General features: G+C 48.0%; 58 protein-coding genes, 2 tRNA genes and 1 other annotated feature (1 of these 61 running past the window's edge). Of the genes, 54 read left to right on the top strand and 6 right to left on the bottom strand.

The genetic code is table 11. The annotated features are described in order from the left end of the window. The 6 genes from ACQ5DJ_RS19940 to ACQ5DJ_RS19915 form a co-directional block, all read left to right on the top strand. Positions 1–43, top strand: the 3' end of a protein-coding gene (locus ACQ5DJ_RS19940) for a PSP1 domain-containing protein (RefSeq protein WP_429843974.1). It extends 773 nt beyond the left edge of the window; 43 of the gene's 816 nt are visible here — the last part of the coding sequence; the start codon falls outside the window, past its left edge; its stop codon occupies positions 41–43. Between the two features lie 28 nt (positions 44–71). Continuing rightward, entirely contained in the window at positions 72–443 is a 372-nt protein-coding gene (gene yabA / locus ACQ5DJ_RS19935; protein WP_012683858.1) for a DNA replication initiation control protein YabA, read from the top strand. A gap of 108 nt (positions 444–551) precedes the next feature. Then, positions 552–1,319 carry a tRNA1(Val) (adenine(37)-N6)-methyltransferase gene (locus ACQ5DJ_RS19930; RefSeq protein WP_429843973.1) on the top strand — a complete coding sequence of 256 codons (768 nt, stop codon included), beginning with the start codon at positions 552–554 and terminating at the stop codon, positions 1,317–1,319. Then, complete coding sequence (locus ACQ5DJ_RS19925) at positions 1,294–1,569, top strand: GIY-YIG nuclease family protein (RefSeq protein WP_007719905.1); 276 nt, start codon at positions 1,294–1,296, stop codon at positions 1,567–1,569. Before ACQ5DJ_RS19930 ends, ACQ5DJ_RS19925 begins: the two co-directional genes overlap by 26 nt. Continuing rightward, entirely contained in the window at positions 1,566–2,438 is an 873-nt protein-coding gene (gene rsmI, locus ACQ5DJ_RS19920) for a 16S rRNA (cytidine(1402)-2'-O)-methyltransferase (RefSeq protein ID WP_429843972.1), read from the top strand. Before ACQ5DJ_RS19925 ends, rsmI begins: the two co-directional genes overlap by 4 nt. Positions 2,439–2,568: 130 nt before the next feature. Beyond that, a complete protein-coding gene (locus tag ACQ5DJ_RS19915; protein WP_429843971.1) occupies positions 2,569–3,219 on the top strand; it encodes a class I SAM-dependent methyltransferase in 651 nt (216 codons plus the stop codon). A 60-nt stretch (positions 3,220–3,279) separates the two neighbouring features. Here the strand turns inward: ACQ5DJ_RS19915 and ACQ5DJ_RS19910 are convergent, their stop codons facing one another. After that, positions 3,280–3,528, bottom strand: coding sequence for an AbrB/MazE/SpoVT family DNA-binding domain-containing protein (locus tag ACQ5DJ_RS19910; protein WP_007719913.1), 249 nt, complete (start codon positions 3,526–3,528; stop codon positions 3,280–3,282). A 444-nt stretch (positions 3,529–3,972) separates the two neighbouring features. Beyond that, positions 3,973–4,227: a binding site (T-box leader), on the top strand. 58 nt (positions 4,228–4,285) lie between these two features. On the opposite strand from ACQ5DJ_RS19910, the gene metG reads away from it, so the two are divergent. The 11 genes from metG to spoVG all read left to right on the top strand — a co-directional run bounded on the left by metG (position 4,286) and on the right by spoVG (position 13,822). Beyond that, on the top strand, positions 4,286–6,313 hold the full coding sequence (gene metG, locus ACQ5DJ_RS19905; RefSeq protein ID WP_017246932.1) for a methionine--tRNA ligase: 2,028 nt from the start codon (positions 4,286–4,288) through the stop codon (positions 6,311–6,313). Between the two features lie 27 nt (positions 6,314–6,340). After that, on the top strand, positions 6,341–7,111 hold the full coding sequence (locus ACQ5DJ_RS19900) for a TatD family hydrolase (RefSeq protein ID WP_429843970.1): 771 nt from the start codon (positions 6,341–6,343) through the stop codon (positions 7,109–7,111). A 359-nt stretch (positions 7,112–7,470) separates the two neighbouring features. Next, positions 7,471–8,568 carry a ubiquitin-like domain-containing protein gene (locus ACQ5DJ_RS19895; RefSeq protein WP_429843969.1) on the top strand — a complete coding sequence of 366 codons (1,098 nt, stop codon included), beginning with the start codon at positions 7,471–7,473 and terminating at the stop codon, positions 8,566–8,568. 170 nt (positions 8,569–8,738) lie between these two features. Further along, positions 8,739–9,287: a ribonuclease M5 gene (gene rnmV / locus ACQ5DJ_RS19890; protein WP_047074537.1), complete on the top strand. Its 549-nt coding sequence runs from the start codon at positions 8,739–8,741 to the stop codon at positions 9,285–9,287. A gap of 3 nt (positions 9,288–9,290) precedes the next feature. Continuing rightward, positions 9,291–10,184 carry a 16S rRNA (adenine(1518)-N(6)/adenine(1519)-N(6))-dimethyltransferase RsmA gene (gene rsmA, locus ACQ5DJ_RS19885; RefSeq protein ID WP_429843968.1) on the top strand — a complete coding sequence of 298 codons (894 nt, stop codon included), beginning with the start codon at positions 9,291–9,293 and terminating at the stop codon, positions 10,182–10,184. 216 nt (positions 10,185–10,400) lie between these two features. Next, positions 10,401–10,673, top strand: coding sequence for a biofilm formation stimulator Veg (gene veg / locus ACQ5DJ_RS19880; protein ID WP_005830485.1), 273 nt, complete (start codon positions 10,401–10,403; stop codon positions 10,671–10,673). Between the two features lie 117 nt (positions 10,674–10,790). Next, positions 10,791–10,970, top strand: a complete 180-nt coding sequence (locus ACQ5DJ_RS19875) for a small, acid-soluble spore protein, alpha/beta type (RefSeq protein ID WP_017246937.1) — start codon at positions 10,791–10,793, stop codon at positions 10,968–10,970. Positions 10,971–11,186: 216 nt separating this feature from the next. Then, positions 11,187–12,065, top strand: coding sequence for a 4-(cytidine 5'-diphospho)-2-C-methyl-D-erythritol kinase (ispE, locus tag ACQ5DJ_RS19870; protein ID WP_429843967.1), 879 nt, complete (start codon positions 11,187–11,189; stop codon positions 12,063–12,065). A gap of 55 nt (positions 12,066–12,120) precedes the next feature. Beyond that, positions 12,121–12,954 (top strand): pur operon repressor, encoded by an 834-nt coding sequence (gene purR, locus ACQ5DJ_RS19865; RefSeq protein WP_007719934.1) that lies wholly within the window; start codon positions 12,121–12,123, stop codon positions 12,952–12,954. Between the two features lie 6 nt (positions 12,955–12,960). Then, entirely contained in the window at positions 12,961–13,341 is a 381-nt protein-coding gene (locus tag ACQ5DJ_RS19860; protein ID WP_017246939.1) for a RidA family protein, read from the top strand. Positions 13,342–13,534: 193 nt separating this feature from the next. Beyond that, positions 13,535–13,822 carry a septation regulator SpoVG gene (spoVG, locus tag ACQ5DJ_RS19855; RefSeq protein WP_007719936.1) on the top strand — a complete coding sequence of 96 codons (288 nt, stop codon included), beginning with the start codon at positions 13,535–13,537 and terminating at the stop codon, positions 13,820–13,822. Positions 13,823–13,876: 54 nt separating this feature from the next. Here spoVG and ACQ5DJ_RS19850 read toward each other — a convergent pair whose 3' ends face one another. Continuing rightward, positions 13,877–14,893: a CobW family GTP-binding protein gene (locus ACQ5DJ_RS19850; RefSeq protein ID WP_429843966.1), complete on the bottom strand. Its 1,017-nt coding sequence runs from the start codon at positions 14,891–14,893 to the stop codon at positions 13,877–13,879. A gap of 195 nt (positions 14,894–15,088) precedes the next feature. Between ACQ5DJ_RS19850 and glmU the strand changes: the two genes are divergently transcribed. From glmU to nadA, 28 genes are all read left to right on the top strand, one after another. Beyond that, positions 15,089–16,474: a bifunctional UDP-N-acetylglucosamine diphosphorylase/glucosamine-1-phosphate N-acetyltransferase GlmU gene (gene glmU, locus ACQ5DJ_RS19845; RefSeq protein WP_429843965.1), complete on the top strand. Its 1,386-nt coding sequence runs from the start codon at positions 15,089–15,091 to the stop codon at positions 16,472–16,474. A gap of 22 nt (positions 16,475–16,496) precedes the next feature. Next, the gene (locus tag ACQ5DJ_RS19840; RefSeq protein WP_144618307.1) at positions 16,497–17,447 is read left to right on the top strand and encodes a ribose-phosphate diphosphokinase; all 951 of its coding nucleotides are present in this window, start codon (positions 16,497–16,499) and stop codon (positions 17,445–17,447) included. Positions 17,448–17,538: 91 nt separating this feature from the next. Beyond that, positions 17,539–18,147, top strand: coding sequence for a 50S ribosomal protein L25 (locus tag ACQ5DJ_RS19835; protein ID WP_429843964.1), 609 nt, complete (start codon positions 17,539–17,541; stop codon positions 18,145–18,147). A 105-nt stretch (positions 18,148–18,252) separates the two neighbouring features. Then, complete coding sequence (pth, locus tag ACQ5DJ_RS19830) at positions 18,253–18,822, top strand: aminoacyl-tRNA hydrolase (RefSeq protein WP_429843963.1); 570 nt, start codon at positions 18,253–18,255, stop codon at positions 18,820–18,822. 61 nt (positions 18,823–18,883) lie between these two features. After that, positions 18,884–19,114, top strand: a complete 231-nt coding sequence (locus tag ACQ5DJ_RS19825) for an anti-sigma-F factor Fin (RefSeq protein ID WP_429843962.1) — start codon at positions 18,884–18,886, stop codon at positions 19,112–19,114. Positions 19,115–19,260: 146 nt separating this feature from the next. Beyond that, positions 19,261–22,809: a transcription-repair coupling factor gene (gene mfd / locus ACQ5DJ_RS19820; protein ID WP_429843961.1), complete on the top strand. Its 3,549-nt coding sequence runs from the start codon at positions 19,261–19,263 to the stop codon at positions 22,807–22,809. Positions 22,810–22,849: 40 nt separating this feature from the next. After that, entirely contained in the window at positions 22,850–23,917 is a 1,068-nt protein-coding gene (locus ACQ5DJ_RS19815; protein ID WP_429843960.1) for a peptidylprolyl isomerase, read from the top strand. 235 nt (positions 23,918–24,152) lie between these two features. Beyond that, on the top strand, positions 24,153–24,695 hold the full coding sequence (spoVT, locus tag ACQ5DJ_RS19810; protein ID WP_012683876.1) for a stage V sporulation protein T: 543 nt from the start codon (positions 24,153–24,155) through the stop codon (positions 24,693–24,695). Between the two features lie 109 nt (positions 24,696–24,804). Continuing rightward, the gene (locus ACQ5DJ_RS19805) at positions 24,805–26,451 is read left to right on the top strand and encodes a putative polysaccharide biosynthesis protein (protein ID WP_429843959.1); all 1,647 of its coding nucleotides are present in this window, start codon (positions 24,805–24,807) and stop codon (positions 26,449–26,451) included. Between the two features lie 26 nt (positions 26,452–26,477). Further along, positions 26,478–27,950 (top strand): nucleoside triphosphate pyrophosphohydrolase, encoded by a 1,473-nt coding sequence (gene mazG, locus ACQ5DJ_RS19800; RefSeq protein ID WP_429844006.1) that lies wholly within the window; start codon positions 26,478–26,480, stop codon positions 27,948–27,950. After that, positions 27,937–28,230, top strand: coding sequence for an RNA-binding S4 domain-containing protein (locus ACQ5DJ_RS19795; RefSeq protein ID WP_007726420.1), 294 nt, complete (start codon positions 27,937–27,939; stop codon positions 28,228–28,230). Before mazG ends, ACQ5DJ_RS19795 begins: the two co-directional genes overlap by 14 nt. Before the next feature lie 109 nt (positions 28,231–28,339). Continuing rightward, the gene (locus tag ACQ5DJ_RS19790; RefSeq protein WP_429843958.1) at positions 28,340–29,689 is read left to right on the top strand and encodes a DUF2157 domain-containing protein; all 1,350 of its coding nucleotides are present in this window, start codon (positions 28,340–28,342) and stop codon (positions 29,687–29,689) included. 32 nt (positions 29,690–29,721) lie between these two features. Further along, positions 29,722–30,474: a GDYXXLXY domain-containing protein gene (locus ACQ5DJ_RS19785; RefSeq protein ID WP_429843957.1), complete on the top strand. Its 753-nt coding sequence runs from the start codon at positions 29,722–29,724 to the stop codon at positions 30,472–30,474. A 141-nt stretch (positions 30,475–30,615) separates the two neighbouring features. After that, positions 30,616–32,649, top strand: a complete 2,034-nt coding sequence (locus ACQ5DJ_RS19780) for a copper amine oxidase N-terminal domain-containing protein (RefSeq protein WP_429843956.1) — start codon at positions 30,616–30,618, stop codon at positions 32,647–32,649. 163 nt (positions 32,650–32,812) lie between these two features. Then, complete coding sequence (gene yabP / locus ACQ5DJ_RS19775) at positions 32,813–33,097, top strand: sporulation protein YabP (protein WP_007726414.1); 285 nt, start codon at positions 32,813–32,815, stop codon at positions 33,095–33,097. Beyond that, the gene (yabQ, locus tag ACQ5DJ_RS19770) at positions 33,094–33,666 is read left to right on the top strand and encodes a spore cortex biosynthesis protein YabQ (RefSeq protein WP_429843955.1); all 573 of its coding nucleotides are present in this window, start codon (positions 33,094–33,096) and stop codon (positions 33,664–33,666) included. Before yabP ends, yabQ begins: the two co-directional genes overlap by 4 nt. A gap of 18 nt (positions 33,667–33,684) precedes the next feature. After that, complete coding sequence (locus ACQ5DJ_RS19765; protein WP_429843954.1) at positions 33,685–33,993, top strand: FtsB family cell division protein; 309 nt, start codon at positions 33,685–33,687, stop codon at positions 33,991–33,993. 41 nt (positions 33,994–34,034) lie between these two features. Then, entirely contained in the window at positions 34,035–34,406 is a 372-nt protein-coding gene (locus ACQ5DJ_RS19760) for a S1 RNA-binding domain-containing protein (protein WP_429843953.1), read from the top strand. A 285-nt stretch (positions 34,407–34,691) separates the two neighbouring features. Next, positions 34,692–37,166, top strand: a complete 2,475-nt coding sequence (gene spoIIE / locus ACQ5DJ_RS19755; RefSeq protein WP_429843952.1) for a stage II sporulation protein E — start codon at positions 34,692–34,694, stop codon at positions 37,164–37,166. A gap of 120 nt (positions 37,167–37,286) precedes the next feature. Then, entirely contained in the window at positions 37,287–38,048 is a 762-nt protein-coding gene (locus tag ACQ5DJ_RS19750) for a vWA domain-containing protein (RefSeq protein ID WP_048035579.1), read from the top strand. Beyond that, complete coding sequence (locus ACQ5DJ_RS19745; protein WP_429843951.1) at positions 38,011–38,973, top strand: serine/threonine protein kinase; 963 nt, start codon at positions 38,011–38,013, stop codon at positions 38,971–38,973. Before ACQ5DJ_RS19750 ends, ACQ5DJ_RS19745 begins: the two co-directional genes overlap by 38 nt. A 15-nt stretch (positions 38,974–38,988) precedes the next feature. After that, the gene (locus ACQ5DJ_RS19740; RefSeq protein ID WP_429843950.1) at positions 38,989–39,738 is read left to right on the top strand and encodes a threonine/serine exporter family protein; all 750 of its coding nucleotides are present in this window, start codon (positions 38,989–38,991) and stop codon (positions 39,736–39,738) included. Positions 39,739–39,743: 5 nt separating this feature from the next. Then, positions 39,744–40,196: a threonine/serine exporter family protein gene (locus tag ACQ5DJ_RS19735; protein ID WP_429843949.1), complete on the top strand. Its 453-nt coding sequence runs from the start codon at positions 39,744–39,746 to the stop codon at positions 40,194–40,196. Then, a complete protein-coding gene (gene tilS, locus ACQ5DJ_RS19730; RefSeq protein ID WP_429843948.1) occupies positions 40,168–41,598 on the top strand; it encodes a tRNA lysidine(34) synthetase TilS in 1,431 nt (476 codons plus the stop codon). Before ACQ5DJ_RS19735 ends, tilS begins: the two co-directional genes overlap by 29 nt. Beyond that, positions 41,595–42,134 carry a hypoxanthine phosphoribosyltransferase gene (gene hpt / locus ACQ5DJ_RS19725; protein ID WP_017246961.1) on the top strand — a complete coding sequence of 180 codons (540 nt, stop codon included), beginning with the start codon at positions 41,595–41,597 and terminating at the stop codon, positions 42,132–42,134. Before tilS ends, hpt begins: the two co-directional genes overlap by 4 nt. A 69-nt stretch (positions 42,135–42,203) precedes the next feature. Then, positions 42,204–44,150 (top strand): ATP-dependent zinc metalloprotease FtsH, encoded by a 1,947-nt coding sequence (ftsH, locus tag ACQ5DJ_RS19720; protein WP_429843947.1) that lies wholly within the window; start codon positions 42,204–42,206, stop codon positions 44,148–44,150. Between the two features lie 348 nt (positions 44,151–44,498). Then, complete coding sequence (locus tag ACQ5DJ_RS19715; RefSeq protein WP_429843946.1) at positions 44,499–45,368, top strand: HAD family hydrolase; 870 nt, start codon at positions 44,499–44,501, stop codon at positions 45,366–45,368. Between the two features lie 137 nt (positions 45,369–45,505). Continuing rightward, the gene (nadA, locus tag ACQ5DJ_RS19710; protein WP_012683896.1) at positions 45,506–46,450 is read left to right on the top strand and encodes a quinolinate synthase NadA; all 945 of its coding nucleotides are present in this window, start codon (positions 45,506–45,508) and stop codon (positions 46,448–46,450) included. A 61-nt stretch (positions 46,451–46,511) separates the two neighbouring features. Here nadA and ACQ5DJ_RS19705 read toward each other — a convergent pair whose 3' ends face one another. From ACQ5DJ_RS19705 to ACQ5DJ_RS19695, 3 genes are all read right to left on the bottom strand, one after another. Next, complete coding sequence (locus tag ACQ5DJ_RS19705) at positions 46,512–47,804, bottom strand: FtsW/RodA/SpoVE family cell cycle protein (RefSeq protein ID WP_429843945.1); 1,293 nt, start codon at positions 47,802–47,804, stop codon at positions 46,512–46,514. Then, on the bottom strand, positions 47,801–48,136 hold the full coding sequence (locus ACQ5DJ_RS19700; protein ID WP_429843944.1) for a PadR family transcriptional regulator: 336 nt from the start codon (positions 48,134–48,136) through the stop codon (positions 47,801–47,803). The genes ACQ5DJ_RS19705 and ACQ5DJ_RS19700 overlap by 4 nt, the downstream gene beginning before the upstream one ends. Before the next feature lie 110 nt (positions 48,137–48,246). Beyond that, positions 48,247–48,741 carry a PCYCGC domain-containing protein gene (locus ACQ5DJ_RS19695; RefSeq protein WP_376899298.1) on the bottom strand — a complete coding sequence of 165 codons (495 nt, stop codon included), beginning with the start codon at positions 48,739–48,741 and terminating at the stop codon, positions 48,247–48,249. 192 nt (positions 48,742–48,933) lie between these two features. Here ACQ5DJ_RS19695 and ACQ5DJ_RS19690 point away from each other — a divergent pair, with 192 nt between their 5' ends. From ACQ5DJ_RS19690 to ACQ5DJ_RS19660, 7 genes are all read left to right on the top strand, one after another. After that, the gene (locus tag ACQ5DJ_RS19690) at positions 48,934–49,914 is read left to right on the top strand and encodes a metal ABC transporter substrate-binding protein (protein WP_429843943.1); all 981 of its coding nucleotides are present in this window, start codon (positions 48,934–48,936) and stop codon (positions 49,912–49,914) included. A gap of 132 nt (positions 49,915–50,046) precedes the next feature. Beyond that, a complete protein-coding gene (locus ACQ5DJ_RS19685; protein ID WP_069852625.1) occupies positions 50,047–50,817 on the top strand; it encodes a metal ABC transporter ATP-binding protein in 771 nt (256 codons plus the stop codon). Between the two features lie 35 nt (positions 50,818–50,852). Beyond that, positions 50,853–51,692, top strand: coding sequence for a metal ABC transporter permease (locus tag ACQ5DJ_RS19680; protein ID WP_429843942.1), 840 nt, complete (start codon positions 50,853–50,855; stop codon positions 51,690–51,692). A 39-nt stretch (positions 51,693–51,731) separates the two neighbouring features. Next, positions 51,732–52,157 (top strand): Fur family transcriptional regulator, encoded by a 426-nt coding sequence (locus tag ACQ5DJ_RS19675; protein WP_409176569.1) that lies wholly within the window; start codon positions 51,732–51,734, stop codon positions 52,155–52,157. A gap of 115 nt (positions 52,158–52,272) precedes the next feature. Further along, positions 52,273–53,895 (top strand): L-aspartate oxidase, encoded by a 1,623-nt coding sequence (gene nadB / locus ACQ5DJ_RS19670; RefSeq protein WP_429843941.1) that lies wholly within the window; start codon positions 52,273–52,275, stop codon positions 53,893–53,895. Continuing rightward, a complete protein-coding gene (gene nadC, locus ACQ5DJ_RS19665; RefSeq protein WP_429843940.1) occupies positions 53,882–54,730 on the top strand; it encodes a carboxylating nicotinate-nucleotide diphosphorylase in 849 nt (282 codons plus the stop codon). The genes nadB and nadC overlap by 14 nt, the downstream gene beginning before the upstream one ends. 12 nt (positions 54,731–54,742) lie before the next feature. After that, on the top strand, positions 54,743–55,510 hold the full coding sequence (locus tag ACQ5DJ_RS19660) for a type III pantothenate kinase (RefSeq protein ID WP_429843939.1): 768 nt from the start codon (positions 54,743–54,745) through the stop codon (positions 55,508–55,510). On the opposite strand, the gene ACQ5DJ_RS19655 is transcribed toward ACQ5DJ_RS19660, so the two are convergent. Further along, positions 55,505–55,936 (bottom strand): GNAT family N-acetyltransferase, encoded by a 432-nt coding sequence (locus ACQ5DJ_RS19655; protein WP_429843938.1) that lies wholly within the window; start codon positions 55,934–55,936, stop codon positions 55,505–55,507. The genes ACQ5DJ_RS19660 and ACQ5DJ_RS19655 overlap by 6 nt on opposite strands. A gap of 767 nt (positions 55,937–56,703) precedes the next feature. Between ACQ5DJ_RS19655 and ACQ5DJ_RS19650 the strand changes: the two genes are divergently transcribed. Further along, positions 56,704–56,796, top strand: a tRNA-Ser gene (locus tag ACQ5DJ_RS19650). Positions 56,797–56,812: 16 nt separating this feature from the next. After that, positions 56,813–56,886: transfer RNA gene (locus ACQ5DJ_RS19645), tRNA-Glu, on the top strand. Positions 56,887–56,972: the final 86 nt, after the last annotated feature.

The raw sequence follows: 56,972 nt of genomic DNA, 5'->3' as shown, positions 1-56,972 counted from the left end.
TGGATTGGATGAGATTGCGATAGGTCTCCCCACCTTTGAATAAAGCGTGGGGGTAGGGGAGAGGTGAGCTAGTGGACAAACGGGAAATCTTCGTCAAGATGGCGAGCATTGAAGAACGTATTGGTGACCTTTATAAAGAAATTGGTGAACTGAAAGACGTCATCGTTGTTTTGATGGAGGAAAACGCCCAATTACTCGTTGAAAACCAGCACCTTCGCAACCGACTAGACAGGAAAAAGACCGGCTCCCAAGCAAAACAAAAGGGAACAAGCCCTGTCGCGAAGGAAAAAGCCAAAAAGGCAGTGGTCGGAGAAGGATATGACAACCTCGCCCGTTTGTACGCGGAAGGATTTCATATCTGCAACGTGCATTTCGGCAGCCTGCGAAAAGAAGGGGATTGCCTGTTCTGTCTCTCATTCCTGAGCGGCGGCCCTCAAAAATAAGCGGTGAGTAACCAGCACCACATGAAAAAGCGACCTGGGCCACGTGTCAGGTCGCTTTTTTCCGGATAGGAATAATAAGACAAGAACAAAAGGGAGTACGAGCCGTAGATGGAACCTGTCACCAACGTGCCGCTTTACGAAACAGAGCGCATCGATGATTTATTGACACATGAAATGAAAATCATTCAGAGCCACGAAGTGTTTTGCTTCTCGATGGACGCGGTTCTTTTAGCGCGATTCGCATCGGTGCCAAAGCGCGGAAAAGTATTGGATATGTGCACGGGCAATGGGGCGATACCACTCATAATGACCACGCGTACGCCAGAAGCCAGTTTTGATGGAATCGAAATTCAAGAGCGTTTGTTCAGCATGGCAAGCCGCAATGTGACATTGAATGGCTTGAACGAACGAATTACGATGCATCATGGCGATGTGAAGGATGCGGTGTCGTTGTTTGGGCACGGGAAGTACGATTTGATCACGTGCAATCCGCCGTATATGCCTTCGACCAGTGGGGAGAAAAACATCAGCGAGCACTTTGCGATCGCGCGGCATGAGATTATGCTGTCCTTGGAGGATGTCATTCGCGTGGGGAGTCAGTTGCTAAAAAACGGTGGGAAGCTGGCGCTCGTGCATCGATCCACGCGTTTGATCGACATCATTTCGCTTATGCGCCAATACGGCATCGAGCCGAAACGGATGCGTCTGGTTTACCCGCGCAAGGAAGCAGAGCCGAATATGGTTCTGATCGAGGGAATAAGGGGTGGAAAGCCGGAGCTGAGAATTCAGCCGCCGCTGATTGTGTATGAAAATGGAGAGCAATACTGTGAAGAACTACAGGAAATCTATTATGGCAGACGAGATTCCCTCGAGTAAGAGTCACTATGTCTACATCCTGTCTTGTGCGGATGGGACACTCTACACCGGATATACGACAGAGCTGATTCGCCGCTTGGCTGCTCATAATGAAGGAAAAGGTGCCAAGTATACGAGAGGCCGCGGGCCAGTGGAGCTGCTCTATTGGGAAGAAGGGGCAGACCGTTCCTGGGGTCTTAAGCGTGAAGAGAGCATCAAACGATTAACGCGCAAGAAAAAAGAAGAATTGATTGGAGGGGCCTCCGAATGAATGTGCAACGCAGTTTTGCGTCAGAAGAAGCAGGAGTCCTTTATTTGGTGGCAACACCTATCGGCAATCTCGATGATATCACGGTGCGGTGTCTAAATACGTTGCGTGAAGTCGATGTCATCGCGTGTGAAGATACGCGCCAGACAAGAAAGCTGCTGAATCATTTTCAAATCGAAAAACGTACGGTCAGCTATCACGAGCATAATAAGGAAGCCAGCGGAAATGGGCTGTTGCAGTGGCTTGCTGAGGGCAAGAAGATTGCCTTGGTAAGCGATGCTGGCTTGCCGGCTATTTCCGACCCGGGTGCAGAGCTGGTACGAGATGCGACCGCAGCGGGATTCTCTGTCATCCCCGTTCCAGGTGCCAATGCGGCTTTGACAGCTTTGATTGCTTCAGGTCTTCCTACGGATCGCTTCGTATTTTGCGGATTTATGGGCCGCGAAAACAAAGAAAGACGCGAAGAGCTGGAACGACTGAAGCGATATCCAGAAACGCTGATTTTTTATGAAGCTCCCCATCGGGTGGAAAAGACGCTTGTTGCCATGCAGGAAGCGTGGGGGAATCGGCGAGCTGTTCTGGCGAGAGAACTGACAAAGCGCTACGAGGAATTTGTGCGTGGGACGTTGGACGAGCTGTTGGAATGGCTCAGAAGCGGCGAGGTGCGCGGTGAGTTTTGTGTCATTGTCGAAGGGAACACCGGTCCGCTGGAAGCCGAAGTCGATGATACATGGTGGCAATCGCTGAGTATCGTGGAGCATGTGGATCATTACTGCGCACAAGGCATGGGGAAAAAGGAAGCCATCAAGCAAGCTGCCGATGATCGAAACGTATCCAAACGAGATGTTTACAACGAATATCATCGTGAATAGAAGTCAATGAGTGAGCGAAGCTGGCCGAAACGGTCGGCTTTTTTCTTTTCGTCATCTCGACGGTGTACGTGAATACGATGGTAAGGGGCGCTGACGGCGTTTTCGGAAGGAAAGGAAGGGGGAATCAGCAGTGAGTATACGTGATTCTCGTTTTATTGTGAATACAGATGAAAAAGACGATCACTTCATATTTACGCTGCCGGTTACATGGAACAGTAGACCGTACGAATATGCCTGGGCTAAACAGTTTGCCAATCCGAATGAGGTTGTGCTTGATTCGGCATGCGGGATATGCCACCCATTCAAATTTTATTTGGCTGATCATTGTCGAGAAGTACACGCTTGTGATCTCGATAATCGGATATTGTCTAAGGAAGCGATCTATCAAGATATTATGGAGGTATTTGGGGGAAGAGTAGCAGACAGCTTGCCTGCGCATTATTTTGACGGTATTCATTATTGTCGAGCCAATTTGACCTACTTGCCGTATTCGAACCAAAAGTTTGATACTGTATTTTGTATCTCTGTTCTCGAGCATCTCGAAGACCCGATTATGGTGCAAGCATTCCGCGAATTTCACAGAGTGTTAAAAGACGATGGGCAGCTCGTACTCACTTTTGATTACCCGCTGATTAATTTAGCGCGACTGCAGCAAGTTTTGGCGGAGGTAGGGCTACAGTTTTCTGGCGATGTATCCTTTGAAATGCCGGCTGATGTGGTCTATTCTGATTTGTATGCGCCTAGGCTGTTCTTCTTCCGAGCGCTGTTGAAGAAAAAATAGCAAACAAAAAGCCTTTGTGAGGCTCGTCCCACAAAGGCATGTTTATGTAAACAAATGATATTAGCGTTTAACAGGCATTTCTGTCAGGCAATCTTGGCACACAATTTTACCTTTAAAGTGAGATACTTTGTCAGCGTTTCCACAGAAGATACAAGCAGGCTCATACTTTTTCAGGATGATGCGCTCTCCGTCAACGTAGATTTCCAAAGCATCTTTCTCAGCGATACCCAGAGTGCGGCGCAATTCGATTGGAATAACAACACGACCCAATTCATCTACTTTGCGAACGATACCGGTTGATTTCATCATAGTTAAAATCTCCTCCCAAAATCTGTATATGTCGATGCTATTGTTATACACTCATCATTTATCGTCAATATTCGACATTTTCTGTTGGGATAATCATACCAGCCATTCCCAAAGGTGTCAACATGATTTTGACAATTCCTTGAAAAGTAAAATGTTTTTTCAAAACGAAAACGCTGTTAAATCAGTGTTTCTCAAAAAGTTGGAAGTGATATGGAAAATTTTATGGATAAAATTTACTGGGATTATTGGGTGTCGAATAAGTCGACGAATGTCGAAACTCAACATGACGATTCGACAAAAACTCCAAGTTTTCTCTTTTCTTCTTGTAATTTGTAAAGTTGGTGTGAAGCAAGCGATAAAATTCCTCAGGAAAATGGGCTTGCCGTGGATGTTTACAAAACAGGTTGGTCGTGTACAATAGAGGATAAATACAGCAAATGATAGCAAACGACCATGATGGGAAGAGTAAGCCGATCCTCCTTATTTCAGAGAGCCGGGGTAGCTGAAAACCGGTATAAGTGAGTAAGCTGAACATGGACCCTGAGTCTTGCAGATGAACAGTGACGGCATTGACCGTACCCAGTAGTCTGTGACGTATGCCCACGTTACGGGTAGAGTCATGCTTTGACTCACCAAGTCCGTTTTCCGTGAGGGGACGGAGTGTTTGGGTGGTACCGCGAGATAGAGCTCGCCCCAATTTTTTTGGGGTGGGCTTTTCCTTATTTTAATAAACGTAAACAGGAGGGGAATAGTTGCAATGAAACCTACTTATTACATCACTACACCGATCTACTATCCGAGTAACAAACTCCACATCGGTAACGCCTACACCACAATCGCGTGTGATGCTATGGCTCGTTATAAGCGTTTGCGCGGCTATGATGTGTATTACCTGACAGGGACAGATGAGCATGGTCAAAAGCTCCAAGAGCGTGCAGCCGAAGATGGCAAGCAACCGCTCGAATTCATCGACCCGATTGTCGATTGGGTAAAGGATCTGTGGCAAAAGCTGGACATCTCTTATGATGATTTCATCCGTACCACAGAGCCTCGTCATAAAGAGGTCGTACAAAAAGTGTTCCAGCGCCTGCTCGACCAAGGTGATATTTATTTGGGCGAGTACGAGGGTTTCTACTGTGTACCTTGCGAGGCTTTCTGGACAGAAACCCAAGCGAAAACGGACAACGGGTATGCTTGCCCAGACTGTGGCCGCGAAGTGAAAAAGGTGAAGGAGAAAAACTACTTCTTCCGCATGTCCAAGTATCAGGACAGACTGCTTGCGCACATCGAAGCAAACCCTGAATTTATTCAGCCGGAGAGCCGCCGCAACGAAATGATCAACAACTTCCTGAAGCCAGGTCTCCAGGATCTGTCCGTATCCCGCAGTACATTTGACTGGGGAATCAAAGTGCCAAGCGATCCAGAGCACGTCATTTACGTATGGATCGATGCATTGACGAACTATATTTCTGCTCTCGGCTATTTGTCCGAGGATGACAGCAAATACCGTAACTTCTGGCCTGCCAATGTTCATATGGTTGGAAAAGACATTTTGCGCTTCCATACGATCTACTGGCCAATCCTGTTGATGGCACTGGATATCCCGTTGCCAAAACAAATTTTTGGTCATGGCTGGCTTTTGATGCCGGATGGAAAAATGTCAAAATCCAAGGGCAATGTCATTGATCCGAAGGTTTTGATCGACCGTTACGGTTCTGACGGCGTTCGCTACTTCCTGCTTCGTGAAATCAACTTTGGTCAGGATGGCATCTTCACGCCAGAATCGTTCGTACAGCGTCTGAACTACGACTTGGCTAATGACATCGGAAACTTGCTGAGCCGTACGGCTACGATGATTGAGAAATATTTCGATGGTATCGTTCCAGCTCCACAGGATGCAGGAGAGCCGGATGACAGCTTGATCGGCCTGGCGATGAAAACAAAGGCGCTGGTGGAAGAACATATAGAAGAAATGCGCTTCTCCAACGCACTGGCTCACATCTGGGAACTGGTGGGACGTACAAACAAATACATCGACGAGACTATGCCTTGGAATTTGGCAAAAACCGAAGAAACCAAAGGTCGTCTGGCAACCGTTATGTACAATTTGGTGGAAAGCATCCGCATTAGCTCCGTGCTGATCCAACCGTTCATGACCAAAGCACCAGCGAAAATTTGGGACCAACTGGGTATTTTGGGCAACGAAGAAGCAACGAGCTGGGAATCTGCAAGCGTATGGGGTGGATTGCCTGCTGGAAGCACCGTTAGCCGCAAGGAACTGCTCTTCCCTCGTCTGGATGTTCAAGCAGAACTGGCTTTCATCGACGATTCGACAGCAGAGGCACGTCGCCAAGCAGAGGAAAACAAGAAAAAGCAAGCAGCTTTGAAAGGGGAAGCACCTGTGAGTGAGACAAACACCAACCAAACAGAAGCAGCAACGGACAAACCAGCTGATGCAAAAGAAGAAATCAGCATCGACGATTTTGGAAAAGTAGAGCTACGCGTCGCACAGGTAGTGGAGTGTGCCAAGCATCCAAATGCTGACAAACTGTTGGTTCTGCAATTGGATCTCGGCTACGAGAAGCGCCAGGTTGTTTCTGGTATCGCGAAATACTACTCCCCAGAAGATATGGTCGGCAAAAAAGTGATCCTCGTAGCTAACCTGAAGCCAGTGAAGCTTCGCGGTGAGCTGTCTCAAGGGATGATCTTGGCAGCGTCGGCAGGAGATCAGTTGACACTTGCGACTGTAGACCCAAGTATGCCAAACGGAGCAATCGTGAAGTAACGAGGGCAAGGAAAGGAAGGACCTATCTTGTTATTTGAAACCCATGCTCATCTAAATGCGAAGGAATTCGATGAAGATCGTGCAGAGGTCATTGCTCGTGCGCAAGAAAATGGCGTCAGTACGATTGTGAACATCGGATTCAACGCTGAAACAATTCCAAGCTGCATGGATTTGGCTCATGCGTATGACTTTATTTACTCCGTCATCGGTTGGCATCCACAAGACGCCAAGGACATGACAGACGAACACCTAGAATGGATCGAGGAACTCAGTCGTGATCCGAAAGTAGTGGGATTGGGTGAAATGGGCTTGGACTACTACTGGGATACGTCGCCACGTGATGTGCAGGCAGAGGTATTCCGCAAGCAGATTCGTCTGGCTCGCAAGCTCGACATGCCGATTATCATCCACAATCGCGATGCGCACCAAGACGTTTTGACGATCCTGAAAGAAGAGAAGGCAGCAGATGTTGGCGGCATTATGCACTGCTTCTCTGGCAGCTGGGAAACAGCGAAGCAGGCACTCGATATGAATTTTTATATTTCGTTCGGTGGTCCGCTTACATTCAAAAATGCCAAGCAGCCAAAAGAAGTAGCAGCCAAGGTACCGCTAGACAAGCTGTTGATAGAGACAGATTGCCCGTATCTCACTCCGCATCCTTTCCGCGGGAAGCGAAATGAGAGTGGATATGTGCGCTACGTCTGTGAGGAAATGGCGAACATTCATGGTTTGTCTTACGAGGAAATGGCACAAATTACCGCAGACAATGCCAGACGTCTTTTTCGCATGAACAGTTAATAAAAACGGGAAATCACGATTGATCATGTGATTTCCCGTTTTTTTTGTGTGATGTAACCGGGTTCTACTCTATTTTGTCGACGCATACGATGAACAATGTGTCGAACGATTATTGTCCATCCGACATGGCTTCTCGACAGGTTTCTGCTACCATTCGCCATGCCTATTTTGCTAGTCTGGTACCATTATCGCTTCAGCCAAAAGGGAGGGTAAATTTGACAAAGCCGGGAAAGTGAAATACAATCAAAGCCGACCTTGTGAAGTACCGGCCACTTCCAGAATATTAGTGCAATTACATCGACCCTTACCTGGCTAGACAAGAAGAGCCTCGTGCTTTTCTAGGAAAAGGAGTGTGGGAAATGGAGTTACGCGCGATATGGGAAAGGTATAAGAATCGTGGGCTAGTCTTGTTTGGCTGCCTTGCTCTTGTGCTCGTTCCCATGATTGGCTATTTCTCTGCCCAGGCTACTCAGCCAAAACAGGTCACTTTTTCGTTGGACGGAGAAAGCAAGACGGTCGCTACAAAAGCCAAGACCGTTGAGCAGTTCTTAACCGAGCGAAACATTACGGTAACGGAAAAGGATTCCCTTCAACCGACACCAGAGACGAAGCTAAAAGACGGAGCGCTCATTACTTTATATACAACCTGGTCCATACCAGTCCAGGTTGACGGGCAGAAAAAAACGATAGAGACACTTAGTCGTGATGTTGCTGGTGCGTTGAAGGACGGCGGCATCGTGCTAGGTGAGAAGGACCGGGTAGAACCGGCATTGACCGCTACACTTACCAAGGACTCCTCGATCAGCGTAAAGCGGGTTGTTGAGAAAATGGTAAAAGTCGATGAGCGAGTCATCTTTCAAGAAATACGCAAAAATGATCCAGCGCTGGAAAAAGGTAAGACCCGCGTATTACAGAGCGGGCAAGAAGGTAAGGCAATTGCACACTATAAGCTAGTCATGGAAGATGGAAAAGAAGTCTCCCGTGATCTGGTCAAAAAAGATGTACTTGTACCGAAGAAAGATAATGTCGTAGCCGTGGGTACCGCAGTCCCCATGTTGCAGAAAAAGGGTCAACCAGATCGGGTCCTGGTTGCTTCTGCAGCGGGTCCGGTCTCGCGTGGTGGAAAAGTGTTTAGGCCGAAAAAAGTACTGAACGGGGTTACCCTGACTGCTTATACTCCTTCGGGAGGTGGAAAACACCCAAGCTCTCCAGGATATGGACGCACATCGACAGGGGTAAAAGCCAAGACAGGTCACACAATCGCTGTAGATCCTAAAGTCATTCCGTATGGATGGTGGGTGTACATTGAAGGTGTTGGGTATCGTCGAGCTGAAGATACGGGTGGTGCCATGAAAGGCGGCAAAATCGACGTATTTGTAGGCACGGAATCCGAGGCGAGGAAATTCGGTCGCAAGCGAAACAAAACTGTATATATCATTGGACCACAGAAGCCTTAGGACAGGAGCGATTGCTCCTGTTCTTCTGTTTCCTACAAGGTTATTGTGATAAGCTGTTTGTTAGTTAGACGATCCTTTTTACCAAATGTTTCATGTATTTTTGGCTTTGGGTACGGTTTTTTTTGGAACACTAGTATCGTACCGACTTTGTACGAAAGTGGGAGCACATGATGAAGATCAAGGAAGTCATCGTGGTGGAAGGACGAGACGATACCGCAGCAATCAAGCGTGCGGTTAATGCCGATACGATTGAAACTGGCGGTTCTGCTATTCATAAAAGAACGATTGAAAAAATCAGGCTGGCGCAACAAAAACGCGGTGTTATTATTTTTACAGACCCTGATTATCAAGGGGAGCGCATCCGAAAAATTATCAGCAAGTCGGTTCCAGGCTGCAAGCATGCATTTATTACCCAGGAGGATGGGACCAAAAAGGGCGACATCGGCGTTGAGAACGCGACACCTGACGTGATTATTCGAGCGCTTTCAGAAGTACGTACCGAAATGGCGGAAACGGCTGGAGAGATTACCTCTGACGATCTGTTGGCAAATGGCCTGACGTCCGGAGTAGATGCCAAAGAACGCAGAATTAAGCTGGGAGAAGCATTGGGGATCGGATATGCCAACGCCAAGCAAATGCTGCAGCGACTCAATGCCTTCCAAATCAGTCGAGCAGAATTCGAAGCGGCCATTACGGCCATCAACAAAGAGAGGGAGTAAGCCATGACCCAAATAGCGGGCAAGGATATTGCGACACCTACGCGCACAAAAGAAGTATTGGAGAAGTACGGCTTTTCTTTTAAGAAGAGTCTGGGCCAGAACTTCCTGATAGACACCAACATTTTACATAACATTGTTTCAGAGGCAGACCTTACCAAGGAAAAGGGAGCGATTGAAATTGGGCCCGGTATCGGTGCGCTGACGGAGCAATTGGGACGAGCAGCCAAAAAAGTGATGGCGATCGAAATCGACCAGCGTCTTTTGCCTATTTTGCAGGACACGCTGTCACCCTATGAAAATATTGAAGTCGTTCATGGGGACGTACTGGAGCTGGATCTGAAGAAGTTAATAGAAGAAAAGATGACAGGAGTGGAAAAGCTGAGCGTAGTGGCAAATCTGCCTTACTATGTGACGACACCCATCCTGATGAAGTTGCTGGAAGAGAGATTACCCCTCGAAAACATCGTGGTCATGATTCAAAAGGAAGTGGCAGAGAGGATTGCAGCCAAACCAGGAACGAAAGACTATGGCTCTCTTTCAGTCGCAGCTCAATTCTATGCCGAAACAGAAGTAGCGATGATTGTGCCTGCAAGTGTGTTCATTCCGCGTCCGAATGTCGACTCGGCAGTGATTCGCTTAAAGGTAAGAGATCGTCCGCCAGTGGAAGTAGACGACCAGGATGTGTTTTTCCGGGTGGTACGCAGCTCGTTTGCACAGCGCCGTAAGACGTTGTTGAACAACCTAATGAACGGACTGTTTCCTAAAACCCAAAAGGATGAAGTAATACAGATGCTCACTGACATCGGGGTCGATCCGACTCGACGAGGTGAAACACTCAGTTTGGACGAATTTGCCCGCCTAGCGAACGAAGGTATGCGCCGCGGACTGATTACGTAAATCGTGTAGACGACCCCCTTATTTTTGGGCGAGATCACCCAAGAATGGGGGTTTTTGCGTATTTATGCCCGTTATGCATATCTTTTGACAAATATCTACGTTTTTTATGAAAAAAACCCCGTTGACAAAATATCTGCAGGGTTGCTATAATTTTTTATTTCTTTGACAAAATATAAGGGAGCTGTTATACTAGATGTAAGCGAGGTGGATGGAACAATGGCAAGAAACGCATTACTTGACATTAAACGTAGTTTAGACGGACACATTGGTGAGCGCATCCTGCTGAAGGCTAATGGCGGTCGCCGCAAAACCGTTGAACGTAGTGGCATCCTCGAAGAAACTTACCCATCTGTGTTTGTGGTAAAGCTGGATGACGACCAACTCTTTGAGCGGGTATCTTACAGCTATGCTGACATCTTGACGGAAACAGTAGAATTGACGGTGTGCCGTGAAAATGAGCACATCCGCATCACATTTGTACAACAGTAGAGCCCTTTTGGGTTCTACTGTTTTGTTTTTTATATCGAAAAGCTCTGAACATTTGGTTGAAGCAATAAAAAGAGCGGCATGGAGCACACTAAGCCTGTCAACGAGAAGGAGGGTGCTATGGGTCGCAGACGAGGACTGATGTCAGAGCAGTTTAAGATGGAACTGGCCAAAGAGCTTGGGTTTTACGATACGGTAAAAGCCGAGGGTTGGGGAGGCATCACGACACGGGACGCGGGTAACATGGTCAAGCGCGCTGTTCAGCTTGCTGAGGAAGCATTAGCCGCTAAGCGATTGTAACGTTTGGGTTTGATCGTACGGACGTTTCTCACCATATAAACACTCGTTGACAGGGCCGGGGCAACCCGGCTTTTTTCCTGTAAAGAGAGCTGAATTTTCTAAATACCCATAATGATCTCGATCCTATTCTTTTTAATTGATCAAGTGGCATGGGAGAGTTTGCCTATGCTACAATAAGAGACTAGGAAATTTAGAAAGTAGGCAGAGGTGAATTACGTGCGTATCTCGGTCAAAGCTCCGGCCAAAATAAATTTGACTCTCGACGTGCTTGCCAAACGGCCGGACGGTTATCACGAAGTAGAAATGGTGATGACAACCGTAGACTTGGCAGATCGTGTGGACATGACTCTACGCGAAGATGGTGAGATTACGCTGGACTGTTCTGCCAGCTTCGTACCAGATGATATTCGTAACCACGCATATAAAGCGGCAACGCTCATGAAAGAAAAATTTCAAGTACGCCAGGGCGTACACTTGTATATCGACAAGCAAATTCCGGTTGCGGCTGGACTGGCAGGTGGCAGCAGTGATGCAGCAGCAACACTGCGCGGCTTGAACCAATTGTGGAATCTCGGGTTGACCAGGGATGAGCTGGCTAAAATCGGGGCGGAAATTGGCTCTGATGTGCCATTTTGCGTTTATGGAGGAACAGCGCTGGCGACAGGGCGTGGCGAACAGATTGCGCATCTGGGAGCGCCTGCACCGTGCTGGGTCATTCTAGCTAAGCCGCCTATCGGAGTATCTACCCCGGATGTATACGGAAACCTGCGTGTGGCCCAGATCGATAATCATCCCGATACCCAACAAATGCTGCAAGCCATCGCGACCCAAGACTTTTCACTCATGTGCCAATCACTTGGGAATGTGTTGGAGAACGTCACACTCTCGCTCCATCCACAAGTAAAACAGATCAAGGATCTCATGGTCGCTTCGGGGGCAGATGGTGTCCTGATGTCTGGTAGTGGCCCTACTGTGTTTGCTCTTGTGCAAAAGGAAGCGAAAGTACATCGGATCTACAATGCGTTGCGAGGTTTTGTCAAAGATGTGTTTGTTGTCCGAATGTTAGGCGCTCAAGATGGGGAAATACTTGCATAAACCCGTATGGAAATGATACATTATCAGCATAATATTCGGTTTTGGAGGAAGAGCCATGAAGAAATTGCGCAGAAGTGCACGTCTGGTTGACATGACGCAGCACTTGCTCGCCCATCCCCATACGCTGACTCCTCTCACTCTGTTCGCGGAACAATACGGCGCAGCGAAATCATCCATCAGTGAAGACTTGTCTATCATCAAAGAGGCTTTTGAAGTCCAAGGGGTAGGCTTGTTGAAAACGGTGGCGGGAGCGGCAGGCGGAGTGAAGTATATTCCACAGGTCAAAACGGAAGAGGCCCTTCACTTCATGCGCGAACTGATCGGTCAACTCGCTAATCCAGAGAGACTTTTGCCAGGTGGATACTTGTACATGTCCGACATTCTCGGAAATCCACAAACGATGGCGAAGATCGGAAAGCTCTTTGCAACCGCTTATGCGGATAAAAATGTGGATGTCGTCATGACGGTGGAAACAAAGGGGATTCCACTTGCGTATGCGACGGCTATGTTTTTGAATGTGCCTGTTGTGATTGTCCGCCGTGACAACAAGGTAACGGAAGGTTCAGTAGTGAGCATTAACTATGTATCGGGTTCCAGTAAAAGAATTCAAACCATGTCACTCGCTCGTCGCGGTTTGGCTGAGCAGTCTCGCGTCCTCATTGTGGACGACTTTATGAAAGCTGGCGGGACTTTGCGGGGCATGATTGATCTGTTGCAGGAATTCCGTGCAACCGTAGTAGGGTGCGGCGTACTGGTAGAAACGACAGCGGATGTTTCTGAGCGTTTGGTAGATGAATATGTATCGCTTGCAAAACTGCAGGATGTAGACTTCAAGGGCAAGCAAATTGAAATAGAGCTAGGCAGTTTTTTTGAAAATAGAGGGGAGTAGATAGGTATGGCAATCTCTTTTGTTTCAACTGACAAGGCTCCTGCCGCTATTGGTCCTTACAGCCAAGCTGCGAAGGTAGGTCCATTTCTTTTTGCATCGGGTCAAATTCCGCTGCGTGCAGACGGCACTTTGGTAGAAGGTGACGTCGTGGAGCAAACCCATCAGGTTTTTTCCAACATTCAAGCGGTACTGGCAGAAGCCGGTGGCAACCTGACGAACGTTGTGAAGGCGACTGTATTCATCAAGGACATGAATGATTTTGGCCAACTGAATGAAGTGTACGGCCATTATTTCGGCGATCACAAGCCAGCTCGTTCCACTGTGGAAGTGGCACGTCTGCCGCGCGACGTAAAAGTCGAGATCGAAATTGTAGCTTATATCGAATAGTGAAAATTGGAAAATAGCCTGATGCCACGCGCGTTAGGCTATTTTTTTGTGTGATTGTAGAAAAATTACCAAAAAATTACATATAAACATATTTATATATTTTTTCAAATATTGCATAATGGTAAGCAGGAATATTTACCCAGCGGGTGGAAATAATCCTAAACGCGTTACATAGATAAAGGGAGTGAACTAGATGGAAGTAACAGACGTAAGACTTCGCCGAGTGAATACGGATGGTAGGATGAAAGCGATTGCATCCATTACAATTGACCATGAGTTTGTGGTTCATGATATCCGTGTCATTGACGGAAACAATGGTATGTTTGTAGCTATGCCGAGCAAGCGCACGCCAGACGGAGAATTCCGTGATATTGCACATCCGATTTCTTCGACTACCCGTGAAAAAATCCAGGCAGCAGTTCTCACAGAATATGACCGCGTAGGTCAAGAGGAAGAAAGCACTATCGAAGCTGGTGCTTAAAAGTCCTTATACTCAAAGCACCCTGTCACATGCGGCAGGGTGCTTCGGCGTCCGTTAACCATAACATTTTTTTAGGTCGTTCAAAATAATTTCTCGGTTCATGCCTTCCCCGATGAAAACAGCCACCATTTTTGGTCCGAAATTTTCAAAAGGGAACAGGAGCACCTGATTATCGGTATGTTGAAACGAGATCAGCTCGGTCTTTCCGTGGAACTGGACGTAGCCTTTTGCCCGATAGACGTTTTTGGGGAGATCGTATAGGAAGTCCTCGAATTTTTTCGCGTCTACTGGTCCGGTGAATACATAGGAAAACGTTTCGATACTATTGTAGAGAGAGGGTTGACTTGTTTTCAGGCCAAGGGATTGCTTGAGCCTGTCCATCGTGGACATACGGCCGATGCTTTTCTGTACGGCAATGGGGCGGTTTGTCTCGTTATCGAGCGATCGCTCATGAACGGTGCGTTTGACAGACAAAAGCCGGGAGACTTCTATTTCTGCCTGAACAGTAGCGTGTATGGGTGCAGTCGGATTGATTTCACTGAGCTTTTGTTTAACTCGCTCTATGACATCAGGACTGGTCAAATCGGTTTTGTTCAAAAGAAGCAGGTCTGCGTAACGCACTTGGTTTCGAATCGTTTTGACCAGAGTGGCAGTCGAGGAGAATCGTGAGTTGAGGTCCAGAAAGCGAGAGGCGTCGACAACGCTAATGGTCCCTTTTAACTCCAGTTGATCATACAGCTCTGGATGGGTAATCGTATCGATGACATCAAGTGGATCGGCTACGCCAGTAGTCTCGATGAGGATTCGGTCTGGCGCAATGGCGTTCATAATATCTTTCAAGCCCTCCGTCAGCTCGCCCTTGATCGAGCAGCATATGCAGCCGTCGAGCATTTTTTTGACAGGAAAGCCAAAGCCTTGCAATTGTTCCCCGTCAATATCTTCCTCCCCCATTTCATTCATCAAGACGACTACTTTCTGGTCTGTGATGCGCAAATGAGTCAGCCACTTTTGCAAAAGGGTGGTTTTGCCGCTTCCTAAATACCCAGTCAGCAAGTATACCTCTGCGCTCATCTAATCCTACCTCCTTCAAAATAACCCCTTCCGCCCAACAATATATCACATTTCTGTCAGAAAATTAAATGTTGTCTGCCTTGTGTCTAACTACTGGCAATGCAAGGAATCAGGATAATCCTGTATCGATTGTCTTGAAATTCACATAGGAATTAGGATATAGTCATTGTGGAACTTCTACGATGGAGGGTTGACATGTCTAAGATCCATGCCGTGGTTCTGGCTGCTGGTCAGGGTACACGGATGAAATCGAAGCTGTACAAAGTCCTGCACCCTGTGTGCGGAAAGCCTATGGTTCAGCATGTAGTCGATACGATGGCGTCCATGCAGGTTCAGGATATCGTTGTCGTCGTAGGTCATGGTGCTGACGCTGTCCGCGCCAAGCTAGGCGAGGATATCACTTATGCCCTGCAAGAAGAACAGTTGGGAACGGCACATGCCGTTTCGCAGGCAGCGCCGTTTTTACAGGATAAAGAAGGAACTACGTTTCTTTTATATGGCGACGTTCCCCTCTTGTCAGCGACTACGTTGTCGGCCTTGCTGACCTATCACGAGGAGCAGCAAGCGGCTGCAACTGTATTAACCGCCGTATTACCTGATGCAACAGGTTATGGGCGTATCGTGCGCAATGAGGCGGGCGAAGTATTGCGAATCGTGGAACATAAAGACGCTACAGAAGCGGAACGGGCGATCAGAGAAATTAATACGGGCATATACTGCTATGACAACCGAAAATTATGGAAAGCCTTGGCGGAAGTGAAAAATGACAACGCACAAGGCGAATACTATGTAACAGACGTTGTTGGTATTTTGCGTGAGGCAGGTGAAAAGGTAGTTGGATACGAAGCGGTTGACCCGGAGGAAACGATGGGTGTGAACGATCGTGTACAGCTATCCGAAGCAGAAGCCTACATGAAAAAACGTATTATGACTGGTCACATGCGAAATGGTGTGACAATCATCGATCCAGCTTCTACGTACATCGAAACGGATGTGAAGATTGAGGCAGATACCGTGATTCACCCAGGTTCTTTCCTGCGTGGACAAACAACGGTGGGAGCTGATTGTGAAATCGGACCCCAAGCGGATCTGACGAATGTAGAAGTAGCGAGTGGCGTGACCATTTCTTACTCGGTAATGGTTGATTCGAGTGTGAAAAGCGACTCATCTGTTGGGCCATTTGCTTATGTTCGACCAGGAACACAGATTGGAAGCAATGCTAAAATCGGTGATTTCGTGGAATTGAAAAATGCGAAAATTGGTGACGGTACGAAGGTTCCTCATCTCAGCTATTTAGGAGATGCGGAGATCGGAGACGGAGTCAATGTTGGCTGTGGAACGATTACCGTCAACTACGATGGCGCAGTGAAGCATAAAACAACAGTAAAAGATGGAGCATTCATCGGATGCAACAGCAATTTGGTTGCGCCTGTTACAGTTGGACAAAATGCTTATGTAGCTGCAGGATCGACCATTAATCAAGATGTGCCAGATAATGCGCTTGCGATCGCACGTGAGCGTCAAGTAAATAAAATCGATTACGCGAACAAAATGCCTCGCAAGGGCAAAAAGCAATCATAAACGGGAGGTTCTTGAGAAGATCATGGCTAACTACCGCGACCCAAAACTGAAGGTATTTACGTGCAACGCAAACCCGGAACTGGCAAAAGAAATCGCCGAACACATCGGTGTACCACTCGGAAACGCACAAGTAGTGCGCTTTAGTGATGGCGAATGCCAACTCAAACTCAATGAAAGTGTTCGCGGTTGTGACGTATTTGTCATTCAGCCAACATCTGCTCCCGTTAATGAGCATCTGATGGAGCTTTTGGTCATGGTCGATGCATTGAAGCGCGCTTCGGCTAAGAGTATTAACGTGGTAATTCCTTACTACGGTTACGCTCGTCAAGATCGCAAAGCACGTGCACGTGATCCAATCACAGCCAAGCTGGTTGCTAACCTGATCGAGACTGCAGGTGCACAACGTGTGATTACGATGGATCTGCACGCAACACAAATCCAAGGTTTCTTCGATATTCCAGTTGATCATTTGCTGGGTGTGCCTATCTTGGGTAAACACTTCTCTGAAAAAGGTCTGAAAGATATCGTTGTCGTATCTCCAGACCACGGTGGAGTGACTCGTGCTCGTAAATTGGCAGAACGTCTGGAAGCGCCTATTGCCATTATTGACAAACGTCGCCCAGAACCAAACGTAGCCGAAGTAATGAACATCGTAGGTAACATCGAAGGCAAAACAGCGATCATCATCGACGATATTATCGACACCGCTGGAACGATCACACTGGCTGCTAGTGCACTTGTAGAAGCAGGCGCACGTGAAGTATATGCATGCTGCACGCACCCAGTTCTGTCTGGTCCTGCTATCGAGCGTATTGCTAACTCGAATATCAAGGAACTGATTGTAACCAACTCGATCCCGCTGACAGAAGAACAAATTATCGATAAGATTACCGTTCTTTCCGTAGCGCCAATCATTGGTGAAGCAATCATTCGTGTTCACGAAGAGCTTTCCGTAAGCAAGTTGTTCGATTAATATACAATCCCCTGTTTGGGGATTGAACTAAACCTCCGATGGACAAGCTAGTGAGGAAACTTTTACTAGCAGTCCGAAGGAGGTTTTTTTTGTGGAACAATTACAGGCACAGTCTCGTGAAAAAAAGACAGGCAATGCTGTAAAGGTACTGCGCAAGGAAGGCTGGGTTCCCGGTATTATGTACGGCAGCGAAGTGGGCAATAAGCCAATTCAACTCAAAGGAAGAGAGCTGGATGCGGCCCTGCGTCACCAGACGACGAATAAGCCATTTCGGTTGAGTGTAGACGGGGACACGCACGATGTTATGGTTTATGAGTTGCAACGTCATCCTTTGCAGGGAAACATTTTGCATGCAGATTTTAAGAAGATCAATATGAATGAAAAAATACACACATCCGTACCTGTCCTCATGACAGGAGATCCGGAGTTGGGTGTGGCTACTCTTGTCCGCCACAGTGTGGAAGTGACGTGCTTGCCAGGTAATATACCAGAATCGTTCCTAGTCGATGTCGACGGGTTCAACATCGGGGATGTCGTTTTGGTAGCCGATCTGACTGTCCCACCTGGAGTGGAGCTAGGGCTTGATTCCACGGAAGTGCTGATCAGCGTCCTGCCGGTTAAGGTTAAGTCCGAAGAATCGATTGATGCGGAGAAAGAAGCAGAGGCAGTGGCCGAAAAAGCAGGAACCGCTAACGAATAAAATTAGGGCATAAAAAAGAAGGGCGAGGTGATTTCATCTCTGCCCTTCTACTTTTGTTCACGTAACCATTCGAGTACAATGGGGAGAGAGTAGGAGGGAATAAGCGTGAAAGTCATAATCGGATTGGGTAATCCCGGCAAAAAATATGAAGAAACCAGACATAATGCTGGCTTTATGGCCATAGATAAGATTAGCGACAAATGGGGAATTCCTGTTACACAAAACAAGTTTCGTGCACTCGTGGGCGAAGGCCGAATCGAAGGCGAGAAGGTACTGCTGGTGAAGCCACAGACATATATGAATCTCTCCGGTGAATCGGTAGCAGAAGTCCTCAAGTTCTACAAGTTGATTCCTGACGATCTCGTCGTCATCTACGACGATCTTGATTTGCCGACTGGACATCTTCGTCTGCGAGAAAAAGGCAGCGCTGGTGGGCACAACGGCATCAAGTCGATGATTCAACATTTGGGCACACAGGAGTTTAAACGAATCAAGGTAGGAATCAGTCGTCCTGAACCAGGGCGGAGCGTCAGCGACTATGTTTTGAATACGTTTCCAGTGGCGGAAAGAGCCGACATTCTAGAAGCGGTGAGCGTGGCTGCTGATGCATGCGCTATGTGGACAAGAGAATCGTTTTTAAAGGTCATGAACCATTACAACAGCTTGAAGAAGTAGTATGATTTCCCACCCAATCGTCCATACTAACCGATAGGAACAGTATGGGGGTGGTATGTGCATGAGCATACGCTATACATGTCGTTGCTGCGGCATGATGATTGCAGAATTTGACGAATCGCAAGTAACAGAAGCGCAGCTCGGGTTTGATTCCTTGACCCCGGAGGAACGTGCTCTTATAATATCGAGAGAACAAAGTGGAGATACGGTCGTCAGCATCACGTGCGATTATTGCCGTGAAGCGCTGATTCAGCATCCAGAGCTTTCGCTAGTCGGAAACCCACTTCAATAAGTGGGTACGCATTAGGGAGGCTTGCACTGACAAGGCCTTAGCTTGGGGAGCTAAGGCTTCTTTTCGCATGGCTGACCTGCGGTTATTGTGAACGTGAGCGAGGCTCTGATTTTAGTTGACAGAAGAATTAGAGAGGGGATTAGTGAATGCAAGTCATCATTAACCCGATGAAACAGGACACGAATGTCGGAACAATCGTGGCTGGTTTGGAGAAGGGGCTACATGAGCAGCTTGTCTCTGGCTTAGCTGGTTCCGCCCGGCAAGTATTGATGGCGTCATTGCAACAAATGTCAGATCGTCCGGTCTGCGTAGTGACGCATAACATGTACCAAGCACAAAAAGTATACGAAGATTTGATCGAGTTGGTTCCCTCTGATCAGGTGTTGCTTTACCCAGGTAATGAGCTGATTGGCTCTGAGCTTGCCATTGCCAGTCCTGAAATGCTGGCGCAGCGAATTCATGTATTCAACCGTCTGGCCCAAGGCTTTACGGGTTTTTTGGTTGCACCTTTTGCTGGCTTGCGTCGCTTGGTTGTTCCCCCGCAAGTATGGAAGGAAGCACAAGTTCAGTTATCTGTCGGTGATGAGCTTGATGTCGAGTCCTTTTTACTCCGATGTATTGAGCTTGGCTATGAGCGAGTGGATATGGTCGAGCGCAAGGGAGAAATGAGCATTCGCGGTGGAATTATCGACTTGTATCCGATCGATTCGGAGTGGCCGGTGCGGATTGAGCTTTTTGATGTGGAGATCGACTCGATCCGTACGTTTGACATGCTCTCCCAACGGTCACTGGAATCCGTTCAGACTTATATTCTCGGTCCGGCAAAAGAAATGATCGCTTCGACTCCGTTACTGCAGGAATCGGCTGTTCGCTTAGAACAAAAGCTGGGAGAAACCATCGCCAATTTGAAGGATGGGGCTGCCAAGGAAAAAGTCATGGAGCGAATCGGCTCTGATGCAGAGAGAATGAAGCAAGGACAGCGTTTTGCACAGCTGTATTCGTACATCTCTGTCATTTACCCGACGGGTGATACATTACTGTCCTATATGCCTTCCGATACCTTGCTGATTGTTGATGAGCCTTCCCGTGTGTTGGATACGGCAGCGCAATTGCAAAAAGAAGAAGGGGAATGGCTGACAGGACGCATCATTCAGGGCGAATATATGTCCAATCTCAGCCTGTCGCGTACGTACGACGAGATCGTGTCGACGAAAAAGCGCCAGATCGTTTACCTCTCCCTATTTTTGAGACAATCACCGAAGACCCAGCCGCAAAACATCGTGAATCTGACTTGCCGCACTATGCAAAATTTCCATGGACAGATGAACGTACTGAAAACAGAGCTGGCCCGTTGGAAGAAGTCCCAGGACCAGATCGTCTTTGTCGCAGCTGATTTGGAGCGTGCGAAGCGACTGGAGCGTGTCCTGCATGACTACGAAATGGAAGCGGATGTTTTAGCAGATGCAGTGGAAACGGTGCCTCCAGGACGTCCTACGATCATTTTAGGAAATCTCCAGACTGGCTTTGAGCTGCCTTTAAACAAGCTCGTCGTTATTACGGAAGGCGAAGTTTTTACAGCAAAACAGCGCAAGGCACGCAAAGTTCAACAGACGATGAACAACGCTGAGCGTATCAAAAACTACCTTGAGCTCAAGCCCGGTGATTTTGTCGTCCACGTCAATCACGGGATTGGAAAATACCTCGGAATTGAAACCAAGGAAATTCTCGGAATTCATAAAGATTACCTTCATATTCAATACGCGGCAGGAGACAGTCTGTTTGTTCCGATTGATCAAATCGACCATGTGCAAAAATACGTGGCGAGCGAAGAGGCACAGCCGAAGATTTACAGCTTGGGCGGCAGCGAGTGGAAACGCGTCAAAAACAAAGTCCAGTCGTCCGTAAAGGATATCGCCGAAGACTTGATCAAGCTGTACGCAGCCCGCGAAGCGGCTGTCGGTCATACATTCTCTCCTGACACAACAGAGCAGCGTGAATTTGAGGCGATGTTCCCGTATCAGGAAACACAAGACCAGCTCCGCGCGATTTCTGAAGTGAAAGCGGACATGGAGCGCAAACGACCGATGGATCGCCTTGTTTGTGGGGATGTGGGTTACGGGAAGACAGAGGTTGCGATTCGTGCTGCCTTCAAGTCTGTCATGGACGGAAAACAGGTAGCCGTTTTGGTTCCAACTACGATTCTGGCTCAACAGCATTACGAGACGTTCCGAGAGCGTTTTGCGGAATATCCGATCCGCGTGGAGGTATTGAGTCGATTCCGTTCGCGCAAAGAGCAGAATGCCACGCTAAAAGGACTGAAGGAAGGGACAGTCGATGTCGTCATCGGTACGCACCGTCTGCTTTCCAAAGACCTGACATTCCGCGAGCTCGGTCTGTTAATCGTAGACGAGGAGCAGCGCTTCGGTGTGAGCCACAAGGAAAAGCTGAAGCAGATCAAAACGAATGTGGACGTCATGACACTGACCGCTACACCGATTCCACGTACCTTGCACATGTCGATGCTCGGTGTGCGTGATCTGTCTGTTATCGAAACGCCGCCAGAAAATCGTTTTCCGGTGCAGACGTATGTGATGGATTACAGCCCTGCTCTCGTTCGTGAAGCGATTGAGCGTGAGATGGCTCGTGATGGGCAAGTGTTCTTCCTCTACAACCAAGTACAAGGAATCGAACAGATGGCGGAGCAGATTTCTATGCTCGTTCCTGACGCGCGCATCGCTGTGGCGCATGGGCAGATGAACGAAAGCGAGCTGGAAGGCGTCATTCTCGACTTTTTGGAAGGGAATTTTGACGTGCTGGTCAGCACGACGATCATTGAGACCGGGGTGGACATCCCGAACGTCAATACGCTGATTATTTACAATGCAGATAAAATGGGCTTGTCCCAGCTGTATCAGCTACGTGGACGTGTAGGTCGTTCCAATCGAATTGCGTACGCTTACTTTACGTATCAACGGGACAAGGTGCTGACAGAGGTAGCGGAAAAACGTCTGCAAGCCATCAAGGAATTTACCGAGCTCGGCTCTGGTTTCAAGATCGCGATGCGAGACTTGTCCATTCGTGGAGCGGGTAATTTGCTGGGCGCGGAGCAGCACGGTTTTATTAATACGGTCGGATTCGACTTGTACAGCCAGATGCTGAAAGAGGCCATTGATGAGCTGAAGGGCGAAGTTAAACACGAAATTGTCACACCTGTGGAGATCAATCTGCAACTGGATGCCTATATTCCGTCGATGTACATTACGGATAGCCGACAAAAAATCGAGATGTACAAAAAGTTTGTCGCGGTGTCTACATTGGAAGACGTCGACGATTTGTCAGAGGAGCTGCTAGACCGTTTTGGACCAGTTCCGAAGCCGGTTGATAATCTGTTGACCATTTCCCGTTTGCGTGTGTATGCGTTGAAGCACCACATCACCGAAATTAGCCAAAAGAATCCGGACGAGATTAAAATGTTCCTGCACCCTAGTCAGAACAACAATATCGATGGTGGAGCCTTGTTCGCACTTACCAGTAACTGGAGCAAGAGGGTTGGGCTGTCGGGTGGACAACAGATCACGATTGCTGTTAAAGTAAAGGGGTTAAAAGAAGATGAGGGCGTCCAGTTGGTTGAAAAGCTGCTGCGTCAATTTCACCAGGTGCGAAGAGACACCGGTACGGAGAGCCCTGTGTCTTAACTGACAAAATGGGCTTGCCCGGGAAGGGAGAACCTTATTTATGAAACGTTCTGTAGCGATTCTATCTTCGGCTGTTCTGGTCGTTGCACTCATGACTGGTTGCGGCGGAAAAGCAGAAGAAGCGAAACAAGATTCAAAAACTCCAGCGAATCAGACAGATGGCGGCAATCAAGCTGCTAATGATCCTTTGGTACAATTCCCTAAACTCACTCTGCCTTACGCAGCAGACCAGAAAGCGGTCATAGTGGAATATCAAGGAGGAACTGTAACAGGAAATGAGTTCGAAGAGTTCCTGCGTGTCATTAACTTCATGAACCCACAACAAGGTACCATGATTGAAATGGCAGATAGCAACGCATTGAAAGCATTTGCGCGTGAGTATACAGCTACCAAGGTTTTGGCTAGCCGTTCTGACGATGCCATGAAAAAAGAGTCCAAAGAACTCGCTGAGAAAACTTTCGACAAAATCAAAACGCAGTACATGGGCTTTTTGGGCAAGGATGAAGCTCAGTTCACCAAGCTCATGGAAGGCCAAGGCGTAACGAAGGACATGATCGTAAATCAGATGGACTTGATCAACCAGTCCATCAATGTGATGAAAAAGAATATCGACGATGCTACGCTGAAGCAAACCTATGATCAAATGGACAAAGCTTCCCGTACCGTTGCTTCTGTTCGCCACATCCTGATTTCTACCGAAAAGCGCAAACCAGAAGAGGCGTTGAAAATTTCCAACGACTTGGTAGCGCGCCTGAAAAAGGGTGAAGACTTCGCGAAGCTGGCAACAGAGTTCACAGATGACCCAGGCAGCAAGCAGTCTGGCGGCTTGTACGAAAATGCGGATGTAACGCAATGGGTACCAGAATTTAAAGAAGCATCTCTGACGCAAAAAGTCGGTGAAGTTGGCCCGCCAGTAAAAACTGATTTTGGTTACCATATTATTAAGGTCGAGAATCGCAAAGAAAAGACCTTTGATGAGATGAAAGAACAACTCCGCGCGAGTTCTTTGGAGAAAGCGTACGATGCTTTCGCTAAGAACGAGCTGGACAAGCTCATTACGAAATTCAACATCCCGACGTCCAAAAACGACGCTCCGGCGAAGAAATAAGAAGTCAGAAGAAAAACAGGGAATTCGTTTCCCTGTTTTTTCGTTTTCTCGCATATTCTTCAAGCATGGGCAAATACTATTATCACTCGCTACCACCCGGGGGAGAGTAATTGAGGTAACTGGTAAAAATTGATACCATCACCCATAGTTAAAATTAGAATTTGAGGAAAAAATACAACTAACCAACCACCATCTATTCACTACCCACTTCTCAGGGAAAGCGAGGCAACAAGACATGAAAGCAACTGGTATCGTTCGTCGAATTGACGACCTCGGTAGGGTCGTGATTCCTAAGGAGATTCGTCGTACACTGCGCATTCGTGAGGGCGACCCGCTTGAGATTTTTGTGGATCGTGACGGAGAAGTCATTCTCAAAAAGTATTCACCAATTGGAGAATTGGGGGATTTTGCAAAAGAGTACGCGGACTCTTTGTATGAAAGCATGAATCATACCGTACTGATTTCAGACAGGGATACTGTCATTGCTGTGGCGGGTGCCTCCAAAAAGGAATACTTGGAGAAACCAATTGGTAGTATTGTGGAGAAATGCTTGGAGGAAAGAAAGACCCGACTGGAGAAAAACGCAGGCTCTTATGAAATTTGTCGTGATTTGAACGAGACGATGGGCTCGTTCGTCATCGCACCGATTGTTGCAGGAGGAGATCCAATCGGGTCCGTGATCCTCCTCAACAAAAACGAGTCAACCAAGATGAGTGATTTGGAGATCAAAATGTCGGAAACAGCGGCCGGTTTCCTGGCAAAGCAGATGGAGCAGTAGGATAGGATCAGCAAAAACAGCCTCTTACCCCGGGGCTGTTTTTCTTGTGCCTATGGCCTTGTGGTATAATGAACGAAGTTTTAGGTTGGAGAGGAGAAATTTCACGCACATGGCTCAAGAAAAGGCTTCCGTTCAATTTGTGAAGGGCGCGGCGATACTTGGAATTGCCGGTCTTGTCTCCAAGCTTTTAGGCGCTGTATACCGCATCCCATACCAAAACATTGCCGGAGATATCGGCTTGTACGTATATATGCAAGTATACCCGCTGTACACCACGTTGTTGATTCTGGCGACGGCGGGTTTTCCCATCGCCATCTCCAAGATCGTCTCAGAGCGCGTCGCTGTCGGAGATGCGATCGGGGCGCGCAGGGCGTTTCGAGTAGCCAGTATATCGCTGGTCGTTTTCGGGATCTTTTTCTTCTTACTGTTATATGGAGGGGCACCTATGATTGCCCGTATGATGGGTGATGAGCATTTGATTACCCCGCTCCGAGCGGTAGCTTGGTCACTGCCGTTGGTGCCGATGGTTGCGATCTTGCGCGGCTATTTTCAGGGGCATCAAAATATGATGCCGACTGGCGTCTCACAGGTCGCTGAGCAGTTCATTCGCGTGATTTTCATCCTGGTCGCTGCAATCTGGGCGATGAACATGTATCAGGACCCGTACATGGCTGGTACAGGTGCCGTTTTTGCTGCTTTTCCAGGTGCCGTTGCTGCTATTCTCGTCTTGCTTTGGTATTGGAGAAAAGACAAGCAGATGGGGCTAACGACCATCAATCAAGTGCAGCAATCAACCGCGAATTCGTGGACCAATCGCCAGATATTGCGTCATCTCTTGACCTATGCCGTTCCGATTTGTATGGGCGCACTGGTTTTGCCGCTTGTTCCGCTTGTAGACTCGTTGACCGTCGTCAATATGCTGCAATGGAGCGGGACCCCAGAGGACCTGGCTAAGCTTTTGAAGGGTGCATTTGACCGCGGTCAGCCACTCATTCAGTTTGGTACGTTTTTCGCCACGTCCTTGTCTCTGGCATTAGTGCCTGCGATCAGTGAAGCTGTTGCCCAGCGCCAGCATCAATTGATCTCTCATCGTTCTGAAGTCGCGATTCGACTGACCTTCCTGTTAGGATTGCCTGCCTCATTTGGACTTGCTCTGTTGGCGGAGCCGATCAACGTCATGCTCTACGGAGACAGCAACGGTACCGAGGCCCTCGCTGTACAGTCCTTCACGATTATTTTCGCCACGGTAAGTATTGCCAGCGCGGGGATTTTGCAAGGCTTGGGACGTGTAATGCGACCTGCCCGCAACCTGTTTATTGGTGTATTGGTGAAGCTCATCCTCAATCTGGCGCTCGTTCCGTTCTGGGGTATTTCTGGTGCGGCAGTGTCCACTGTTTTAGCTTATTTGGTCGCCATGGGACTGAACGTTCTTGCAGTAAGCAAATACACGGGGGCACAAATCGGATTCCGCCAAACGGTGAAAAAGCCATTCATCTCCGTCGTGGTGATGTCGATTGTTGTGTTGCTGGTCGAGTGGCTTGCTACTACGGTGCTCGGCAGTGCCGGACTTTCAAATCGCTTGTTCTATACGCTGGTCGGATTGATTGCTGTCGGTTCGGGAGCATTGGTCTATTTGCTGGCGCTATTGAAAACGGGTGGACTCACGAGAAGTGATATTCAATTTTTGCCAAAAGGAAAGCGAATTGCTTCGCTGTTAACGAAATATAAGCTCCTCCCAGCGGAGAAAGCGAGATAAACGAAAAGGAGGCGTGACGAGTGGAAATGAAGAATAAGACCATTACCGTAGTCGGTCTAGGTGCCGGAGATTTGGACCAGCTCCCTTATGGCATCTATCGTACGCTCAAAGCTGCTAAACAGCTGTATTTGCGCACAAAAGAGCATCCGGTCGTAGCCGAGTTAATCGCAGAAGGCATCGCCATTGAGTCCTTTGATGCTGTATATGAGCAGCACGATACGTTTTCCGATGTGTATACCGAAATTGTAGAGCGGCTTTTTGCGCGGGTAAACGAAGCGGGCAATCTTGTCTATGCCGTGCCTGGTCATCCTTTGGTTGCAGAACGTACAGTGCAGCTGTTATTGGCAGAGGGGCCAAAACGTGGAGTAGAGATCGAAATTGGCGGTGGACAGAGCTTTATTGATCCGTTGTTCGCCCGCTTACATATCGACCCGATCGAGGGATTCTCTTTGCTGGATGGGACGGCGCTCGCTGCTCATCAAGTATCTCCGGGTCTGCATACGATTATCGCGCAAGTGTACGATGCCTTTGTGGCTTCTGATGTGAAGCTGACCTTGATGGAAGTGCTGCCGGACGATTACGAGGTGACGGTAGCGACTGCTGTAGGGGTAGCGGGGCAAGAAATCATCGAGACAGTGCCGTTGTATGAACTGGACAGACTCGATCATTTCGGGAATTTGTCTCTGGTGTATGTACCGCCGACGAAGGATGAGAAGGTATCGTATCGCCAATTCTCCTACTTGAAGGAGATCGTTTCAATCCTGCGCAGTCCGGATGGATGCCCGTGGGATCGCGAGCAAACACATCAAAGCATCCGCAAAAACTTGATTGAAGAGACGTACGAGGTTTTGGAGACGATCGACGACGATGATCCAGATGCGATGTGTGAGGAGCTGGGTGATTTGTTGATGCAAATCATGCTGCATTCGCAGATGGCAGCCGAAGACGGATATTTTTCGGTAGATGATGTTGTCGCCACGTTGAATGAAAAGCTAGTTCGCCGCCACCCGCACGTATTCGGGGAAAAGAGTGCGAATGATTCCGAGGAAGCGTTGGCGAATTGGCAGGAGATCAAGGCACAGGAAAAGGCAGCAAAAGGCATCGATGTAACGGTTCAATCACAATTGGCGGGAATACCGCGTGACTTGCCAGCACTGATGTATGCGTACAAGTTGCAGAAAAAAGCAGCCCAAGTCGGCTTTGACTGGGACGATATTACAGATGTGTACAAAAAGGTAGAAGAAGAGTACCGCGAGCTGCAAGAAGCATCGGAAGAAGAACGTGCTGGTGAGCTGGGTGATCTGCTATTTGCGGTAGTCAATCTGGCGCGCTTCCTGGGGCTCGATCCGGAGGAAGGCCTCGCGTTGACCAACAACAAGTTCAAGAAACGCTTTTCCTATATTGAAGGCAAGCTGCAAGAGGCGGGTCGTACCTTCGAACAGACAGACCTGCAAGAGATGGACAAATGGTGGGAGGAAGCCAAGCATGAGACTCGATAAATATTTGAAAGTGTCTCGACTGATCAAGCGGCGCACGCTCGCAAAAGAAGTGTGCGACAAACAGCGTGTGGAAATCAACGATCGCCCTGCAAAGGCGTCCAGTAACGTGAAAATCGGCGACAAGCTGGCGATCCGTTTCGGACAAAAAATCGTGTCGGTAAAAGTAGAGGACATCAAGGAAAATCCGCGCAAGGAAGAAGCAGCTTCGCTGTATAGCGTCATTGGCGAAGTTCCCGTTCCGCGTGATGAAAAAGAAGAAGACGCCTACCTCAAAGGGTAATGTACAACGAAAAGAGACTGCCGAGATGGCAGTCTTTTTTTAGGCTTTTTTTCCAACAAAAGGATATAATGAGAGTACCTGAAGGCATTTCCGAAGGGATGTGTGCTGTATGCAACAAAACGGAGTTCGAACGGGCTACTTTTTGTCCATTTCGCTTCTGTTATCATCTATCCTGTACTTTTTTGCCTCGAACTGGCCGCTCATGGTCAGGGAGCAAAAGATCGGCGTCAGTGTGGCAATCCTCGTTCTTTTTTATTTGTTATCCTATGGACTGCGTTCCATCAAACGACATACGTTTTTAAGCAATTGGCTTCTGGTGGCTGGAAGCTTGGCTTTTGGCATCAGCGTGGCTTTGTTGGGGCAAATATACAATTCTCATGCGGACAGCTATATGCTGTTCGTCGTATGGCTCATTCCAAATTTGCTGTTCGCGATTTTCACGCGCTATCAGCCGTTTTATGTCATCAGCTATGTCCTCGCTCATTTGGCAATTTACTTCTTTCTCCATCCATCAGTCATTCATGTAGCGCGTGAAGACGAGTGGTGGTTCATGATTTTTTGGTTGATTGCTTTGGGAAATATGGTCTTGTTCTGGCTAACGACGACAGGAAGATTACATTCTAAACCGATCTACTACTTATCTTTTCTGACCTTTTCCGTCAGTCTTTTCTGGTCATCTTTCGCGGATGTATACGGTCCGTTTCCTGAGCTTTTATATGTCCTGACGGGCGGCATCCTGTTTGTCACGTTTTTAAAATGGGTGCCGAGTCGCGGGCTTTTGATTGTGACAGCCTCGCTGCTTTCGCTGTTTGTGCTCGTTAAATTCATATCTTACATGGTGAGGTATTATTCAGAAGGCTTCTTTGTTTTGATGCTGCTGCTGACCGTACTCATTATTTGGGGAGCAGTTGCAGGGATTAATTGGCTGCGCAAGGAATCAGCGTATCAAAAAAGCAAATGGGTTGTGTTTTTTCAAGAGGCATTCACGGTTCTCGTCACGACCATCGCCGCATCCATTGGAACCATTTCGATAGCGGGTCTGCTTTTTCTGATCATTCAAGACGAAGTGGTCATTGATTTTCTGTTTTTCCTCTCATTAATTGGCTTTATTGGCCCTGTGGTGTTTATGAGCAGGATGAATGCAACGGTACGATATACGCTGCTCACAATGGGGTATATGTTGGGTGTCGGTTCTGTTTTATTTTTAGAAGGAGCGTATTGGATCGTCTTTCTGCTGGTACTGCTATACGTGTGGAAAGCTGTCCCAGCCATTCCGGCGCGGCTTTTGACACAGCTGACCTTTTTAGTCGTTCTGGCTACGAAGTTGGATGAGTACCTGCCTTCCTTTGAATCTGTACTCTTGATTATATTTGCTACGCAGTTGGCGATGCATTACGTAAAGCAATTGCCAGTCGTTTGCAAAACAGCTCGTTGGTGTACGCCTTACTTTCGCTTTTGATCCTGACCGAGGAAGGGTTTCAATCCGGCTCCATGAATGTGATAGTGAATCTGGCTTTTTTCGCAGTCAGCACGTATTTGTTGTACCGGACATTGCATCAGCAAAATAAGGTGAGATTCGGAATTGTACTCGGTTTCTGGTTTGCCTTTCTCCTCATGAAATACTACGACATGCTATGGAGCTTGCTGCACAAGTCACTGAGCCTATTTTTGCTCAGCCTGGTGTTTTTCATCGCGACCCTGTGGTGGGATCGAAGGTCGAAAATTGAGTGGCCGAGAAGCGAGCCTTCCCTTTTTGTGAGAAAGGTACTTGTTTTGCTTCCTGTCATTTTGCTGCAATTTGTATTGATTGGCTATCAAGTATGGAGCAGTGAGACGATCCTGGCCAACGGAAAAACGGTGAAGCTGGAGCTGGTCCCAATCGATCCGCGTTCGTTACTGCAAGGTGATTACGTCAGACTTGGCTACACCATATCTACACTAGACCAGGAACAGGTTGACTCAGGGGATAAGATTCGAGTCATACTCCGCCAACAAGCAAATGGCTTGTACAGCTACAGTGGCTTTTATGAGATCGATGGTCATTGGAATCGTGCCTACGATCCGCAGCCATCGGATGTGATGATTAATGGAAACACAGTCGGTGGCAATCGGGTGGAATACGGCATAGAAAGCTATTTTGTCCCAGAAGGAACCGGACTTGAAGTCGAGCGAAATGCCAAATACGCTATCGTGAAAATTGGTGAGAAAGGCGATGCCATCCTGAAGAGCCTGTCGAACCAGTAGATAGTACAAAAAGAAGAAGCTGCCTGTGTCATCGGGCAGCTTCTTTTGCGTGGGGTAAAATCATTCGTTACCAGTCTGTAACCCTTTCCTGCCGAACATTACCTATCATAGTAGGGAATTATAGAGAAGGAGGCGTTACCGATGAACAAAAGCGTAAACAAAGGGATCTCGGTGCTGCTGGCCACCGCGGTATTGGCAAGTCCACTGATGCTCGAGCCAAAAGCGGCTTATGCTCTCTCTATTGAGGATGTTTCTGCAGACGATACAGGTGCCGATGAGGAAACAGAATATACGATTGAGTTTGAAATCAACAAGGATTTATCATCGGGTGACAGTATTTTCGTTAGGTTCCCATCCGAATATTCGGTGGATAAAAAATTGAAAACATCGGATGTCACGCTAAAAGATGACGATAAAAACAAGATTTCAATCGACAACGTATACGTAAGCAAAAATGTGGTTGAGGTCGAAATCGATGAAAAGATCAAAAAAGGTACTGTACTAATACTGACGATTGATAATATCACCAACCCGGAAGACAAGGGTAGTTACGAAATCGAAGTAAAAACAAGTGCAGAGACCAGCTACAAGGGCGACAAGATTACGATCGGCAAATCTTCGTCTAGTAGCAGCAGTAGCAGCAAGGGTGACTTCGAGGCTTCCCATAGCAGTAAAAATGCCGAGGACACCATCTCCTTAACGCTCGGGAAATTTAATCTTTCCTCGAAAAGCAAGCTGAAAGAGGGCAAATACATTTATGTGAATTTCCCCTCCAAGGACATGCTGCCAAAGAGCATCAGCAAATCTGATGTGAAGGTTAACGGGTACAAACCGGATTACGTCTCGATTCTCGATAACGACTCGATTCGAATTGAGATTCCGAGTGGTGCAGACGGAGATAGCTACATAAAGCTGGAGTTTACCTCTTCCGCAGGGATTGTAAACCCATCCAAGCCAGACAAGTACTATTCGTATGAAGTGGAATATGACAGCAAGGAATACAAGTCAAAAGATGTAGAGATTACAAACACAAGCAATACGCCATTCACCGTTTCTTTGTCGGACAGTTCAGCGGGAGCGCGTACGAGCTATACGTTTGATGTGGATCTTTCCACCAAGCTGGGGTCGAACGCAGAAATCGAAGTTGAATTCCCAAGTGGAGTAACCGTTCCACCAGTTCTTACCAGCAATAGCGTCACCGTCAATAACGCTCAAGTGACGAATGTAAGTGTGTTGGGGAATAAGGTTTATTTCCGCACGCCTTACGGATTCACTAGCACGAATCGCGCGACCATCAAGTTTGCATTCGAAGGCTACTTGACCACTCCGAGAACAGCGGGAACATATACCGTGACGGCTAAAATCGACAACAAGACCTATAAGTCGAAGGAGTTTCAAGTTACTGGAGTGACTCCACCAGTCGCGGTGGATAACACATTGGCAACGGTTGGGCTGACGAGAGCGACTGCCTCTACTCCTGCTGGTATTTCGATTGGCATCAAGGCGATGGGTGCTCCGATTGTTCGCAATCAGGGCTTCATTGAAGTCGTACTTCCAGTTGGCTTCCGTGTCCCAGCCTACCTACCAGCGAACACAGTAACGGTGAACGGTGTGGCCGCTAGCTTTGTTGGTGTGCGCGGACAAAATCTGATTATTATTCCTGCCCAGGATATTCCGGCAAAAACAGCAGCTCAGGTCAATATCGCCGAGACAGCTGGCATTGTGAATCCTGCTACGCCAGGTGTGTACAGCATTGGCGTCTACAATTCTGAGGAGAGAGGCTTGCTCTTCTCTCGTCCGGCGACCATCGTGACGCTGAATGGTGTGAGCTTCAAGCAGAACGTTGCTTCCTTTACGAAGGCTGGTAAAACAACCGGACTCGCAGTGGCACCGTATACCGTAAATGGCAACACGCTGATGCCAACTACATTTTTCCGTGATGCCCTCGGGTTTTCGATCAGCTACACCAAAACGACTGCCAAAGTCGTGAGCGGCAATACGGTTATGCAATTCAAGGTCGGTTCAAACGTAGCGACCATCAATGGCCAAAATGTAACGCTGCCTGCAGCTGTTCAGCTGAAAAACAACGTTCCTACCCTGCCTCTTAAAACCATCACGGAGCGTACCGGTTACAAAATCATCTATGTGAACGGGAACTACACCGTTTACAAGTAAGGACAATTAGACGAAAACCCCGTATTTATACGGGGTTTTCTTTTTCATTAGAGGTAATGCGACCGCTTGCAGGTCAACAAAAACGGTATTGACCATTTTTGTTCTAAGAGGACATCCCTCCCCATACGATAGTACAAGAAGGGTACGTGAGGAGGGAGTAATCATGAACGATCACACGAGACGGCCACGTCATGAAGTCGTGATGATTAATCGTCGCAGCTTAGCGATATCGGGAGTAAAAAACGTCGAAAGCTTTGACAGCGAAGAATTCCTCTTGGAGACGGACGGCGGCTTTTTAACCATACGAGGCCAAAACCTGCATATGAAAAATCTGAGTCTGGAAACCGGAGAAGTAGCGATCGAGGGGCTCGTTCACGAGATGGCCTATCTGGAGCAAGGGCAGGCCGGCGATCGGTCGAGAGGATTCTTCGGCAAGTTATTCAAGTGAACATCGTCATCCAGTTGCAGACGGTATTAGCCATGTCGACGTGTGGTGCACTGATGGGGATGGGATTCGATACGTACCATGTATTTAAGGGCAAGGCCAGACTGCCACTCTGGTTGGTCTTTTTCTTTGACATCCTTTTTTGGGTGGGCAGTATGGGTGCTGTCTTCTTGATTTTGGTGAAAGTGAACGACGGGATTATTCGGTTTCCGATATTTTTTGGAATGATATTTGGCGCGTGGCTGTACTTCTTAATGGGTAGTAAGAAGTATATCCTTTTCTTGCACCGCGTGATAAAATTCTGTCAGTGGTTTTACCGTACGGTCGTAAAAATTATTGACATCCTGCTCGTACGTCCTGTGCTCTTTCTTTTCCGAGTGATCATCATGGTGCTGACATTTTTGTATTCCGTGTTGCTCGCGATCCTCGGCTTTTTGTGGAAAGTGACGCGTTTTGTCACCTCTCCTTTTGCCGGATGGAGTCAACATTTGTGGAAAAAAATGTACGGAAAAACAACAGGAATTTGGACCAATTGGAAGAATTGGTTTCACTCAAAGAGAAAGCGGGAGTAGATTCGAGGTGGCGTACTGATGAAGGAAGCAAGAACCTCTTCCATTAACCGAAAAGGGCAAAGAAGGAGAATGCGTCTCTTTTTCTTTGTGATCCTGTGTTTTTTCGTCTGGACTAGCTATACCTTGTTTTTGCAAAGTGGCGAGTTGTCCAAGAAGGAGACAGAGCTGGAAGCCCTGAAGCAAGAATCAGCGATCTTGCAGCAAAAGCAAGAGGATCTGAACTATGAAGCAAGCCGGTTAAACGATCAGGAGTACTTGGCAGAGCTGGTCCGTAAGCGAATTTTGTTTACCAAGCAGGGCGAAAGCATCTATATCATTCCGGATTGAGTATACAGCTGATCTTCAACGAGAGGGAGGCATTCCACATCATGGAGATCGAGGTTGGGAGCATACTGGAAGGGAAAGTCACGGGTATCACCAAATTCGGAGCGTTTGTACAGCTGCCTGGCGATGTGACCGGACTGGTGCATATTAGTGAAATTGCTGACGTCTATGTCCGGGATATCCATCAGTTTTTAAAAATAGGAGACACGGTAAAGGTAAAAGTCCTCAGCCTCCGAGAGGGCAAAATCGGGCTCTCTATCAAAAAAACGATGGAAAAGGAACGGCCACCCCGCTATCAGCGGGCACGAAGTGAAGGTTTTGAAGAAAAGCTGAACCGCTTTTTGAAAGAAAGTGAAGACAGGCAGTCCTCCTTGAAGAAAAGCGTAGAGAAAAAGGGTCGCAATCGGTCTCTTTGATTCGGAAAATTATGACTTTTCTTTCTTTATGAAAAGCGCATTTTGACTGTAAAAATAGGAAGGTCATTTCAAAGTCTTGACGAATAAAGTATCCTAAGCCCGTTTCGCAAAGCGCGAATCACCTGTCAGCCGACGTTATCCGCCATAACGTCGGTTTTTTTTGTCCGTTTTCGTTACTGATTTTGTCGCACGATTCTGTGAATAACCGCTGGATTTTTGACAAATTTTACAATGCCCCCTCCGTATAATGGAGAAACACATTGACCAAGAACGGGGTGGAGTGAAATGATTGCGAACAAAAACGTAACACAAGCCGGACAGGCTTGGACGCGGCAAGTGTCCGATCGAATGGGTACCACTGCCCAGACGTGGGGAGAAAAAGTAGCAGATTTCATAGAGAAGTGGAATATTCTCCCCATCCTTATGGGCTTCTTATTAGGACGAGCTCTAATCGTGGAAGAGCTAACCCCCTTTGCTATACCGTATTTCATTGTCATGTTTTATATTCGTCGAGATTGTTTGCTTGTCACGGGGATGGCTCTTATTATTGGCGCTTTTACCCAGTCGGTGCCTGTTGGACTGGAAACCGCCTTGAGCGTGATACTTGCCTTGTTTGCCTGCAAGCTGATGAATAAAATGCGTAAGAAAGACTTTTCACGGACGCCTTTGCTGGTCGTCGGGACGATTTTCATCAGCCGTCTGTTGTATGCGGTTCTGACCAATCAGGTAACGACCTACGAGCTCGTGATGGTAGCAGTGGAAGCGATTCTAGGCTTTGTACTGACGCTCATCTTCATCCAGTCCTTATCGATCATTCATTTGGCGAAGCCTTACGAACCTCTCAAAAATGAAGAGATCGTTTCGTTAGTCATTTTACTGGCTTCCTTGATGACGGGTACTGTTGATTGGATGGTCGAAGGCATTTCGATGGAGCATGTACTTACACGCTATTTGCTGCTCGTCTTTGCTTTTGTCGGTGGTGGCACGATCGGTGCGGCTGTTGGTGTGGTCACAGGTCTCATCCTCAGTTTGGCTAATGTGAGTGCTCTTTTACAAATCAATCTGCTCGCTTTTTCCGGTCTTCTGGCAGGCTTGCTGAAGGAAGGCGGTAAAGTGGGCGTATCCGCAGGCTTGTTGATCGGTACTGCTATTCTTGCGATTTACGGTGGAGCAGAAGAGACACTCTACTACTCCTTGATTGAAACCTCTCTGGCCATTGTGCTCTTCATTCTGACCCCTGCTGCTCTTTGGAAAAAAGTAGCCCGATTTATCCCCGGGACTCCCGAGAATCTACAATCCCATCAAGAATACATGCGTAGAGTTCGCGATGTGACAGCGGGTAAAATCCAGCAATTCTCCGATTTGTTTACGCAACTTTCCCATAGCTTTGCCCAGACAGCCGATCCTGAAGAAATAGAAGAACAGGCCGATGCCTTTCTCAGCCGCGTATCTGAATTCACCTGCCAGAAATGCTGGAAAAAAGAACAATGCTGGGAAAAAGATACGCAATCGACCTATGAGGGAATGCGCTTTTTAATGGAAAAAGTGTATGAGAACGGTACCTTGGCTGGCATTACTCCGCCGCGTGATTGGGAGCGAAAGTGTGTCAAAACCGAAAAGGTCATGACGGTAATGGAGCAAGAATACGATCGCCAGCAGTCGTTTGACCAACTAAAAAAGCAGGTAAAAGAAAGCCGGATGCTCGTAGCTGATCAGCTATCGGGGGTCTCTCGTGTCATGAGTGATTTTGCCCGGGAAATACAACGAGAGGGAATGGAGCTGAGCTTTCAGGAAAAACAGGTCTCACAAGCATTGGAGGGCTTGGGCCTGTCGGTACGCCGCGTAGAAATACACAGCTTGGAAGAAGGGAAGGTCGATATCGAAATCAGTCAGCCGACTTGCTATGGCCGCGATGAATGCGCGAAGATCGTGGCTCCCATGCTCACGGAGATTTTGGGAGAAAACATTGTGGTTCGCGAGCGGCATTGTGAAGCACAAAAAGACGGTTCATGCACGATGTGCCTTGCTTCCGCCAAAACGTATGAGATCGATATCGGGGTCGCAGGTGCGGCCAAAGACGGCAAGCTATTATCCGGTGACAGCTTCCGCACGATGGATTTGGGTAATGGAAAAATGGCGCTGGCGATCAGCGATGGAATGGGAAATGGCGAGCGGGCATCCATAGAGAGTCAATCCGCCCTCGATATGCTCCAGCAGCTTCTACGTTCTGGTATGGACGAAAAAATTTCGATCAAAACTGTTAATTCCGTGCTCGCCCTGCGATCGAAGGAGGAAATGTTCGCGACGGTGGACTTGGCTCTGATAGATTTGCAAACAGCTCATACGCGTTTTGTGAAAATCGGCTCCACCCCGAGCTTTGTCAAAAGAAATAAAGATGTCATCACGATCACCGCCAACAACCTGCCGGTAGGGATTTTGGAAGAAATCGAGGTGGATGTCGTATCTCGTATGCTCAAGCCAGGTGATTTGCTCGTCATGATGTCTGATGGCATCTATGAGGCGCCGCGCCATATTGAGAATAGGCAAGCGTGGATGAAGCGAATTATCAGCGAACTGGAAACGAATGATCCACAGGAGGTTGCTGATTTACTATTGGAAAAAGTCATTCGCCAGCATTCCGGACAAATTGTTGATGACATGACCGTGTTGGTGGCGCGAATTGACCGCTTTGTACCACAGTGGGCTGCCATAGCGGTGCATGGGATGGAGAAGCTCGAGCGTCCACGGATTGTGAGTTAGGAGTATGTTTTCGTCAATACCCGTCGATACTGTTGCTAAAAATACCCTGCGAAGTGAAGTGAATGAACGGTCGCTACACGGAGCTGGGACTGACAAAACAGATCGAATGGGGAGATTATTGTGAAAGAAGCGACACTTCGTCAAATACTGGTAGTGACAGACGGCTGCTCCAACTCGGGGATGAGTCCCGTTGCTGCAGCGGCATTGGCACGGGAGCAAGGGATTACGGTCAATGTAATTGGTGTAATCGACAAGAGTGAGTTGGGTGAAAAAGGGGAGAAGGAAATCAGGGATATTGCGGAAGCAGGTGGTGGACTCTGCGACATCGTGTACCCCCAACAGCTTGCGCAAACGGTACAAATGCTGACGCGAAAAGCAATGACGCGCACCATTCATCAAGTGGTCAATAAAGAATTAAAAGAGATTTTGGGCGATTCCGGAATAGAGGAGCTGGCACCTGATAAAAGAGTGCAGGTTGCCGGTATGGTTGACGAGTTAGGTGAAAAAAGCAGCTTGAACGTCGTGATGCTGGTGGATACCTCAGGAAGTATGAAGCCAAAGCTGTCGGCTGTTCAGCAAGCGATACACGATTTCAGTATCAGTCTGCATTCGCGGAGTGGACAAAGCAGAATGGCAGTCGGTTCATTTCCGGGGAAACAAAAGCATCTCGATATCCGCATTCCGTGGACAGAAAAGGTCGAGCAGGCCCATCAAATTACGAGTGATTTGGCGATGAGCGGAATTACTCCTACAGGCCCCGCCATCGTAGAGGCAATTGCCCTGTTTGAGCAGGACAAGCTCCCACGCTCGCTGCAAGAGCGTTACATCGACCAAGACGAAGAGGATGACTCGAACGGAATGCTGCGTGACCATGTCTTTTAAGGCAGCCACCCCCGACCTGCCCAAGCACTTTACAGGCAAATGGAACAAAAAAGCGTACCACGTCTTACGGGAGTTGGGGCGTGGTGCAAACGGGACCGTGTACTTGGTATCCCAAGGTGGCGTACAGCGCGCGGTTAAGGTCGGTGTGGAAGGCATAGACATTTTAATGGAAGTGAATGTGTTGAAAAGCACACAGCAGGGGCGGGATTCCAAAGTGGGACCGCTCCTGTGCGACGTGGACGATCTCGTTGTAAACGGGAAGGCCTGTACGTTTTATGCCATGGAGTATCTTCAAGGCTTGCAATTGGATGAATATATCAAGCAAGAGGGTACGGACTGGGTGGCCGTGATGATGGTTCAATTGCTGGCGCGACTGGATGTTTTGCATCAGCATGGCTATATTTTTGGTGATTTGAAACCGCAGAATGTGATGGTTACCCAAACGGACAAGCAGGTACGCTTGATTGATTTCGGTGGAGTGACCAAGCTGGGAAACGCCGTTCGGCAGTTTACAGAAGAGTATGATCGAGCTTTTTGGCACGCAGGTGATAGACGGGCTGAAGTAAGTTATGATCTGTTCTCAACAGCCGTGATGATGGTGCGTCTGACGGTTGGAGCGGAAACGTGGAAAAACAGCCTTGGTGACCCACGTCACACGATATTGCTCTGTGATATAATACGAAAAAGTGACAGCCTGTATCCTTACCGGGAGCCTTTATTGAAGGCGTTTCACGGTAAATTTGCGACCGCGAAAGAAATGCGAGCGGAGCTGTTGGCAGTCTTGCGAGATAGCATGGGCGCCAAACCGCAAAAGCCGCAAAAGAAAGCGCGGACGAAAGGGAATCCAGGAGCGGGCATTAGCGGTCTTTTTGTCGCCTCGTTACTCCTATTGGCTGGCACTTTGTATTACGCATGGTTTATGTGAAGGATGTGACGGTTCGTGTCCTCAGATTTGGTGATGGATACTTGCTTGTTGGCAGGCTCGATTATTTTGAAAAACGGTGGGGAGACATACCGGACGGAAGAGACAATGGCATTGATTGCGAAGGCTGCGGGGATGGATGACGTCAACAGCTCTGCTACGCCCACGAGCATCATCTTGTCCTTTCGTTGCAGTGGACTGGATCATACAAGAATGGTTCGCACCCCCAAACGTACGACCAACCTCAATAAAATTACGCTAGTGAATGATGTTTCCCGACAGTTTGTCGGTGGAAAAATTAATTTGGAGCAAGCCTATCGGACGCTGCGTGAGATCGATCAGAAAAAGCAAATCTATCCGAAATGGTTGCAGCATCTAGCAGCCGCTACGGCCAGCGGCTCCTTTTCTATGCTTGCAGGGGGAGATTGGGCTAGTCTGATTCCTTCTGCGATGGCGGGGTTGATTGTGAACCTGAGCCAGGAATATTTAGAACAGTTTGTCCGGATGAAGTTTTTTACGGAGTTCTCCGCCGCTTTACTAGGGGGACTTTTCGCGTTGTTGACCGTGACGGTCTTTCCGCAATTGCATTTAAGCATCATTATTATTGGTGCGATGCTTCCGTTGTTTCCGGGGATCGCCATCACCAACTCGCTTCGGGATTTGATGGCTGGTGATTTGGTTGCAGGTGTTTCACGCGGAGTAGAAGCCATGTTGACAGCTGTTTCCGTAGCGGTAGCCACAGCCATTATTCTTTCGTTTACGAGGTGAGTACGATGTTGTTACAAGGATTGGCGCTTAGCTTCGCCTCTTCAGTAGCGTGGTGTGTGCTGTTCAATGTGCCGGTTCGAACAATCGTAGCGGGTGGTTTAGCCGGAGTGGTCGGTTTTCTCGTATACTCCATTCTCCCTATCTACGGCGCAGAGGTTTTGTTGTCGACGTTTGTTTCGGCTGCTGCTGTCTCTTTGCTCAGTCAGCTCTTATCTATTATACTGCGAGTTCCTTCTACGAATTTTAGTGTCGCGGGCATTATTCCACTGGTGCCAGGATCGTTGGCTTACAAAGCCATGCTTGCTTTTGTGAACAACGATTATGTCGGGGGGATTACACTGGCGACCAAGACTTTGATGGTGGCTGGCGCGATTGCTTCTGGACTTATATTTGGAATTTCGGTTCTGACGATTTGGAAAGGAGCCCGCTATGCTGGCAAGAGTGCGCAACGAGATTGAGTCCGAGGGGCTTTTGCTTTCAGGTGAGACCATTGTTGTCGGAATTTCCGGCGGCAACGATTCTACCGCACTGTTGCATATATTGGCTTCTCTCAATAAACAATATCAGTATAATTGGAAGCTGCATGCTGTCCATCTGAACCACGGCTTTCGTGGGGAAGAAGCAAGGCAGGACGCACTCTATGCAGAAGAGCTGAGTCGTGAGCTCGGCGTAGCTTTCCACCTGTTTGAGTACGACGTCCCCGCTTATATGGAAAAAACGGGACTGGGCGGGCAAGAAGCAAGTCGCGACATTCGCTATCGGCTGTATCGAGAGGTAGGTCTGGCGCAAGGAGCGACCAAGCTGGCATTGGCTCATCATGCTGACGATCAGGTGGAAACGATTCTTTTTCGTTTTGTGCGAGGCAGTAGGTTGAATGGACTGACAGGGATGCCGAAGCGAAGAATGCTTGCGGATTGTCGGATTGAGCTCGTGCGTCCGCTCTTGCATAAAACGCGTCAAGAACTGGAAGGCTACTGTCGGGAACATCAACTCGTCCCTCGTGAGGATAGCAGCAACCAATCGCGCAAGTATACGCGCAATCTGCTGCGTCTGGATGTCATGCCCTTATTGGAAAAAGTGAATGACAAGTATCGGGAGCATATCTTGGCTACCGCAGAGGCAATCCGGCAGGATGAAGCACTTTTAATGAGGCTGGCGATTGAGCAGTTGCAAGAGGTAACGATTGAGAAAAAACCCGAAGCATTTTTGATGGACAATGACAAGTTTCAAACTTGTGACGTTGCTTTACAAAGGAGAATGATTACTCTAATATTAAGTTATCTCTCAAAACATACCGAATGGTCTTCGCAACATGTGGAGACCGTTTTGCACATGCTAGGGGGAAGTCGCCCTTCTGCGGAATTGCATTTGCCGAATGACCTGGTAGTTGACCGGGTGTACGAGCGAATCACTTTTCGTCGTAGAAAGCGACAGGATCGCATACATACGTATAGTTACGAGCTCGCCGTTCCCGGTGTAACCTGGATCGACGAGAGCAAGGCCACGGTACATATTACTTACCTGGAAGGTCCCCTGGATTGGGAGCGACTTCCGGCGAATGAAGCGGTCTTTGATGCCGATCAGTTGCCAGGATCGCTGTATTTGCGTAACCGAAAACCTGGAGACCGCATCACCCTGTTTGGCTCAGCAGATGGAAAGAAGAAGCTAAAGGATTTATTGATTGATGCCAAATTTCCGCGAGCATGGCGTGACAAACTTCCGCTTTTGACGGCGGGCGATGAGGTGATTTTGATACCAGGTGTGCGCCGTTCCGCCGTAGCGCCTGTCAGTGGACAGACCAGGCGTTTTCTACACGTGCGGGTAGAGTTTGGAGAAGATTGGCGGGAGGTTTTTTCATGAATCAAGACATCGAGAAGATTTTGCTATCAGAAGAGGATATCGCGGTAAAAGTTCAAGAATTAGGCAAGACGCTGGCTGCAGAATACAAGGATAAAAATCCATTGGTCATCTGCGTGCTGAAAGGTGCAGTCGTTTTCATGGCTGATCTGATCCGTCACATGGATATTCCGTGCGAAATGGATTTCATGGCTGTTTCCAGCTACGGAAGCGGGACAGAATCCTCCGGCATGGTGAAAATCTTGAAGGATCTCGATACATCTGTGCAAAACAGACATGTGCTGGTTGTAGAAGACATCATGGACAGTGGGCTGACGCTGAGCCGCTTGGTAGAGCTGTTGCGCCATCGGGAAGCTGCTTCTGTAAAAGTGGTGACTCTCTTGAACAAACCAGAGCGTCGCAAGGTGGATATTTCACCAGACTATAAGGGTTACGATGTTCCAGACGAATTCGTTGTGGGATACGGCTTGGACTATGACGAGCACTACCGTAATCTGCCTTATATTGGTGTATTGAAGCCTGAGGTCTACACAAAGTAGGTTTGTTGTGGAGACTGTGCTTTCTATGATAAAATGTGAAAAGTGTCTGTTCGTGAGAGGAGGTAAGGAATGAATCGCTTTTTTCGTAATACCGGGTTCTACCTACTGATTTTTCTTGTCACGGTCGGGATCGTGAATTTCATCCTCTCCGGTACTGATAAGGTTGGGAAACTTACATATCAGGAATTCCGGATACAGCTAAAAGCTGACAACGTCACTGAGTTGGCGCTTCGACCAGAGAATGGTACTTACAGGGTCGAGGGTACGTTGGCAAAAGCTATTCCGGGACAGGAAAGCAACAAATTTTTTACCAATGTTCCTTTGTATGACTCAGATGTTGTTAAGCTAGTCGAAGAGAAAATCGATGCACAAAAGGTGAAGAATGTAGCGTTCAATCCTGCGGAGGGCAATAGCATTTGGCTCACGTTCTTGACCTCTATCATTCCTTTTGTCATCATCTTCATCCTGTTTTTCTTTCTTCTGAACAACGCCCAAGGTGGCGGAAGCCGAGTAATGAACTTCGGTAAAAGCCGCGCGAAGCTTTACAACGAAGAGAAGAAACGCGTTACATTTGACGATGTAGCAGGAGCAGACGAAGAAAAGGCAGAGCTGGAGGAAGTCGTTGACTTCCTGAAAGACAACCGAAAGTTCAATGCGGTTGGCGCTCGTATTCCAAAAGGGGTACTGCTCGTAGGTCCTCCGGGTACAGGTAAAACCTTGCTCGCTCGCGCTGTTGCAGGCGAAGCTGGTGTACCGTTCTTCAGTATCTCTGGTTCTGACTTCGTGGAAATGTTCGTTGGGGTAGGTGCATCCCGCGTTCGTGACCTGTTTGAAAATGCGAAGAAAAATGCTCCTTGCATTATCTTTATTGACGAGATTGACGCTGTTGGTCGTCAACGCGGAGCTGGACTCGGCGGCGGCCACGACGAACGCGAGCAAACTCTCAACCAGTTGCTCGTAGAGATGGACGGTTTTGGAGGAAACGAAGGGATCATCATGATCGCAGCGACCAACCGACCTGACATTCTCGACCCGGCTCTCTTGCGTCCGGGACGTTTTGACCGTCAAATTACAGTAGATCGTCCTGATATCAAAGGCCGTGAAGCGGTGCTCAAGGTTCATGCCCGCAACAAGCCGATTGGTGAAGACGTGAAGCTGGAAGTGATTGCTCGTGGTACATCGGGCTTCACTGGTGCAGATTTGGAGAACTTGCTGAACGAAGCGGCTCTCTTGACTGCCCGCAGAAACAAAAAGCAAATCAACATGACTGAGGTAGATGAAGCGATTGACCGCGTGATTGCCGGTCCAGCGAAGAAGTCTCGCGTAGTGAGCGAAGATGAACGCCGTCTGGTTGCCTTCCACGAAGCTGGTCATACGATCATCGGATATCACCTGAGAAATGCAGAAATGGTACATAAGGTAACAATCATTCCGCGCGGCCAAGCTGGCGGATACACAGTGATGTTGCCGAAGGAAGACCGTTTCTTTGCTACCAAAACAGACCTGCTCGACAAAATCGTCGGCCTGTTGGGTGGACGTGTTGCCGAGGAAATCGTGCTTGGGGATATTAGTACCGGCGCACATAATGACTTCCAGCGCGCGACTGCTATCGCTCGCAGCATGATTACCGAATACGGAATGAGCAAGCTCGGACCGATGCAGTTCGGTAAGAGTCAAGGTCAGGTATTCCTGGGCCGCGACTATGGCAATGAGCGTAATTACTCCGATCAGATTGCGTACGAGATCGATCAGGAAATGCAAAATATTATCAACGAGTGCTATACGAAGTGTACAGAATTGCTTACGACGCACCGTGATCAGCTCGATCTGATTGCGAACACGCTGCTCCGTGTCGAGACTCTTGATTCTGAGCAGATCAAGCAATTGATCGAGACAGGTAAAATGGATAACGATCCACAAGACAACAATGATGTGGTCGTGAACATTCAACCGAAGCTGGAAGAAGTAAAAGAAGAACCAAAGCAAGAAGATACAAACGAAGAACCGAAACAATAAGGGGCGCCTCAGGTGCCCTTTTTTGCAATATCGGAAAGTATTAAGTTACGTTTTTAAAAGGTATCGATGAACCAATAAAGCTAGTGAGAAGAAAAAGCACAGGGCTCGTAGACCTTGACAACGCCTACCTAGTCGGAACTTAAAAAAGGGGACCACGCTTGTCGAACACTTCTTCTTTGAGAAACTTCCGCCCGTAGGGTGGCTTTGGCTCGACGGTCCGCTTTTTTAAGTGTAGACGGCCAGTGAATCCCCCCTGCTGGCGTGTCAGAGTCGAAGAGAGCTGTGGTTTTTCTTCTCCTCCACAATGTTGACTCATGGCAAATCCAAAGCGAATGAGAGGGATAGGATATGTTGCTTACACCGGGCATGGCTGCATTTGACATGGATGGAACCTTACTAACTCACGAATCAAAGCTGACAGAAGGAACGAAAGAAGCACTTCGCCAATTGCAACAGCAAGGCTGCAAACTCGTTTTGTCTACAGGCAGGATGTATGGCTCCGCTCAAATTCCGATCGATTCCTTTCCTTTTGACGGGTATGTCTGTAGCAATGGGGCTGCTGTTTTCGAAGGGGATGGCACGCTGGTCCGTCGATCGCTCCTTCCTACTGAGATGGTAATCGGTGCGATCCATGCACTGAGGCAAGAAACAATTTATTATGAGCTTCATGATACCAACAGCAATCGCTGGATGATCAAAGAAGACCGTGAACGCTTGGAAGCTACCTTGAGTGAGGATGCATCTGTGGAAGGGTTCTCGATCTTGAATTTTCCTTACTACAGGCTCGCTCATGTAGTGCCATTGGCAGAGATGCTGGAAAAAGTAGAGTCCGGGGAAGTAGAAATCGTCAAGTTCTTCATCTGGCATCATGACCCGGATCGTCTGGAGTGGGTGAAAGAGCAGCTGAAGCCATGGAGCGGGCAAGTGACGATCACTTCATCCGGCAAGCAGAATGTCGAAGTGATTCCTCAAGGGGTTTCCAAATGGGAAGGGCTTCAATACTTCTGTGAGAAATGGGCAATCTCCCCAGAGAAAGTAATGGCATTCGGCGATGCAGAAAACGATCGAGAGGCATTAACAGGCGCAGGATATTCCGTCGCGATGGAAAATGCCTCTGACGAGATCAAGCAGGTGGCCAAATATATCGCCCCACACCATAATGAGGAAGGCGTTGCCCGATTTATTCGGGAGCGTGTTCTCGGAGAAAAAGGCGAGTAAGAGAATGAAAAAGCAGAGACTGCGTCTGTACGGGCCGGTTTCTGCTTTTTTCGTTCCAAATGTACCACGTTGACAAGGTGAGGTTATACGCTTACAATGACCGTAAATTATGACACCACCGTAGGGGGATTTTTTCCATGGACGCTTTAGCGTTAGAAAAAAAAGCCCAGCGCAACGCTGAGTTACGTGAACGACTGCTGCAGTTGAAGAAAGAGCGTAATGCCATCATTCTTGCTCACTTTTACCAACGTCCCGAGATTCAGGAGGTCGCTGACTTCATTGGAGATTCCTTTGGGTTAGCGCAGAAAGCGAAAGAAACGGATGCCGATGTGATTTTGTTCTGTGGCGTTCACTTTATGGGAGAAAGTGCAAAAATTCTCAATCCCCAGAAGACCGTCATTATTCCCGATGAACGGGCTGGCTGTCCGATGGCGGACATGGTGAACGTAGACGGGCTCCGCAAGCTCAAAGCACAGCATCCAAATGCAAAAGTAGTGGCTTACATCAATACTTCTGCGGATGTCAAAGCAGAAACCTACATCTGCTGTACGTCGTCCAACGCGAAGCGTGTGATCGAGTCGATCGACAGTGACGAGATCATTTGGGTGCCGGACAAAAACCTTGGCCACTATGTATCCCAATTTACGGACAAGAAAATGATTATTTGGGAAGGGTACTGCAACACGCATGACCAATTGTCTGTAGAAGACATCATGACGTTGAAGCAGCAACACCCTGAGGCTGTGGTTGTCGTTCATCCGGAGTGCCGCCCAGAAGTGGTTTCCCTGGCTGACTACGTTGGTTCCACGACCGGTATTTTGAAATACTGCCGTGAGTCTTCGCACAAAGAGTTTATTATCGGAACGGAAGACGGCACACGTTACATGCTGGAAAAGGACAGCCCGGACAAAACGTTCATTTTCGCTTCCAAGTACCTTGTTTGCCCGAATATGAAGGTGAACAATCTGAAAAAGTGCGTCGAGGCGCTGGAGAATATGAAGCCGGAGATTTTTGTTCCGGAGGATGTTGCTGATGCGGCGCGTGCTTCCTTGGAGCGCATGCTTGCGGTAGCGCCTGCTTAAGGAACAGTCTGATAAAATACAAAAAGGGAGTAGAGCGCAGGGGCTTTACTCCCTTTTTCTATTAGGAGGCTTTGGTTAAAGGCTGGATGTCTTTTCTTCGATAAATGTTCAGGACGAGTCCCATCAAGGCCATTTGCAATACGGTATGCACGATTCCAAAGCCAACGAATGGTAGATTCACAGTTATAGGGGGAGCCAGACCGACAGTCATGAAAATACCCCAGAAAAACGGCGTGAAAAAGAGTACAATCATACCGGATAACAGCAAGGATCCGTACAAATCTTTTACTCGTCTGATGGCATGGAGCAAACGAAGCAGCAGAATAACGCCCAGAATGAAAAAGGCTATCCCTACAATTGGTCCAAAGATATACACCATGTAGGCAAAAATATAGTCAGACTCAAGGGCGGGCAATGCATCTAGAGAGGCACCGAAGCCTTGACCCCATAAGGTAGCTGACTGGATGGCTTTCATGGATTGAATGATGATATATCCTCTTCCATCCGGTTCGAGGTACGGATTCAAGAAGAAAAACAGGCGATCTAGTTGATAAGGTTTAGCGAACAGGTAAACCATCCCGCCGACACAAGCGAAAACCATGGCGGGGTAGCTCAGTACAACAAGCTTTTTAGGCTTGGCGGCAATCACGAGCGCGATGTAGCCACCGACATATAAGAAAACGGCAAATTCGTATTCGCCTAACGTGAGAAGCAGGCAAGGCGGTAGGAAGTACGAAATCATTTTTACGATGGTGTAGCGATTGCGCTCCTTCCACTCTGTGAAAATTCCTGCGAGGGCTACGATGAACAGGAAGGGACTGATTCCAATAAAATGGAGTGGAGAATCTCCGATGTTCAGATACTGGATACCGGCTATAGGTCTCCCTGCGAGCAGTGTATATAGGAGTAAGATCATCGTGCCGAAATACAGAATCTTACTATACCTCTTTAATTTACTGTAATCCCAAAAGAGAATCGCCACGAGGAGGACTGTTCCGATTATGATTCCGACCAGTTGTCTCCCGATCAAATTACGATTATCTTCCGCAATATGAAGAGAATACAGGGTAACCAGCCCGATAGCGAGTAGGATTCCCACGATCGAAACAATCCCCCACTCCATCCGCGGCTTATGCGCCTGATGAAGATGCCGCCCTACATCGATAGGATCACCCATCTCCGCAATCGCAATCCGAGTCGCTTCTTCTTCCTTATATCCAGCCTCACGATAATCCTCGATCTTTTCAGCGAAATGATTCTCCAATTCTAGCGTAATCGCTGCATGAACCTCTTTGTTTTTGATCTGATCGCAAACTTCTTTTATGTAATGTACAATTCGCTTGTTTTCGCTCATGTTGCCTGCCCTCCTAACACGGAGTCAACAGCGGTACGAAAAGATTCCCACTCCTGTTTTTTCTCTTTGAGATGCTTCTTACCTTCGCGGGTGATTTGATAGTATTTACGTTTTCGCTCTCCTTCACCTTCGCTCCAAAACGCCTCGACCTTTCCTTCGGACTCAAGGGTATGAAGAATAGGATAGAGGGTGCCTTCTTTGAGAGACAGCACACCGTTCGAGCTCGTTTCCATCGCCTTGATCATCTCATAGCCGTACATTGCCTTTTGTTCCAGCAGGGTAAGAACGAGAATGACGGTACTGCCTTTCATCAACTCTTTGTTAACTGCCATAGCGACCTCCTTATGCCTCGGATTTCGATACCTCGAATATCTATGTATCATTCTATTCCATAAAAGGGAAAAAGAAAGACTTCCTCATCGGGAAGTCTTGTTATATGTGTTTAGGAAGGCATCGGGGTAGGGGTTGGTTTTCCGTAGCCTTGCCCATAGGTTTGGTCTATGTAGTTTCGAATCTCTTTTGTAGATTTGCCTTCTTCTTTCATCTTGCCGGAAATAACGGCGATTTCCATGCATACGCCGCAACGAGTGCCGTGGTCATCCCAGACAATGGAGCCATCAGACTTTTCTTCTTTGATGAAGCAGTTGCCATTATGCCCGTGTCCAGCACTTTCACCACAACCACAATAGCATGGAATGGATTTGAGCAGCTCACGATTTGCCGCAGCAACTTTGTAGGAACCGATAATGACAGGGTCTTGGTTGTCTAAAAATTTCGGTAGCTGATCAGCGGAAGCAGTCAATTCCTGCAAATCACCATTGGGTGCGTGCTGCGTATGATCGCTATGATTCTGTTCAGCTTGATCAGTAGAGCCACAGCCGGCAGTAAGCAGAGCTGCGGTGATAAAAGTAATGGCTAACCATGAATTACGTTTCATCTTGGACATACCTCCTGCCAGTTATTTTATCATAATGAGATGGAGAAATTGTGAAGCTGGAAGAGAAGATGAACACTTATGATATTTAAATCGTAATAAATCCTATTTACTTTTTGGGCGCCTCTCCGTATAATGAAAAACGACGAGAACGTAAATCGGAATCATTTTGAATTGGAGTAGGAGGAAATATAGATGAAAAGAGTTATGTTGGCAGCCCTAAGTATCATTACGGCAGTGGGGCTGGTGGGATGTGGAGCAGCGAACGAAACGGTTGGTACTCCGCAAACTGGCAGTGGCGCTTCCGGGAAGCCAAAAGTATATACGACGATTTATCCCTTGGAATATGTAGCGAAGCGAATAGGCGGTGAACACGTGGAGGTAACGAATCTGGTTCCCGCTGGCGTAGAGCCTCACGACTACGAGCCAACTGCAAAAGACATGGTCGCTCTGGCCGGAGCTGATATCTTCGCTTATAACGGCAGTGGTTTGGAGCTGTGGGTAGAGAAGGCTGTAACCAACCTCGATAAGAACAAGACAACGATCATTAATGCGACGGAAGGTCTCGAGCTGATTCGTGCATCTGAACATGAGCATGAAGGAGAAGGACATACAGAAGAAGGACACGCAGAAGAAGCAGGGCATGACCACGGCGATCTGGACCCTCATGTATGGCTCGATCCGATGCAACTGAAGGCACAGGCGGAGAAAGTCAAAAATACGCTCGTGCAAAAGGATCAAGCGCACGCTGCCGATTACGAAAAGAACTACACACAACTAGCAACAGACCTGGAGCAACTGGATAAAGAGTTCAAAGATATGGTTACGCAAGCGCCGAAGAAAGAATTCATGGTTTCTCATAGCGCATTTAGCTATATGGCAAAACGATACGGGCTGGAGCAAGTAGCAATCTCTGGGGTCAATCCTTCTGATGAGCCATCCACATCAGAGTTGAAGAGCTTGGTGGAGCATGTCAAAGAACACAACATTTCTTATGTGCTGTTCGAGACATTGGTTTCTCCGAAGGTAGCGGAAGTGATTGCGAAGGAAGCTGGCGTGAAGACAGCCACGCTCAATCCGTTGGAAGGTTTGACGGAAGACGACGTGAAAGCAGGTCGTGATTACTTGTCCATCATGCGCGACAATATGAATACATTAAAGACAGCACTCCAATAAGCTTTCCCTCGAAAAGATGTCGCTTGCCAAGCGGCATTTTTTCGTTAGTAGGATGCTTGTGGTTCGGGCAAAATCGTAGTACGATGAAGGGAATCAAATCAGAACAAATCCGATTTAAGGGATGGATATTTCATGGAACCACATAAACAAGAGGTGCCTGTCATTAAGCTCACAGGCGTCTCCTTTCAATATGAAGACAAACAGGTTCTCGATGAGGTTGAATTCACACTGGAGCGCGGAGACTTTGTGGGCATCGTCGGGCCGAATGGGTCAGGAAAATCTACGCTGATGAAGCTGATCTTGGGTTTGTTGACGCCAAACAAAGGCACAGTGGAGCTGTTCGGGCAACCACTATCCAAGTTTCGTGAATGGAATCGCATTGGTTACGTCGCTCAACAGGTCGCGCATGGAGCGGGTGGATTTCCGGCGACGGTGCGAGAAGTCGTGTCTTCTGGATTGGTCGGCAAAGTAGGTCTTTTTCGCAGACTGACGAAACAGCATCATGAGAGTGTACGGGCTGCGGTGGAGCGAGTCGGCTTGCTGGAAAAGCTGGATCAACGAATCGGCAACTTGTCCGGCGGGCAATTGCAGCGCGTATTTATAGCGCGTGCTCTCGTAGCTGAACCGGAGCTTTTGATCCTCGATGAGCCAACAGTCGGGGTCGATCAGGAATCGATTGATCAATTTTACAGCTTGCTTCGCTCGCTGAAGGAAGAGAACGGATTGACGATGATGATCGTCAGCCACGATGTGGGAGTTATGTCGCAATGGGTGACCAAGGTGGCTTGTGTGCAGAAGAAAATTCACTTCCATGGAACGGCGCACGATTTTGAGCATAACCAAGAAAAAATCTTGCAAAGTATGTACGGTGATTCGGTCAGACTTTTGTCTCATCATCATTAAGCTTTGTAAATAGGTAAGAAAGAAGGAATATGCACATGCTTGCTGATTGGTGGCAGTATGACTTTTTGCGGTATACCCTGTTTTCAGGGATTTTAATTGGTCTGATCTGCCCTGTTTTGGGTACGTTTCTTATTGTTCGTCGCTTATCGATGATGGCAGATGGCTTGTCACACGTCACGCTGTCCGGTGTAGCTGCCGGGATGCTCATTTCCAAAAAGGTCGCCTTCTTCTCCGCAGTCAATCCGCTGTTTTTCGGAATGTTGTTTGCGGTGATTGGTTCGTTGTTTATCGAGCGGCTGCGTAAGGTGTACAAAGCGTATCAGGATTTGGCGATTCCGATTATTTTGTCCGCGGGACTTGGGCTGTTTACGGTATTGATCAGTATCGCAGACGGTTTTAATGCAGATTTGTATTCGTACTTGTTCGGAAAAATCGTTACAGTGTCCATCGAAGACCTGTATGCGCTGATTGGTGTGGCAGTTGTTGTTTTAGGGACAGTTTTGTTGATTTACAAGGAGCTTTTCGCGGTCTCCTTCGACGAGGAATTCGCTCGTGTCTCTGGTGTGGCAAGGCGTTCGATCAACTTGTGGTTTATGGTGCTCGTCGCTCTGACGATTGCGGCTTCCATGCGTATAGTCGGTGTCCTGTTGATCTCGGCGTTGATTACCCTTCCGGTGGCTGCCAGTCTGCAAATCGCGAAAAGCTTTCGACAAACGATTTTCTTGTCGATTTTGTTCGCGGAGTTTTCCGTATTGAGTGGTTTGTATTTTGCCTATCTCCTTGATTGGGCATCTGGTGGTACAATTGTACTGATGGCAGTTCTGGTTATGCTGGTTGTATTGGGTGTAAAGAAGCTGCGGGTCGCTTTCCGGTAAGAGTTTTCCGGATATGACAAAAGGAAGGAGTGTTTGTCGATGAAAGTAGAAGAAGCGCTGCAAATATTGAAAGAACATGGTTTCAAGTATACCGGCAAGCGGGAGGAGATGATTCGAATCTGCGCGGCCGAGAAGCGATACCTGTCTGCCAAGGATATTATGGAGAGAATCAAGGAGCAGTATCCAACACTCAGCTTCGATACCGTCTATCGCAACATTTCCACTTTTGTTGAGCTGGGGATTCTGGAAGAGACGGAGCTGGACGGGGAAGGTAGATTCCGTTTGGCCTGTTCGACAGATGGACACCATCATCACCATGTGATTTGTACGGAATGTGGAAAGACTTCTTCTTTGCCAGGATGTCCGATGAGTATCATTTCCGCGGTGCCGGAAGAGTTTCAGGTGACGGGGCATAAGTTCGAGGTATACGGTACATGTAAGGAATGCGTAACGCATTCCAATTAATCAGATAGAGGGGAGTGTTCGCTTTTGCGGGCGCTCTTTTTTTGCATCTCCTTCAAGCGTGTATTTGCTATAATGGGTGGAAAATCATCAGTTACAAGAGAGAAGGGACACTGTCATGATTCCCCGTTATATTGTGGACTTTGATTTGCACACCTTACCTCGAATGAGGGCAGATGTAGCTGTTATTGGAGCAGGAATTGCTGGGTTGTATACGGCGTTGCAAACGAGTGAGTATGCGGATGTGGTGTTGATCAGCAAGAAGGGACTCGATGATAGTAACACGCGCTGGGCTCAGGGAGGAATCGCTGCTGTAACAGCCCAATCAGATTCCCCTGCCCTTCATCGACAGGATACGTTAATCGCTGGAGCAGGTCTTTGCTCGTATAACGCTGTGGAAGTCCTGGTGCATGAAGGCCCTGATCGCTTGCATGAACTGATTGCATATGGAACGGAATTTGATCGAGATGAACAAGGACAGTACGAGCTAACGCAGGAAGGTGCGCATAGCAAACGACGAATATTGCATGCGAACGGAGATGCCACTGGGGCGGAGATCGTCCGCGCTTTGTCCAAGCGTGTGATGGAGCAGCCAAACATTCGGGTTTTGGAATATCATTTTGCAGTGGATGTCATCACGCAGGATGGCGAATGCGTGGGTGTCCTCGTGCGGAAGCCGGATGGCGAATTGTTTTTCCTGGAAGCCAAAGCAACGGTGCTGGCTACAGGAGGTGCAGGTCAGCTTTACCGTTACACGACGAATCCGCAAATCGCTACGGCAGATGGAATCGGCATCTCGTATCGGGCGGGTGCTCGCATTAAGGACGTGGAATTTATCCAGTTTCATCCGACTGCGCTTTACTATCCGGGAGCCCCGCGCTTTTTGATTTCGGAAGCCGTTCGTGGGGAGGGTGCCATTTTGCGCAACAGCAATGGTGATCGCTTCATGGACAAGTACCATCCGCAAAAAGAGCTGGCGCCACGTGATATTGTCGCTCGGGCGATTGTTTCTGAGATGGAACAGACGAAGTCTACGTTCGTGTATCTCGACATCACTCACGAATCGGAGGAGCTTATTAAGCGTCGTTTTCCGACGATTTATAATTTTTGCTTACAATACGGGCTCAATATGGTGACAGATTGGATTCCGGTAGCTCCTGCTTGTCATTATATTATGGGCGGGGTTCAGACTGATTTGAACGGAGAGACCTCGACGAAGCGGCTTTTTGCATGTGGAGAAGCATCCTGCACAGGGGTACATGGTGCGAATCGACTGGCCAGCAACTCGTTATCGGAAGCGGTTGTATTCGGTCACCGAATAGCGGAGCGGATCAAGCAGCTGGCTGATTTGCCGAGTATTCATCCCTTCCAGGTTGCTTCCAAGCAAAAACTGCCCCAAACGTTTAATACACGTGAACAACGATTGAAAATGCAAAAGCTCATGCTGCGGCATGTCAGTGTGAAGCGCGACGATAAAGGATTAACGAAAGCACTAGCAGAGCTTGCGCGAATGGAGCAATACTACCAGTACGAGCCTAAGAGCCTGGAAACGTTTGAATTCTTCAATCTGCTGAATGCTGCCGTTCTGACAACGAGAGCGGCACTGTTGCGGGAAGAAAGCAGAGGTGGGCATTATCGTACTGATTTTCCGAATAAAGACGACTTGCTATGGCGGAAGCATTTGATCCAGTCCGTAGAAGATGGTGTTCAAGAGGAGTGTGAGAAGCATGATGTGGAATAAACGGGAGCTTCAACGAAAAATAGAGGAATGGCTACAGGAAGACGTGGGATTTGGTGATGTGACGACAATGAGCACGATTCCTGAATCGGAGCAGGGTGTCGGCATTTTATATGCGAAGGAAGCGGGAATTGTGGCAGGCTTGCCGATTGCGGAGCAAGTATTTGCCACGGTTGATTCTACCCTCGCCTTTGAGGCAAAAGTAGAAGAAGGAGCACGAGTCGAGGTTGGTCAGCAGATCGCCGAAGTCAGCGGCTCGGTTCGTTCGATTTTGAGCGGAGAGCGGCTTGCCCTTAATTTAATGCAACGTCTGTCTGGGATTGCCACGAAAACGAGTGAATACGCAACAGCTGTCGCAGGGACGAAGGCACGGGTTGTCGATACAAGAAAGACTACGCCAGGCCTTAGGGCTTTGGAAAAGTACGCGGTTCGAGTCGGTGGAGGCTATAATCACCGCTTTGCTTTGTATGATGCCGTGATGATCAAAGACAATCATATCAAAGGAGCGGGCGGTATCGCACAGGCTGTCGCTGCGGCACGCGCGGTTATTCCTCATACGATGACAGTAGAGGTAGAGGCCGAATCGTTCGAACAGGTTCAGGAAGCATTGGCAGCAGGTGCAGATACGATCATGCTCGACAATATGTCTCTCGATCAAATGGTGGAAGCCGTTCAGTTTATTGATGGACGAGCCATTGTCGAGGCATCTGGTGGCGTCAGTCTGGAGACGATTGGTGACATTGCAAAAACGGGCGTAGATATCATTTCAGTAGGGGCGCTGACTCATTCTGTCAAAGCGTTTGATATCAGCCTCGATCTGAATACGCGCAAGCGGTAAGGAGCGACCACGATGTTATTGGTGATGGATATAGGCAACTCCAATATTGTGTTGGGCTTGTATGAAGGCGACGAGCTACAACACCATTGGAGAGTGTCCACGGATCGTAACAAAACGGAGGACGAGTACGGCATGCTCGTCAAAAGCTTGTTTGGGAGCGTGGGGCTTGACTTTGAACAGGTGAGAGGCGTTATTGTCTCGTCTGTCGTGCCACCTCTAAACCTCACGATTGAACGCATGTGTGGGAAGTACATGCAACAAAAAGCGTTGATTGTCGGACCCGGTATCAAGACGGGACTGAACATCAAGTATGAGTATCCGCGAGAGGTAGGTTCCGATCGAATCGTGAACGCTGTTGCTGCGATTCATCATTATGGTGCACCGCTCATTGTTGTCGATTTTGGTACGGCGACGACCTTTTGCTATGTGGACGAGCGGGCACAGTATTGGGGTGGGGCGATTGCTCCCGGTATTGGGATATCGACAGAGGCACTCTTCACCCGTGCTGCCAAGCTGCCGCGAATCGAAATCGCCAAGCCTGCAAGTGTAGTCGGTCGCAATACGATAGCGGCGATGCAGTCCGGCATTTTCTATGGGTTTATCGGTCAGGTCGAAGGCATTGTACGTAGAATCATGGATGAATACGGTACGCGACCTACCGTAGTTGCTACGGGGGGGATGGCAGCGCTTTTTGCCAATGAGACCTCTTGTATCCATACCGTGGATCAGAACCTTACGCTTAAAGGACTTCGTTTGATCTACGAGCGGAATCAATCATAGTGGATGTCGAACGTATTTGCAGAAAAACATTTCAGGATCATCTGGATCTAGGTGAGTAAGGGTTCCGCAATGAGCGTATCCGAGCTTTAGACAGAGACTTTGCATTTTTTCGTTGGAAAGGTTAGTAGAAGTGAACAATTTCTCCGTAGGGGAGATCGTTTCCAGATAGTGCATCATCTCCTTGCCAACCCCTCTGTTCTGATAGTGAGGGTGAACAATGAGAAGATGAATAAAGCTGTTCTTAAAAAACGATTGATTGATGATGGCAAAACCGACGATATTCATGTCAAATAACGCCACGTAGCAATGCCCTTGCTCAATAGCTTCTTGAAGTTCAGGTGAACGACTGGTTGAACCGAGCACTATTGCATCAATCGTACAGACAGCAGGAATGTCTTGAGGAGTAGCGAGACGGATCGAGGTCATCCATTTCAAATCCTTTCTACTTGTAAATCGTTTTGTAAATCGTTGCCTATGTTGTATGGAATGGAAAAAGGGTGTTAAACTACTGGTAGAGATATTGAGTATCCGACATATAAATAAAGGAGCCAATACCGTTGCAGCGGCAAGGCTCCTGAGACAAGTAGCTGTGGCACACCCACGGCGCGCATGATTACAAAAACAGCGAACCCACCGTCAGGCGGTCAACCTTAGGCGGTGGGTTTTCGCTTGTTACGCCACTTTCTTATCCATCGGTAGAGCTTCCTGCAGCTAAACCATAGGCTTAGCAAGGTTGCCAGTACTTTTAGGAAAAGGTAAAGCGTGCCGAGCGAGACCATCAGCATCACCCCCTTACAGGAAGCTGTGCCGTGGTCTTCCACCGCCAGTCTTGTCTCAGTTAAATTATACCATTCGAGCATTCCTTATGGTGAGAACTCTTGTTAGTGTAGTTACGAGCTGGCTCGACAAAAAGGGTGATCTTCAGCGAGTAACATTGCGACTGACAGGTAATGATATATACGTGTTTCACATCCATGGATGGGGACAAAGAAAAAAATTGAGATTTTCATTACTTTTCGTTGACAGCACATGATCCACGCGCTACAATGGCTATTGTGCCTAGCAGAAAAGTTATGTCACATTGAACTTTTTAAGTTTATTTAAAAAAGTTCTTGCGTTTCAGATGAATGCATGCTAACATATGAATTCTGAAAGGCAAACAAGCGGATCGCTTTGATCCACTTCAAATATACGGATGGATGTCCGAGCGGCCGAAGGAGCACGATTGGAAATCGTGTAGGCGGTGTCGAACCGTCTCGTGGGTTCAAATCCCACTCCATCCGCCATCACTTTCTTAGAAATGGCCCGTTGGTGAAGCGGTTTAACACAGCAGCCTTTCACGCTGTCATACAGGGGTTCGAATCCCCTACGGGTCACCTAGCAAAACGCCTTGCAAACGCAGGGGTACTGGAGGCTTAGCTCAGCTGGGAGAGCATCTGCCTTACAAGCAGAGGGTCGGCGG

It is taken from the genome of Brevibacillus sp. FIR094 (assembly GCF_050477165.1).
In the GTDB taxonomy this organism is placed as follows: domain Bacteria; phylum Bacillota; class Bacilli; order Brevibacillales; family Brevibacillaceae; genus Brevibacillus.
Note: the sequence above shows the minus strand (reverse complement) of the source record. Positions and strands in the feature narration are given on the sequence as shown.

What these genes read in the sequence shown, in the direction of transcription:
- ACQ5DJ_RS19930 (WP_429843973.1), top strand. Translation starts at nt 552, where the DNA reads ATGGAACCTGTCACCAACGTGCCGCTTTACGAAACAGAGCGCATCGAT.
- ACQ5DJ_RS19925 (WP_007719905.1), top strand. Translation starts at nt 1,294, where the DNA reads ATGGCAGACGAGATTCCCTCGAGTAAGAGTCACTATGTCTACATCCTG.
- rsmI (WP_429843972.1), top strand. Translation starts at nt 1,566, where the DNA reads ATGAATGTGCAACGCAGTTTTGCGTCAGAAGAAGCAGGAGTCCTTTAT.
- ACQ5DJ_RS19910 (WP_007719913.1), bottom strand. Translation starts at nt 3,528, where the DNA reads ATGATGAAATCAACCGGTATCGTTCGCAAAGTAGATGAATTGGGTCGT.
- metG (WP_017246932.1), top strand. Translation starts at nt 4,286, where the DNA reads ATGAAACCTACTTATTACATCACTACACCGATCTACTATCCGAGTAAC.
- ACQ5DJ_RS19895 (WP_429843969.1), top strand. Translation starts at nt 7,471, where the DNA reads ATGGAGTTACGCGCGATATGGGAAAGGTATAAGAATCGTGGGCTAGTC.
- rnmV (WP_047074537.1), top strand. Translation starts at nt 8,739, where the DNA reads ATGAAGATCAAGGAAGTCATCGTGGTGGAAGGACGAGACGATACCGCA.
- rsmA (WP_429843968.1), top strand. Translation starts at nt 9,291, where the DNA reads ATGACCCAAATAGCGGGCAAGGATATTGCGACACCTACGCGCACAAAA.
- veg (WP_005830485.1), top strand. Translation starts at nt 10,401, where the DNA reads ATGGCAAGAAACGCATTACTTGACATTAAACGTAGTTTAGACGGACAC.
- ACQ5DJ_RS19875 (WP_017246937.1), top strand. Translation starts at nt 10,791, where the DNA reads ATGGGTCGCAGACGAGGACTGATGTCAGAGCAGTTTAAGATGGAACTG.
- purR (WP_007719934.1), top strand. Translation starts at nt 12,121, where the DNA reads ATGAAGAAATTGCGCAGAAGTGCACGTCTGGTTGACATGACGCAGCAC.
- ACQ5DJ_RS19860 (WP_017246939.1), top strand. Translation starts at nt 12,961, where the DNA reads ATGGCAATCTCTTTTGTTTCAACTGACAAGGCTCCTGCCGCTATTGGT.
- spoVG (WP_007719936.1), top strand. Translation starts at nt 13,535, where the DNA reads ATGGAAGTAACAGACGTAAGACTTCGCCGAGTGAATACGGATGGTAGG.
- ACQ5DJ_RS19850 (WP_429843966.1), bottom strand. Translation starts at nt 14,893, where the DNA reads ATGAGCGCAGAGGTATACTTGCTGACTGGGTATTTAGGAAGCGGCAAA.
- glmU (WP_429843965.1), top strand. Translation starts at nt 15,089, where the DNA reads ATGTCTAAGATCCATGCCGTGGTTCTGGCTGCTGGTCAGGGTACACGG.
- ACQ5DJ_RS19840 (WP_144618307.1), top strand. Translation starts at nt 16,497, where the DNA reads ATGGCTAACTACCGCGACCCAAAACTGAAGGTATTTACGTGCAACGCA.
- ACQ5DJ_RS19825 (WP_429843962.1), top strand. Translation starts at nt 18,884, where the DNA reads ATGAGCATACGCTATACATGTCGTTGCTGCGGCATGATGATTGCAGAA.
- mfd (WP_429843961.1), top strand. Translation starts at nt 19,261, where the DNA reads ATGCAAGTCATCATTAACCCGATGAAACAGGACACGAATGTCGGAACA.
- ACQ5DJ_RS19815 (WP_429843960.1), top strand. Translation starts at nt 22,850, where the DNA reads ATGAAACGTTCTGTAGCGATTCTATCTTCGGCTGTTCTGGTCGTTGCA.
- spoVT (WP_012683876.1), top strand. Translation starts at nt 24,153, where the DNA reads ATGAAAGCAACTGGTATCGTTCGTCGAATTGACGACCTCGGTAGGGTC.
- ACQ5DJ_RS19805 (WP_429843959.1), top strand. Translation starts at nt 24,805, where the DNA reads ATGGCTCAAGAAAAGGCTTCCGTTCAATTTGTGAAGGGCGCGGCGATA.
- mazG (WP_429844006.1), top strand. Translation starts at nt 26,478, where the DNA reads ATGAAGAATAAGACCATTACCGTAGTCGGTCTAGGTGCCGGAGATTTG.
- ACQ5DJ_RS19795 (WP_007726420.1), top strand. Translation starts at nt 27,937, where the DNA reads ATGAGACTCGATAAATATTTGAAAGTGTCTCGACTGATCAAGCGGCGC.
- ACQ5DJ_RS19790 (WP_429843958.1), top strand. Translation starts at nt 28,340, where the DNA reads ATGCAACAAAACGGAGTTCGAACGGGCTACTTTTTGTCCATTTCGCTT.
- ACQ5DJ_RS19785 (WP_429843957.1), top strand. Translation starts at nt 29,722, where the DNA reads ATGAATGTGATAGTGAATCTGGCTTTTTTCGCAGTCAGCACGTATTTG.
- ACQ5DJ_RS19780 (WP_429843956.1), top strand. Translation starts at nt 30,616, where the DNA reads ATGAACAAAAGCGTAAACAAAGGGATCTCGGTGCTGCTGGCCACCGCG.
- yabP (WP_007726414.1), top strand. Translation starts at nt 32,813, where the DNA reads ATGAACGATCACACGAGACGGCCACGTCATGAAGTCGTGATGATTAAT.
- ACQ5DJ_RS19765 (WP_429843954.1), top strand. Translation starts at nt 33,685, where the DNA reads ATGAAGGAAGCAAGAACCTCTTCCATTAACCGAAAAGGGCAAAGAAGG.
- ACQ5DJ_RS19760 (WP_429843953.1), top strand. Translation starts at nt 34,035, where the DNA reads ATGGAGATCGAGGTTGGGAGCATACTGGAAGGGAAAGTCACGGGTATC.
- spoIIE (WP_429843952.1), top strand. Translation starts at nt 34,692, where the DNA reads ATGATTGCGAACAAAAACGTAACACAAGCCGGACAGGCTTGGACGCGG.
- ACQ5DJ_RS19745 (WP_429843951.1), top strand. Translation starts at nt 38,011, where the DNA reads ATGACTCGAACGGAATGCTGCGTGACCATGTCTTTTAAGGCAGCCACC.
- ACQ5DJ_RS19735 (WP_429843949.1), top strand. Translation starts at nt 39,744, where the DNA reads ATGTTGTTACAAGGATTGGCGCTTAGCTTCGCCTCTTCAGTAGCGTGG.
- tilS (WP_429843948.1), top strand. Translation starts at nt 40,168, where the DNA reads ATGCTGGCAAGAGTGCGCAACGAGATTGAGTCCGAGGGGCTTTTGCTT.
- hpt (WP_017246961.1), top strand. Translation starts at nt 41,595, where the DNA reads ATGAATCAAGACATCGAGAAGATTTTGCTATCAGAAGAGGATATCGCG.
- ftsH (WP_429843947.1), top strand. Translation starts at nt 42,204, where the DNA reads ATGAATCGCTTTTTTCGTAATACCGGGTTCTACCTACTGATTTTTCTT.
- ACQ5DJ_RS19715 (WP_429843946.1), top strand. Translation starts at nt 44,499, where the DNA reads ATGTTGCTTACACCGGGCATGGCTGCATTTGACATGGATGGAACCTTA.
- nadA (WP_012683896.1), top strand. Translation starts at nt 45,506, where the DNA reads ATGGACGCTTTAGCGTTAGAAAAAAAAGCCCAGCGCAACGCTGAGTTA.
- ACQ5DJ_RS19705 (WP_429843945.1), bottom strand. Translation starts at nt 47,804, where the DNA reads ATGAGCGAAAACAAGCGAATTGTACATTACATAAAAGAAGTTTGCGAT.
- ACQ5DJ_RS19700 (WP_429843944.1), bottom strand. Translation starts at nt 48,136, where the DNA reads ATGGCAGTTAACAAAGAGTTGATGAAAGGCAGTACCGTCATTCTCGTT.
- ACQ5DJ_RS19695 (WP_376899298.1), bottom strand. Translation starts at nt 48,741, where the DNA reads ATGAAACGTAATTCATGGTTAGCCATTACTTTTATCACCGCAGCTCTG.
- ACQ5DJ_RS19690 (WP_429843943.1), top strand. Translation starts at nt 48,934, where the DNA reads ATGAAAAGAGTTATGTTGGCAGCCCTAAGTATCATTACGGCAGTGGGG.
- ACQ5DJ_RS19685 (WP_069852625.1), top strand. Translation starts at nt 50,047, where the DNA reads ATGGAACCACATAAACAAGAGGTGCCTGTCATTAAGCTCACAGGCGTC.
- ACQ5DJ_RS19680 (WP_429843942.1), top strand. Translation starts at nt 50,853, where the DNA reads ATGCTTGCTGATTGGTGGCAGTATGACTTTTTGCGGTATACCCTGTTT.
- ACQ5DJ_RS19675 (WP_409176569.1), top strand. Translation starts at nt 51,732, where the DNA reads ATGAAAGTAGAAGAAGCGCTGCAAATATTGAAAGAACATGGTTTCAAG.
- nadB (WP_429843941.1), top strand. Translation starts at nt 52,273, where the DNA reads ATGATTCCCCGTTATATTGTGGACTTTGATTTGCACACCTTACCTCGA.
- nadC (WP_429843940.1), top strand. Translation starts at nt 53,882, where the DNA reads ATGATGTGGAATAAACGGGAGCTTCAACGAAAAATAGAGGAATGGCTA.
- ACQ5DJ_RS19660 (WP_429843939.1), top strand. Translation starts at nt 54,743, where the DNA reads ATGTTATTGGTGATGGATATAGGCAACTCCAATATTGTGTTGGGCTTG.
- ACQ5DJ_RS19655 (WP_429843938.1), bottom strand. Translation starts at nt 55,936, where the DNA reads ATGACCTCGATCCGTCTCGCTACTCCTCAAGACATTCCTGCTGTCTGT.